Origin of the sequence: Oceanobacillus sp. FSL W7-1293 (assembly GCF_037969815.1) — a bacterium.
GTDB classification, from domain to species: Bacteria; Bacillota; Bacilli; order Bacillales; family Amphibacillaceae; genus Oceanobacillus; species Oceanobacillus oncorhynchi.
Genome location: NZ_CP150212.1, coordinates 2,122,819 through 2,180,489, shown reverse-complemented (window position 1 = coordinate 2,180,489; position 57,671 = coordinate 2,122,819). Strand labels below are relative to the sequence as shown.

Here is a 57,671-nt window from a genome sequence, read left to right as displayed (position 1 = left end):
ACATAATCGTGATTGGTAACGCGGTGCCAATTGCTCCAGAAACCTGTCTTAACGTATTATTTACTGCCGTACCATGAGAAATATATTCTTCCGGCAATGCATTTAATCCTGCTGTTGTGACAGGCATCATTGCCATTGCGACCCCAAGCATTCGTAAGGCATGGATCGTTGCAATAAAGGCAAAGCTTGTTTCTGGCGTCAATGTACTCAGCATAAATGTGGTACCAACAATCAGCACCAAACCGATCATTGCTAAATACCTTGCACCATATCGATCAAAAAGTCTTCCGGTAATTGGATTCATTATTCCTTGAATGATGGCTCCGGCCAGCAATGCCAATCCAGAATGGAAAGCACTGAATCCAAGCATTTGCTGCATATAAAGCGGCAGGATAACAGCTGCTCCAATCATCGTCATAAACGTAACCATACCTAACACCGTCGTAATCGTAAATATTTGATGTTTAAATACACGGAATTCAAGTATTGGCGTTTTCAAATGCATCTGTCTGGTAATAAACCATGCCAGCATAATTCCGCCGATGACTAGGGAACCAATAACCTGATAGCTTAACCAGCCTGCATTTCCGGCAGTGCTGAATCCGTAAAGAATACCGCCAAAACCAAGTGTAGATAACAAAATCGATAACTTATCCAGCTCAGGGAAGGTTCGTTTCGTCACATTTTTAAGTAAAAAGTAAGCGATAATTATGTTTAAAATAGCAATTGGCAGAACCATGAAGAATAATGTTCTCCAAGGGAAATGCTCTACAATATAACCAGACAGCGTCGGCCCGATGGCAGGAGCGAAGGAAATAACTAAACCAAACATTCCCATTGCGCTGCCCCGTTTTTCCTTTGGATAAATCAAAATTAAAATCGTCTGCATCAGCGGCATCATAATTCCGGCTCCAGCTGCCTGCAAGACACGTCCTGTTAAAAGCGATAAAAATTCTGGTGCGATTCCACAAATGAGTGTACCTGCCGTAAACAGGGACATAGCAGTTAAAAATAAGCTGCGTGTCGTAAACGTACCAATTAAAAAAGCAGTTACCGGGATCATAATACCATTTACGAGCATAAATGCTGATTGCAGCCATTGAACCGTATTTGCATCAAGATCCAAATCGGACATAATATGCGGCAATGCGGTTCCTAATAAGGTCTGATTCAAAATGGCTACAAACGCTCCAGATAATAAAACAACTAGAATCGGTACACGGCTTGTACTTTTCATTTCCAGCGATGATCCATGACTCTCATCCATTTCCAACCCTTCTTTCTTGAAACATTATTCTATTTTTTTCTTATAATTGTATCCTTCCCGTTTTTATCTCCTTGTAAAGCTATTTTGCTTAAAACATATTCTTTCCAAGTGCATAAAAACAGACAAAACCGGTGACTGTAAAATCACCGGCATAAAATAAAGCTTTATCCAGCAGAGGTTACCCCCAACTGAAATATTAAAAGAATAAAGGCTAAGCTCGCGACGTCACGGGTCGGGGTACGATCACTCGTCCCATCAAAAACGTTGTCACTGGCGCCTTTATGATCTATCTCCAGCAACCGGAACGAATCAGGCGCTGCTGGCTGCACTGCGATAAAATTATTTCTTTAACGTATCACACCACTCGATAAAGTTATGAACAACGGAGTCAAGAAAATCAATGGTTTGTTCATCTGTCAGATTTCCTTGCTCGTCCATCTTGTTCTGAACAGAACCAATTAATACTTCGTTTCCTGGCAGAGTCAATACTCCGACTCCGCGAGAATTTAAAATTTGACGAAGCTGCAGTTGAGCTTTTACTGTACCAAGAACGCCCATAGATGCGCCTACTACCATTCCAGGTTTATTTACCATAACTAAATCAACACGGGAGAACCAGTCGATTGCATTTTTTAACATACCCGAAATAGACCCATTGTATTCAGGCGTAGCAAATAAAATAGCGTCACTATCTTTAATACGCTGACGAATTTCTTTTACAATCTCCGGCGGGTTTAATTCCTCATCCTGATTATAGAAAGGTAATTTTTCTATCGGTAAAATATCAATTTCTATATTTTCCTGATAACGGTCCTTCATATATTCAACAAGTTGTTTGTTATAAGATTCTGCACGGTTGCTTCCAATCATTGCTGCAATTTTCATTCGTATACCTCCAATATTTCTTCGTTTAAAATGTTATGTTTATCACAAATGCTTGTCGTTTTTTAAACACAATTAATATTATTACCATAATCATTTATCTACCTCAAGATATCTGCTCAAGGAAAAACAACCTTCTAAAATACAAAAAAATACTCTTATTAAGAAGCATTTCTTGGGGGTATCTTCTTCCCGTTGAAAAGCTTTCTTAATAAGAGTTATTTTACGACATCATGATAAGCAGGAGAAGCACATGCTCTCCAGCTAATAATATTTCAATTTTTAGAAGAACCAGTTACGGTTTCTGCCGCATCCGCAGGAACGTTTTCTTTCGCAGCGGTTTTCAGAACGCTTGCCACAATGGTCGGAATGATGGTGATTTCCACCCCCGCCATTGTTTGAACCACCTACTCTGCGGCAATTACTAGAATCATTTACGTCGCTGCCGCAATCATAATTTTCAACAACCGTTTCGTTCACATTGAATTCTCTAACAGGGTAAAAATTTTCATTACGAATTGTTTTTCGATGAATATTTTTAATTTCAGTCGGATGAATGTTTTTTACAGTTTCCACACTATTATGCTTACGAACCTCATGTCTTGTCGGATGAACAATGACATTATCATCCTGGTTCGAATTGCGACAACGGCTACATTGACATTTATCTCGGCTCATTCGGACTCCCTCCTTTCTAATACATAATATATCTTATGAAAGAAGGCGGTTTTGTCCTACGCAAATAACTATTAATCCGATAAATGTACGTTTTGTCTATATGGATGGATTGTTACGCTTCATCGTTATAAATTCTATCCCTTTATAACGAAATTGATGTTCTTTGATAAAGTGATTTTTCTCATATAACTGGATTGCTCGTTTATTGAAAGACGCAACAGTAAGCCGAATCGCCTTCCCTTTATGCTCCTGCTCAATAAAATGAAGAATTCTTTTTAAAAATGGATCGCCGTGTCCTTTTCCCGTCAACTGAGGATTCATTCCCAAACCTAAATCAACACAATCTTCTATATAAGCTGCGTTTCTATCTCCGGCAGGAACCTTGGCTGAACGGCCGGTGCAAAAGAAACCAATTAACCTGTGAGATGAATCTACCATTGCGTAATAGCCGCCGCCAAGCAATTCTACAATCGCGCTAGTCGTTAACACATTATTATAAAAATCATACGGCTTTTCGTATTTCCAGCAAAGTGCCTCCACTGCATACTTTTGTGTCATCCGAACAATATGTATATCCACTAAGCATCCCCACTTTTCCTTTAACCTTCCTTTATTATTTCACATTTTTCATTCAAGGTGAATAAATATCTCATATCATCTGATTATCAAATAAGATAAGATGCACTCCTAATCAGTTATAGAAATAACATGGCTAGGAAAGTGAAAGGCAGCAGTTCTTCCCTCTTTATAAAATGAAAAAAGCTCATCATTAGTTAGTGGATATCCCTGCAGGATTTAGTCCTTTACAGCCATTTGATCCGAAATCTCTGATTCCCCTTGATCCATGGAAGCAGCGGTAAATCTTTTTCAACCACCTGCCCCAGCACGTTTACCCTTTCATTCGCCGGTAAATCGGCTAAGGTGATTTGAATCTCACCCTGGTAACGCAAATATTTTTCATTATCTATCGTTACGGAACCTACAGGGCGCTCCGTATTATTTTGAGCCTGGACAGCGATTTCTCCAAATTGCGCATAGCTTCTCGATTCAACGGCACGGATACAATCTCTTGCGTAATCGGCCCGATTGGTCATTGCAGCTGCTGCTTTACGGATCATTTCAGAGTCTGCCCGTTTATCAGAAACGGCCCGGATCAGCATTTCATCCTTCTGGATATAGGCCTGAAATTGTTCCAGGGAATCCTCCCCTATTTCAACATCACCAACAACAATTTTATCGACTTCACCCAATTTTTCTAATTCCAAATATGCAGCAAATGGGGAATACACCCGATGCTGTTCCAAGGTTGGTAATTTTTCGTATAGCGGACCTCGTAATTGCGTATCTCCCGGGATAAAAGCCATCACGGTCAAACCAGCTTCTTTTAATGTCTTATTTTTTTGAATAAAATCAACGAATCCTAATCCAGTTTCTGGACGCGGATAATAATTATGCCATGCTTCCACTGCTTCCATATGGAGACCATTTGCTTTCAAATGATTTAACGATGCCACGTCAATCGTACTGGCATTTAATGTAATTCGCATTTTATGTGATAAATCAATGATTGTCTGGTCATCAATACCATAGTCAATCCTTAGACCGGACAGTCCCCAATCTAATAATCGATCTGCATTGTCCCAGTTAAATCCCAATGCTTGTAACGAATTCGGCGAGATATCCGCCATCAGCTCCATGCCTAATTCACTCGCCGCTTTTCCAAGCGCCTGAAGCTGCTCTTTGTATATCGTCTGATCGTCCTCAGGAATATGCAAAGAGGTGAAAATAGAACGAAAGCCACTTTCCTTCATTTTTCGAATATAGGGAATCTGCTGTTCTATTGGTGTATTCCCTAAATAAATAGAAATTCCTAACATAAATAACCCTCCATTTAAAGAAACAGGAGGCAGCAGCCTCCTGTTTCTTGTTAAATTCCGTCTGCCATACTATCCTTAAAGCCAAACGCATACGTAAATAAGAAACCAAATACATATGAAATAACAAGCCCCAGAAAATAGCTTATATACTGACCATTTGTTATTAATGGTATCAACGATAAACCTGAAACGCCAATTCCTGCAGCTGCTGTATTCATCACTGCCTGGAATGCTCCGCCAATAGATGCTCCTAAACAGGCGGTTAAAAATGGTCTGCCCAGCGGCAGGGTAACCCCGTACATTAACGGCTCCCCAATGCCTAAGAAGCCGACTGGAGCAGCTCCTTTAATAATATTTTTCAAACGTGTATTTTTTGTTTTTACGAAAATCGCAATCGCTGCGCCAACCTGTCCGGCACCGCCCATCGCTAAAATGGTCAGCAGCGCAGTCTCATTAAATGCATTAATCAACTCTAAGTGGATCGGTGTCAAACCGTGATGCAGACCCACCGTAACCAATGGCAGGAAGAAGCCTGCCAGAACAGCTCCTGCAAGAACACCGCCTGTATCAATCAAGGCAATCAGGCCTTTAGTGATTCCATCGGATAACAAGCCTGCTGCCGGCATAATAGCAAATAGGGACACAAATCCGACAACCAATACGGTAATTAAAGGAGTAAAAATAATATCAACTGCATTCCACATCACTTTACGCACATTTTTCTCAACAACTGTCATTAGCCAGGCGGCAAAGATAACACCGAACAAACCGCCCCTTCCAGGAGTTAATTCCTCTCCAAAAATCGCAATATTTTCAAGCTGCGGGCTAAATAAAATCATTCCTGCTATAGCGCCTAATACCGGAGTTCCTCCAAATTCTTTTGAAGTGTTCCAGCCTACTAAGATTCCTAAGGAAGCAAAGATAACACCGCCAAACAAGAGCAGTATCTGCATCCAGTTTTGCTCTGGATCCACCCCTGCGTTGACTGCAAAGTTCGCTCCGCCATTAATAACTCCTGACGCTACAAGGCCGGGAATTAAAGGAATAAAAATATTTCCAAGCTTACGTAAAAAGTTTTTAAAGGGTGTCCGGTTCTTTGCTTTTATATTTTCCTTATCCAGTGCTGCTTTTTCTTCAAACGTTAAATCATCCGCATTTGCGTCTTCCCCAATGCCAAATCCAGTCAGCTGGCTCATTTCTGCAGCAACCTTATTGACAGTACCAGGTCCGATCACGATTTGCAGTGTTTCATCTTCAACAACGCCCATTACTCCGTCAATCTGTTTTAACCCTGCCAAATCAGCTTTCGAATCATCTTTTAGAGATAAGCGCAGCCGTGTCATACAGTGAGCAATCCGCTGGAGATTCCCTTTACCGCCTGCATGTTCTAAAATTTCCGTGGCCATTCTCTGTTCTTTCTTCATGGTAGACCCTCCCTTTATTTTATCAGTGCATGTCGAACAAACCCATCCGAATTCTTCAATCTATTCACCGCATCTTCATAGGAGCATTCCAGCAGTATCATCACAATTGCAACTTTCACTTGATGATGTGATTTTTCAAAATAGGAGGCAGCTGTATCATAGTCAGCTCCAGTGATTTCCATTATGTTTCGTTTAGATCTTTCCAATAATTTTTCATTCGTCGGCTTTAAATCCACCATAAAGTTTTGGTAAACCTTACCGATTCCCACCATTGCTGCGGTCGAAATCATATTTAAAACCATTTTCTGAGCAGTACCGGCCTTTAATCTTGTAGAACCAGTCAGTACTTCTGCGTCTGTTTTCAGTTCAATCGCTACAGAAGCGTACTGGCTCATGACAGCATCTTTATTACAGGATATGCTGACTGTATTTGCTTTTTTTGAATCAGCATACTGCAAAGCGCCGATAACATACGGTGTACGCCCACTCGCAGCAATCCCTATGACGGTATCGTTTTCTGAGAGCTGAATGTTTTTAAGATCAGCAGCTCCGAGCTCCGTATTATCCTCTGCACCTTCCGCGGCTTCATAAAGCGCTTTCATACCGCCCGCAATAATTCCCTGAACCATCTCTGACGACGTACCGAATGTAGGAACACATTCTACTGCATCTAAAACACCTAACCTGCCGCTAGTACCAGCTCCGACATAAATCAGTCTTCCATTTTTCTTAAACGATTCTATCGCGTATTTCGCAGCTTTCTCAATTTGCGGAAGCTGCTCCTTGATAGCTGTTAAAACCTGTTCATCCGCTTTATTCATCGTCTCTAAAATTTCCATTGTCGACATCTCATCTAAATGCATCGAATGCTGATTTCGCATTTCTGTTGTTAACTTATCGAGCATATCATCACTCTCCTCTATTCACTTCTAACTCTATTTTAAAGGTCTTTGAAATTAAAAGTCAATAAGTTTTATATATTTTATGAAATTAAATTTCATTTTATAATAAAAAAAGAAGCTATCTTCTTAATTTCACAACATAATCTCTAGCTTCTTGATATTCATCCAGCACGTTTTCACCGATAATATTAAAAATACTGATATATAAGCTGTCTATCATCGTCAGCTGTGTCATTCTTGAAGTAATGCTTCCAATCCGAAAATCCTGCTCTACATTCGGTGTCGCTAATCGAATGTCTGCTTCTTTATATAATGGAGACTTATTCATATTTGTTATCGCAATAACCTTAGCTCCCTTTTCCTGAGCCAATCGCGCTAAATCTAAAACATCCTTCGTTTTTCCAGACATACTGATAGCTACAAATACATCCTGACTATTAAAATGTGGCACCTTTGACAGCATATAGTGAAAATCTGCATTAAACTCCACTTCATATCCGAGTTTCGTAAATTTATATACCGCATCGAGCGCAGCAATCGATGAACCGCCTACACCATAAAATATAATCTTACGAGCATTTTTTAGCACGTTTACTGCATCATCCAGCTCTTTTTTTTCTAAAGATTCCATCGTCAGCTCGATCGCATTTTTATTCACATGAACGACCTTTTGAAACAATTCATAGGGAGAATCTTTTTTCTGTAAAATAGAAAAGTCAGTGATATAATCATCTGTTACCGCTAACTCCTGTGCCAGGGAAATTTTAAAGGTTTTAAAACTTCCGATTCCAATTGTCTTCGCAAAACGAATAACACTTGCCTCACTCACGTCCGCCTTATTCGCTAATTCTTTCGTCGTCATATTGGGAATGAGCTCTGCATGATGTAAAATATACTTCGAAATCTTTTTCTCAGTTTTAGAAAATTGATGGAGCCGTTCGTTGATTCTAGTTAGTAGTGTTGTCGCCATGTCAACTTCTCCTATTCCAAATTCGGTTATGTTCCTAAGTATAGCAAAAAATAAAAGCGTGTTCTAATGATTAATTAGAGGAATGATTTACTTCTAATTCCATTGTACAGGTATGTAGCGTGTGCCCGCTGAGGTCTTCGGTGAATTCAGAAATAATCTTGAAACCTCTTGCTTTATAAAACGCCATCCCTTTTGCATTATCCTTTTCTACATTTAACTGCATAAACGCAGGTTTCAAATCCTCTATCCCATATTCTAATAACGCTGTTCCCATTCCGTTCCCTTGTGTATCCGGATACAAGTAAATAGCATAAAGCGTGCTGATCCCTTCTTCTGATACCCGGCTAAAATTCGCAAACCCTTCTATTCGTTTATCCGACTCCACAACATATAGACTGGAAAGCTCGATACGCTGAAGCATCGTTTGATTACTATATGATTTATTTAAAAATGCATCCTGAATGCTTCTGGGTATAATGCCTTCATATGTATCATGCCAGCTTTGGTAAACAATACGCTGAATAGCACCAATATCTGTCTCTTCTGCCAATCTTACATGGTAATTCATACAGCTCTCTCCCTTTGAATAAAATGATGTTTTTATTATAAAGCGAAACTTCATTTAATGATAGTGCTGCTCTTCCATTTTAAAACAAAATTATGGTAACATGTTTCATTATCCGCTAATAATCAGAGGTGTATCAAAAAATAAGGAGGGATAAGCATCGAAACACTGAACAAAAAATACCTGACACGCATCCAGATTTGGGGAATAATTGTTGGAATTATTCTATTTATCTATGGATTGCTTCTATTCTTCACCGGTTTTTCTTCTGCTCTTGTTGCGCCAATTCCAGGTATTATCTTGATGATATTAGGAAGCTTTTTATTTAAAACGGGAAAGTTTGCGGGAGAACTCAAAAAAGATGCATCAAGAATATATGTATTAGAAAATTTTTTCAAAAATCATCTTTGGTTCCTGCTGCTGACTAGCATATTGGCCAGCTTAATTATTTTGTTTTATCTTATCTTTTTTATTTTTATTACATAGGAGAGAGGGAATTAATATGAAAAAATTATCATTTATTCTGATTCTGACCATTATCCTCTCAGCTTGTGGAACAGACAACCTAGAAGAAAGTTCATTTGACGTGGAAGTAAATTGCAGCTCTACGGAAGCAGGTACAGAAGAAGCGCTGGAGGAAAGAGTTTCTCTTTTTGAAGGTGATACGTATGAACCTTTAAAGGAAAAGCTTAATGAGGATGTATTGGTTTCTAAGGAAAATTTAGAAGAAGAACTCGCAACCGCCGTCTATTCCACCTGTATAAATGAGGAAGAATCGTATAATGACAGCTATGACAAATTATATTTTTCAATGCTGGAATATTTTTATGCTTTCATGATATCGGAAAAAGAGGAATCCCTGATAATAGAGGAAATAAACTATAAAGGACGTTCTTTTAATGATTACGCACTCAATATCGTATTGGATGATGGGCGTCAAGCAAATGTCTTTCGCTTTGATCCTCTTACATATTCCGGTGATGTTTTACAGCGGTTAGACGAAGAAGCCGTTATTGGATCATTGGAAGAATTATATGCTTCTGCCATCAAAGAGGATTTTATCGACAGGGCCTTTTCTGGATTGGAAAATCCGCTGAATGCTGCATTCCACAATATTCCCGACATTCTGGAAGAAAAAGATCTTGAAGAATGGGAGCCAGACCTTGATAAAAACGCAGAAGCATCTGATTTTTGGCATTTATATGCCATTATTATTGATGGAGATATAAAGGAACAAAATCTATTAAGCGAGAAAGAGAACTGGCGGGATATCAAATTATATCCAAGTTGGCGTACGTATCAAATGATAGAAAGGCTCGAGGAAGTTCACGCTATCTCCCCGGACATTCCCTATCCGGAAGGAGCACTCGAGAATGAGGAATGGTTCAAAGCGACGGACTACATGTCAGAGAATATGGAGGAGACCGTTAAAGATAACAAATTGGATGAGGATTTATACGAGATATACCAATATATTCTCACAGGGGAAGGATACTTAAGCGATTTGGAGCTTTAGAAAAGATGTTAAATAAAAAACGTCACTTTCGGAAAGGAGCATTTTTTTGGAATACTTGCACCCAAAATACTTCAAATGGATTCATATTTCAAGCAAATTTCTCGGTATTATCATCATTCTGTACGGAATTTTCATCATCATTCAGAATTTCCCGTCCATTATCGGACCTGTTCCCGGACTCGCATCTATTTTGCTGGGTGTTTATTTGTATAAAAGCGGAATGGAAGCAGACCGTCTTTTGAAGTCGGACAGAAAAAGCAAGCAGGCGTTTGAAGGAATGTTAAAATATTATGGTTTATTTTTAATGATTAACGGGCTGTTGATTATCGCGGCAATCATGTTATACATTATCTATATTTATCTATAGGGAATATCGCGCTTACAATAAAAAAATACAAATCAAGTACTTTCAACAGGCTTGATTTGTATTTTTTTACGTTTCCTTCTTAAACCTGGTATACTACCTCCAGGCGTGCTTCTATCGATTGATTTCCCGGTTCAATTGGCGTAGACACCATTTTAAAGACCTGCGCAGGTCCAACCCCTGGCGAAGCAGTCTGTTCGTTAATCTTTAATGGCACCGGCGTTAAATTAGCGCTCAGCTGCTCTGCTAAGCTTTCTGCCTTCCGCTTTGCATCCGTAAGCGCAAAACTTAACGCCTCCAGATAAAAATTCTCCGGATTATCTACCGAAAACTCAATTGAAACAACTTCATTTACGCCATTTTCGGTGACACGATCAATGATTTCTCCAATTCGATCCATATCATCCGTAACCACAGTGATTTCATTTCGGACCTCGTAGCCCTGCAATATCTGATTGCCATCTTGATAGTTATATATTGGTCTTGCAGAAAAGCTGGTAGTTTGAATCCGCTCTCTCGGAACACCAATTTGCTGCAAGGTATCCAGAGCCTGATTCATTCGTTCTGTATTTTCTCTCTGCGCTTCCTCTAAAGAGCTGTTGACGGTGGAAACAACCAATTGAATACGGGCAATACTCGGTGAAACTATAACTGTGCCCACGCCAGTGACCGTGATGGTCCCCTGCTGATTATTTTGTCGCTCATACATTCTATGCCCATAATTAGGCGGTCCATAAGTATAATACATTGCGAACATCCCTCCCTCATACCATCCTATGTTGTATAAGGGCTGTACCATTCAATAATTATCTGGAGAATCCCAGTAATTGGGATCCTGCATTTGCAGTTCTTCGACAACATCCTCTAAGTCCTGAGGTGTAATCGTAAAAACAGGATACTCCTTGGACGTACGCTTCACAGCATCATAAAAGTAACGAACGCTGCCGGGATATTCTTCATCCACGAGGAGTAAAGCAGCATCACTTTTATCAATCAGCCATAAATCCTTCGCCCGAAATTGGTACGCTCCCTGATATCCCCCTTTATACAGCGGTTTGAAAAAATCGGCTGTCATCATTAATTCTTCATATTTTTCCTTGATCGGATCCGGCCAGCGTTCATCCTGATTTTCAAACGGCGGGAAAACGCCTACTTGTACCTCATAGGTTTCTTTTAAATCCATTATCACATCAGCAGCCCACAGCTCAATGCCCATTTGTCCAGAAATAATAATCCATTCTAATCCTTCCTCTATAAATGTGCGCAGCCTTTTCTCTAAAGCTGCCTTAATAAAAACAATTCTGGGATCATTTTCTTTGAAGATGCCTAATTCCGTCGGCTTATAGCCTGTTACATGTAAAATTTTCACAGTAATATCCTTTCTTCATTACAAGTTTAAGTTACCTCCTATTTTAACGCAGGAATACTTGATTTGAAAGCTTGTCCCTGTTTAACAAAAAGGCAGTCCGCACTGCCCTATTGTTATATTCACCACATTCCGGGTCTCCTCGGCGGACGAGCGCCTGGGTGATTTCTCATATCTCCCATGTGTCCAGGAGGCATTTGTCCTGGGAAAGCAATCGGCGCAGAAGGGAATGGCGGGCGCGGCCCGATTTGCGGTCTGCCCGTAAAAGCATTGTTTCCATACGGGTGCGGATGCTGGCTTTTTATCATATGATGATTTACATACGTTGTATGGACAGGATGAATATGATTAACAACAGATTCGGATGACGTATGGACATATTGATGCTTTGTCGGATGGACAATGGTCTTTTCATTCGGATGCTGCGGATGAAATCGCTCTTTACCTTGCATCGTTTCTTCCTCCTTTTTCTTCTCTCTTTTTACTATATGTGATAAACGTACAAGTCGAGTAAGACAGATACCCAGATTTATTTTGATTTTTAATAATAGCCGGAAACCCCGCTCTTTAAGTGATTTCAGAAAAATAATTGGTTAAAAAATTTGTGAAGAAGCTGGTTTAGAAACTTTTTTCCTAAAAAGGTTGGCTTTTATCATTGTAGATGCTATAATAAAGATACTTATTTAGATTCGGTAGAAATACAGGATGGGATACATCTTTCGTCTTGAAATTTAACTTTGAACTAAATAGTAATAAACAGTGCAACAATTGCACGTGGAGGTAAAAGAATGAACACAGGTTCTGTAAAATGGTTTAACGCTGAAAAAGGCTTCGGTTTCATCGAAGTTGAAGGTGGAGACGATGTATTCGTACATTTCTCTGCAATCCAAGGCGAAGGTTTCAAAACTTTAGAAGAAGGTCAAACAGTTACTTTCGATATCGAAGAAGGAAACCGCGGACCACAAGCTGCTAACGTTGTTAAAAACTAATAAGCAGATAATCGAAAAAAGCTGATCAATGATGATCAGCTTTTTTTATTTGTCATTTTTCTATAGGGAGGGTTTAAAACAATGGTTACTTTTTTTATTCCGTAAAGACAGCAAGATTCTCCAAGGTGGATTTTAAACCTATATCATGATCCTCCTTTCGTATTCCTTCAGGTACGTTCTCACAAATGACAGTAACTTTTGTGCCTTCTGAAGCGTCTTCAAAAACCCATTTTTGAATCATCTCTCCTGAAAATAACGGGTCTTTGGAATCGAAATTGATGGATTGAACGATGCGCTTGTTTGGAACCAGCTCCAAAAATCTGCCTTGCGTTACGTCCGTATTATCTGAAGTTTTACCAGAATGCCCATTATCCATTTCGTACGTAAGGGTTATCCTATAAGTTCCTCCCTGTCTAGGGTCAAATGCATCCACATGACCTGACATTCCTTTTGGCGGCAGCCATGAAATCAGTGCTTCCCGGTTTATGAATGCTTGATAAATGGTTTGCGGGGATGCCATAATCACTCTTGAAGCAGTGTCTACCCTTCTTTTCATCGGCTCCTCCTTCATCAAAATCCCTCCTCTTTTCAGTTTATCAAATCAAAACGCTTTAAATTTCTTATCAATTGCTCAACACCCTTCTATTAGTAAATCGATATCAACAAAATCCCCTCACCAATCAGGCAAGGGGATTTCACTTTTTTATATACCGTTTTAAAATTGCTCCGTTAAAGCTGTAACAATCTGTTTCTTACGGGAAACAACACCTTTTAATAAAGCACGATCATTTTCATCTAAAGTAGCATGGAATGCTTTTTCAACATTAGCTTTTTCAGGTCCTACTGCCAATACTTCCGAATCATTGTTCAGAATATCTGTTGCAACGAATAAGAACAGGTCCAATCCTTTTTCATTTACAGTTGCCGTGATTTCACTTACTAATTCATCATGAAGCTGATAAATCTCACTGACATCGACTGCATTTACTTGAGCGATTTCTACCTTTGCATCGCCCATAGCAAATTCCTTGGCATCCATGGTAATCAATTCTTTAACCGTTTTATCACTGATATCCGCACCGGCTTTTAACATTTCTAAGCCGTATTCTTCCAAATCTACCCCGGCTTTTTCAGCTAATTCTTGCGCTGCTTTTACATCTTCGTCCGTACACGTCGGTGATTTTAATAATAAAGAATCGGAAACAATAGCGGATAATAATAATCCTGCAATATGTTTATCTAATTCAACTTGTTTTTCTTTGTACATTTTGTTTAAAATAGTTGCTGTACAGCCCACTGGCTCAGCACGGAAATAAAGCGGCTCTTTAGTTTGGAAATTGGATACACGGTGATGATCGATTACTTCATGGATAACCGCGTTTTCAATGTTATCGGCACTTTGCTGGAATTCATTATGGTCCACTAAAATAACATCAGCGCCATCCTCTAATTTCTGAACAAATGCTGGAGCTCCTACTCCAAATTGCTCTAAAGCAAATTGTGTTTCTCCATTTACTTCTCCTAAACGAGCAGGGCTTACTTCTTCCCCTAATTTTGTTTTTAAATCAGCGTAAGCTAATGCGGAACAAATAGTATCCGTATCTGGATTTTTATGTCCGAAAATAAGTGTTTTTGACATTTTTGATTTCCTCCCTCGACAAACTTTCCATATATAGATTATCACATTTAATGTCCAATGCTCCAGCCTTAATCTTATTTCTGTTAAAAAATGCTGGAAATAGTATTGATTCTGCCTCAAATTACTGTAAAAATAATCATTATTAGATTATAATTAGTATCATTGGAGGATTGATGAAATGACAAGAAAACAATTTAACTTAACTCGTACTGCTTTACTCACCTTTGCTTCCGAGCTGGACAATAATAGCATCGATGTGCAGGCAGACTATTTTGATACAACGATCCGCTGGCATTTAGGCCACGCGCTCGTAACCATGGAAAAATTCTTATTCCGCTACCCTGTAAAATCAGAAAATATACCAGCAGGCTATGCTGAACTTTTCAGCTCTGGGACAAGCCCAAACGATTGGACGGAAGAACCTCCCAGCTTAGAAACGTTATTAGAAGCATTAGAACTGCAGCAACAGCGGATCAATGAATTTAATGATTTATTCTGGAAATCGAATGTACAATTTAAAGTTCCATTCGGCAGCGTTGAGACTCAGGGCGATTTGCTGATTATGCTTTCCTTCCGCGAAGCAGAGCTTTTGGGTAAAATCAAAGCCATGTATCAGGTTATTGCAAGGGATAAAAATGAGTAAACCCTATATTATTATTGGCGGCGGCATTTTAGGCGCCAGCACCGCCTATTATCTTTCAAAACAAGGTACAGAGGTCATTCTGATTGACCGGCACGATGAAGGTCAGGCAACGGACGCAGCGGCAGGAATTATTTGTCCGTGGGTTTCCCAGCGCCGTAATAAAAAGTGGTATCATCTTGCTAAAAATGGCGCCCGGATATATCCATCGCTTATAGCGGATTTAGAAAATCTCGGCGAGAAGGATACCGGTTATAAACAGGTAGGAGCACTCAGCCTCCATACAGACTCTAAAAAAGTAGACGGTATGGAAGAAAGAGCGTATAAACGCCGGGAAGACGCTCCAGAAATCGGTGATATTATCCGTCTGGATGCCGAAGAAACACATCAGCGCTTTCCTATTTTGCAAAAGGATTACCAGGCTGTCTTTATCAGCGGAGCAGCGCGGGTAGATGGAAGAAAATTAGTAAAGGCTTTAAGAAATGCTGCCAAAGCAAATGGTGCTTCCCTTCTATCTGGAGATGCCAAATTATGCACAGGTGGTAATACGGTAACCGGTGTGGAGTATAACAATGAGGTCATTGATGCCGAAAAAGTCATTTTGGCAAACGGAGCTTGGATGAATGAAACCGTAGAGCCTCTGGATATCCATCTGGATGTTTCGTTTCAGCGGGCACAAATTATGCATCTGGAAATTCCAGGTTTAAACACAGCGCATTGGCCGGTAGTTATGCCTCCCGGAACGAAATATTTACTCACGCAGGATGACAACCGCTTCGTTATCGGGTCAACTCATGAGGATAAGATTGATTTTGATTATCGCGTCACCGCAGCAGCCATACATGAAATTTTAGATCAGGGACTTGCGATTGCACCTGATTTAGCAGAAGCCACCGTTTTAGAAACCCGGGTCGGCTTTCGCCCGTACACACCTGGTTTTCTCCCGGTTATCGGTGAACTGCCTGCACATTCCAATGTCCTCTTAGCAAATGGACTCGGTTCATCCGGGCTGACGATGGGACCTTATCTTGGACAGCAGCTTGCAAAATTAGCTTTACATGAAGAAACAGATATCATTTTAGAGCATTATGATGTATCATCTGCATTAAAGCGTCAGTAATGAAAAGAGGTGGCTCATTTGAAGGGATCTTATGTTGTTCTTATTATTCTTCTTCTGATACTCCTGACAGGCTTCTTTACCTGGTTATGGCTGCAGAACTTTAATGAGAATCAAGAAAGTATTGCAGCTTTAGTTGATTACTTAGTATAAATATTGGAAAAAGGACCGGATTAAAAGGTCCTTTTTCTTTTACACCGTATATCTATTTTTCTAATACGCACATACGATTTCCCTGCCTCTGTATCGATCCGCTTCCTTTTTAAAACCTTAGGAAACATGGGTTTCATTTCTTTTCTTATTTTGGTTGTATTCTACCTTTAAAACAAATTCCCCCATTTTTAAATAAGTAGCTTGAAATATCGGACTTTGAATGAATGTAAAAATAAATGTAAAGATAAATACCGGTCCGCCAATAATCCACCCTATAACAAGCACACTGCATTCCGTGATAATCCGGACTCTGCCAATTGGCGCTTTCAATTTATCTGCGAGCGAAAGCATAAAGCCATCACGCGGTCCAGATCCGACACCTGCCGCATTATACAGACCTCCGCCAAACCCCATGATACAAATACCAGCTAATATAAATAGAATGTCCACCCACGTATTGGTTGCTTCCGGAAGAATTCCTGTCCAATGATAGAAATCCACAAATGACCCTACCAGAACGGCATTAAAAAAAGTACCTACCTTTATGTATCTGCGGTCTAAAATAAAACAGACAACAATCAAAATCATGGAAATAATAATATTCCATGTTCCAATTGTAAACCCGACCCTTTCAAACATCGCTACATTTAATACATCCCACGGGTGGATGCCTAAATGCTGCATATTAATGGTCAGTGAAATACCGCCGCTGAAAATCATTATTCCCAGCAAAAAAAATAACCATCGAAATGATTTAACCAAAATAAGCTCCCTTCTTTCCAGATGAAATAATTCTTGAGGATATATCCATAATTATTATAAGTATACGCTTTTTGGGAGGAAATAAAAAGAGCAGGTTTAATGATCAATGATAGTGATATCATTAATCATTAAACCTGCTCTTTTTTATAATTATAATACTTTATTCAAAAAATCTCTGGTTCGTTCGGACTCTGGATGATTGAAAATAATATCCGGTGTATTTTCTTCCATAATAATACCTTCATCCATAAAGAACACTCTATCCGCAACCTCTCTGGCGAATCCCATTTCATGTGTTACGACAACCATAGTCATACCTTCTTTCGCCAGCTGTTTCATTACCTCCAAAACTTCCCCGACAAGCTCCGGATCAAGTGCAGAGGTCGGCTCATCAAAAAGCATCATCTTCGGCTCCATAGCAAGCGCTCTTGCTATCGCTACACGCTGCTGCTGTCCTCCGGATAATTGAGACGGATACTGATCTGCTTTCTCAGCAAGTCCCACCTTCTCTAATAAAGCTTCTCCCCTTTGCCTTGCTTCTTTTGAAGAAAGCTTCCGAACCTTTTGAGGTGCAAGCATCACATTTTGAATTACCGTTTTATGCGGAAACAGATTAAACTGCTGAAAAACCATTCCAACTTCTGTTCGAATCATATTAATATCTGTTGCCCTATCCCTTATATTGTAGCCGTCTACAATCACATCTCCACTTGTAATATCTTCTAATAAATTAAGACACCGTAAAAATGTACTTTTCCCTGATCCGCTGGGCCCAATCACACACACGACTTCTTTTTCTTCCACTTCACAATGAATTCCTTTTAAAACCTCATTATCTCCAAAACGTTTGTGTAAATCCTGCACTGTAATCATCAATACTTCAACCTTCTTTCTATATAACGAAGCAATAAGGACAGACTGAAATTAATTACTAAGTAAAACAAAGCTACTGTTGTATAAATTTCCACCGCATTAAAATGATTCGAAGCAATGTATCTGCCTTGGAACATTAATTCTGGAACTAAAATAACAGACAATAAGGAAGTATCTTTAATACTGATAATAAATTGGTTGCCAAGCGGCGGTATCATTCGCTTAAAAGCCTGTGGCCAGATAATATAACGCATTGTCTGGTGTTTATTTAGTCCTAAAGAACGTCCAGCCTCCATTTGCCCTTTATCAATCGAATCAACCGATCCGCGAACGATTTCTGCAATATATGCTCCAGAGTTTATCGCAATAACAACAACTCCGGCAGTAATGGAATCCATATTGTACTGGGTAATAATTGGTAATGCAAAGAAAATCCAAATAGCTTGAACAAGTACTGGTGTGCCTCGAATAACTTCTACATAAATAGATGCAATAATAAAAAAGAATTTATTTTTTGATATCCTGCCTAAACCGAATATAGCGCCTAAAGCAAAACCGATTAATAAGCCAATAATAGAAATTAATAGCGTATAATACAAGCCTTTACCTAACTGCGGTAAAAAATCAATTACCTGTGTAAAATCAAACATTTCCTCACCTCTCTGGTACATAAAATAAGGAGCCGTGCATAAGATTGCCAGCTCCTTATTTTATCCCTGCCAAGTCAACTGCACTAATGCTTTTGGGTTCGCTTTTCAATTAAGCATTTGTTGCTTTATTTCTTACTCCGAAGCGCCAAACCATTTATCATAGATCTCATCATATGTTCCGTTTTCATGTAACGTTGCCAATGCATCATTAATCGCAGCTACTAATTCATCATTTCCTTTTGAAATTGCAATACCATAATCTTCTGCCTGATAAGTATCACCAACTGCTTTTAATCCATCACCAGTTGTTGCAATATAGTACTCAACGTTAGGAAGATCATATACGGCTGCATCAGCACTCCCATTTTCAACTGACATATATACTTGATCCAGCTGTTCATAAGTATCAATGGTCTTATCCTCCAGATTTTCCTCTAAAAATTGTGAACTGGTAGAACCTAACCGGGTTGCAATTGTTTTTCCTTCTAAATCTTCTAAACTGTTAATATCTTCATTATCCTCTGGCACAGCAATGGTGATACCGGATTCATAATAAGGATCACTGAAATCCACTGTACCTTTTCTTTCTTCCGTAATACTTATCCCAGCAACAGCAATTTCAAATTGACCTGTTTGTAAACCTGGAATAATTCCATCGAAATTCGTTGTTTGGATTTCCCCATCAATTTCAAAACCCGCTTCTTCTGCAATCGCTGTAATTAATTCAATATCAAAACCAACTAACTCCCCGTCCTCCATAAATTCAAATGGCACGAAAGAGTTATCACTTACAACAGTGTACGAATCATTTAAATCATAATCACCGTTGTCATCTACTTCCCCATCATCTCCTGAAGTGTCATTTCCACCACCGCATGCAGCTAAAACTAGTAATAAAATAAGTGCCAGCATGAAAAACCAATTTTTCTTGTTACTTAACATCCAAAAATACCCCCTCATAATTATTTTCATTTATATGGATAAAACAAAGTACCATAAATCTAAGTATAACAAAATTCTATTTTTATTAAAAATTCATTATTCATCCATATTTCAGAAAATACAAGCAAATTTAATGATTATAACTCTTTACCCATTGATTATATTCTTTAAACTTGAAAATTATCAGAAATCCTTATTTTTTCATAGGTGAATATCCAAATTCAAGTTTTTAAAGCAAAAAAAAATAAAATCTGTTATACTGTTTTTGCACGTGAATAACCTGCTAATTTATTCAGGAGGACGAATCCATATGGAAGAAAGTATCTCCATTTTGAAATGGAAAGCATTTGTTGAAAATAAACAAAGAAAAAAATTATTAGTGAAGGTAATCTGGAATGATACAGATAAATTAACGCTGCTTATTACCCCAAACATGAAAGTGAATGCTTTTATTAAGGATGAAAAAGAAGGATTCCTTTTTTATGATATAGAAGGAGAACCGATTTCAGGACCTATTCCGTCCATCCTCCCCAGCAATGCATTAGAGAACGGACAAATTCTATTAAAAGCAATATCTGATGGAACGGTAACCGTCTATGGAGAAAAAATAAATAAGAATGAAATGAACGCTTTACATTAAAAAATCTCTAGAGATAGAATATCTATCTGCTAGAGATTTTTTGTTAATGATTCGTTTTATCATCATATTTTGACCAGAACGTGGCAAGCACCGGCCCAGAAATATTGTGCCAAATACTAAAGAGCACACTTGGAACAGCAGCTATCGGCGTAGCAGCAAAGAATGTTAATGCTAAGGTGGAGGCAAGCCCAGAGTTCTGCATGCCAACCTCGATAGAGACGGCCTTTTGATCTGAAAAACTCAATTTAAATAGTCTGGCAACCGAAAAGCCAAGCAACAATCCTAATAGATTATGCAGCACAACGACGCCAAAAATAAGTAATCCAGATGTTGCTACTGCCTCTTTATTTACAGATACAACTGCAGCAGCGACGGCGACAATACCAATAACAGAAACAAGCGGCAGTACAGAAATACTTCTTTCTACTTGTTTACTAAATAATAAGCGAATCACAAATCCTAAAATAATTGGTATAAGAACTACTTGTAATATTTGAATAAACATATCCTTAAATGAAACCGGCATCCATTGGTTCGCTAATAGAAGTGTTAATGCCGGAGTTAACACTGGCGCCAACAAGGTAGAAACCGTTGTTGCTGATACAGATAAGGCAGTATTTCCTTTTGCTAAGTATGTAATGACATTGGATGCCGTTCCGCCTGGCGAACATCCTACAAGAATAACACCGACTGCAATTTCAGGCGGCAATTGAAAAACAACAGCCAAACCATATGCTAAGAGCGGCATGATAATATATTGAGCAAGTACAGTAATGAATACACTTTTAGGAGCTTTTAATACATCCTTGAAATCTTGAGGTGTAAGTGTCAACCCCATCCCAAACATAATAATTCCTAATAAAATACTTACATGTGGCGCAATCCAGGTAAACCCGCCCGGAAACAGGAAACTGACGATGGCAAATAAAATAACCCAAAGGGCAAAGGTATTACCTGCAAAGGCACTGATTCTTTCTAAAATCTTCACTTTCAAATCCTCCTAAAAATACTTTCGCTACAGCGTAAAAATTCAAACAATTCAATCTGTTATTTCTAAAAAGAACAGCAAGCAATGGGAGCCGCCTTGCATTTCTGCTTTTCATTTTGAAATAAGAGATATTTCATTATCATACCAAACATCAAATAATTACGTCTATACAAAATTAGAATATTTTTAAATACCATACAAAACTGTAAAACAGCAGCTATTCTTCTTCTCTGGAATAACTGCTGTTTCTCTGCTCTGTTTTTAATTAAAAATCAAGTTCAATCCTCCAAGTGTTGCGAAAATTAAAATCAACAGGGTAAATACCCTCTGCGGAATAAAGTCCAGCACTCTTGCTCCAATAAATGCGCCGGCTAAAATAATCGGCATCATTATCATATTGACTGAGAATGTATCAAGCGTAATCATGTCAAGGTGAACATAAAAAGGAAATTTAATTATATTCACTGTCAGAAAGAACCATGCGCCTGTTCCAATAAATTCTTTTTTGGGCAATCCCTTTACCAGCAGATAAATAGTCATTATCGCGCCTGCAGCATTTCCGACCATCGTAGTGAAACCGCCAAGAACCCCCATAAAAACAATAAACAATAGCGAGCTCGGTAGCATCTCATTAAAGCGGGTACCCAGCTTCTGCCGAATAAAATTTAATGCAATCATCATTAATACAATGAGACCGATTACCGGCTTTAGCTGTGCGTCATTAATATTCTGCAAAACAAAGAAGCCCATAATAATTCCAATCAATACCCACGGCACCAGGCTGATTAAGTATTTCCATACCACATTCCTTCTATAATATGTAACCGCAAATAAATCGCCTGCTAACAGCATCGGCAGCAAAAAACCGACGGAATCTCTCGCTGGAAAGACGAACATAATTAATGTCACTACCAAAATAACTAAGTTTGGCAAGCCAGATTTAGAAAAGCCTATCAGTAAAGCACACAAGCCAATCATCATCCAATCTATAAATCCGAGCTCTAACATCCTTCTTCTCCTTTGTATTCTATTCTATTATTCTCGTTCTATGATTTGTATGATTAAGTATAAAACAATCTGCATTAAGCATATAATATTCAGACTTATTAAAACAAGTATTACTATTGCCCCTCATGTTCTAATTAAAAATTATCCTGAAGTGGAAAACCTTTCGATACTTAGGTTCTCTCGGTATTTTCATAAAAATCAGATTGACAGAAAAATCTTACTTCAAATCCCCTGTTGACTTATCGGGTTTATGAGGTTAAATTATAGTTATTCATTAAAACTATATGCAGGGAGGAAATTCAATGAAAGTTCCAAAGTACTATTTTATTTTGTTTACCGCACTTATTTTATTTTTAGCGGCATGTAATACGGAAATGGGAGGTGACGAAGAGAGTGAAGCTGCCCCAACCGAAGAAGGTGAACAAGGATTAGATGTTGTAGAAGATACAAAAATTGAAGCAAGTGATCCTGAGAGTTCTCCCGAATTAGCACTTAACCGGGGAAATACAGTGGTTGTCGGCTTACAGGAACCAGGCGGTGTGTTTACACCATATTTTAATACAAGCGGTTATGACGGCAATGTACAATCCGTTATGTTCCCTCCCCTGGTTGATATTGATGAAACGGGTGAACCTTACCCTCGTCTAGCTGAAGATTGGGAAATTTCTGATGATGAACTAACTTATACATACCATTTAAGAGATGATCTAAAATTTGATGATGGATCAGATTTCACTGCAGAGGATGTAGCGTTTACTATCACGCTTCTTCATGACCCATCCTATCCAGGTTCCACGGATATCACTGAAGCCAATGTAGCCGGCGGACTGGATTACAAAGAAGGCGATGCAGAAGAAATTGAAGGCATCACCGTTATTGATGATCAGACGATTGAATTTCAGCTGGAAGAGCCCAATGCAAGAGCATTAACCATGCTTGGCGGTCAAATTCTCAGCGAAGAATACTATGGTGCTGATTATTCAAAAGGTGATTTAGATTATATTAGTGATTATCATCTAGAACCAGTCGGTGCTGGTCCGTTTAAATTTGAAGCTTATAATCCAGGGGAAGAAATCCGCTTCGCTTCTAACGAGCATTACTATAATGGCGAGCCGGAAGTAGATACATTTATTTATAGAACCTCTGAAGGAGATTCACAGCAATTCTTCCAAACTGGGGAATTAGATTATAGCACTTTCCCGGCAGATCAAGATAATTTTGAATTATTGCAGTCTTTAGGTTATGCAAATATCGACCTTTATACGTCATCCAATTATAGCTACGTTGCATTTAATCATGAGTCTGAAATTTTCCAGGACCCCAACGTTCGTATTGCTTTCAATCTTGGACTGGACCGTCAGGCATACATCGATACACGGTTCCAAGGCTATGCTGAATTAGCCAATGTCCCTGTTGCACCTGTTTCTTGGGCTCACACAGATGACATTGAAGCATTCCCGTACGATCCGGAAGAAGCAAAACGGCTGCTGGAAGAAGCAGGCTGGGAAGAAGGATCTGATGGCATTCGTGAAAAAGATGGTGAGAAATTAAGAGTTTATTTCTTTACAACAGATGGAAGCGGCGGAAATGATATTTTTGTCACTTTAGCACAGGAAAACTACCGTGATATTGGAGTTGACCTGCAAATTGAACAAATGGACTTCAATGCATTATTATCTCGCGTAGATAACGGAGACCATGATCTTGTATCTTTCTCCACTACGATGCAGCCAGATCCGCATATTGGTGTAGAGGCATTCCACTCAGAACATAATGACAGCACCTTTAGAGGTTATGATAATCCAGAAGTGGATGAATTGATTGATGCTGCCGTAGCTGTCAGCGATATTGACGAACGCGCAGAAGCTTATCATGAATTATATGCAAAACTGCAAGAGGACCCGCCGATGATCCTGCTTAATTATAATAAAGTATTAGCAGGTACAAATGCACGGGTGGAAGGTTTTGAACCAAACGGCACCCGCGGCATCGCACCAAGCTTGGAGCTTTTGCGAATCGCGGAATAATAAAACCGGAATAAATAGTTAAGCAGTGATTATTCATACAGGTCCAATGATATAAAGCAGTTGATTCCTGTCTTCATTTCAGATAGGAATCTTCTTGCTTTTTTATAGAAATAATAACTTTTTACATATTGTTTTTTAAAATTTGCAGCCTTATATCAATCATGAGTTAAAAGGAGGGTATCAACATGAACAATTATTTTGTCAAACGGTTACTTTATTTAATCCCAACGCTGATTGGCGCATCTATCCTTATTTTCTTTTTGTATTCCTTGATTCCAGGTAATTTCATTGATACAGATCCAAATTTAACAGCGGAAAGGAAAGCGGAATTATATGCACTATACGGTTTTGACCAGCCTACCATTACCCGCTACTTTATTTGGCTGGGAAATTTATTTCAGGGAGATTTAGGTTACTCCCTTCAATTCCAGCGGCCTGTTACGGAAGTTCTTAATGATTACATATGGAGCTCTTTTATCGTTGCTTTTGCATCTTTATTCTTAACATGGGGAATCGCACTTGTTATCGGGGTTATCTCAGCAACGAAACAATATTCTTTTTTTGATTCCTTTGTTACGATTCTTGTTTTCGGAGCGATGGCCATCCCCTCTTTCTTTCTTGGTCTGATTGCTATTAAATTTTTTGCTGTTGACCTAGGCTGGTTTCCTGCCGGCGGTATGACGACTTCAGGAGCAGATTATACAGGTTGGGCCCGCATAAAAGATATCGCAGAGCATATGGTACTTCCTGTCATTGTTTTGACTATGCTTGGAATTGGCGGCCTGACCAGGTATTTCCGGACAAATATGCTGGAAGTAGTAAAACAGGATTTCGTGCGTACTGCAAGAGCAAAAGGGTTAAAGGAAAAAGTTGTTATTTATAAACACGCATTAAGAAATGCCCTCCTCCCCGCCATCACTTTATTTGCTTTTGAGCTTCCGGCACTATTCAGCGGAGCAATTATCACAGAGCAGATTTTCAACTGGCCGGGAATCGGCGCTATCTATATGCAGGCTTTTTCTGTAAGGGATTATCCTTTATTAATGGGCTTTACCATGTTTATTGCTGTACTAACTGTTATTAGTAATTTAATCGCAGATATTCTATATGGAATTGCTGACCCTCGTGTCAGAGTTAAATAGTAGAGGGGGCGAGCACAATGGCTTATTCAAGTAATGAAATGATTCAATCAGATCACACTGTTCAAAAATCTTCTTTATGGAAAGAAGTTTTGAAACGATTTTTAAAAAGAAAAATGGCAATTGCCGGATTACTTATTCTTTTATTAGTGTTTTTATTCAGCTTCGTCGGGCCTTTCTTCTCTCCGTATATGACTGCAGGCACTAATTCGCAAGCTATACACCAGGCTCCTAGTTTATCGCACTGGCTTGGCACAGATCATTTAGGAAGAGATGTACTTACCAGATTAATGCTGGCCGGCAGAATTTCCTTGACTGTCGGAATTGGGGCGATGTTCCTTGCTGTTACGATTGGCGGAATTCTTGGTATTCTTGCAGGATATTATGGCGGTATTATCGACCAAATTGTAATGCGTATTGCTGATATTTTAATGACCTTACCCGGTCTTCCGCTTCTTTTTATCATGGCTGCTATTATGTCAGAGTGGCAGGTGCCGGCAGAGCAGAGATTATATATTGTTATGATTATGTTAAGTCTGGTAAACTGGCCGAGCCTCGCACGATTGATCCGCAGCCAGGTTCTCAGTTTAAGAGAAAGAGAGTTTATGGTAGCAACCGAGGTATTGGGGCTGCGTGATAAACGAAAAGTATTAAATCATCTTCTTCCTAACGTCGTTCCTTTATTGATTGTAACGGCTACGTTAAGTGTCGGCGGAGCTATTTTAAGCGAATCGGTATTAAGCTTTTTCGGATTGGGTGTTGTCCCGCCAACTGCCTCATGGGGAAACATGATTAATACAGCGAATACGTTAATCGATTTTACCAACAGGCCATGGCTTTGGATTCCGCCTGGTGTAGCCATTTTTATTACAGTTATTGCGGTAAATCTATTAGGCGATGGACTGCGCGACTCCATTGATCCAAACATGAAAGGAAGGTAATTACATGGCACAACAAGAACCGCTTTTATCCGTTCATCAGTTAAAAGCACACTTTCAATCAGAAGACGGATTGGTAAAAGCTGTGGACGGAATCAACTTTGACGTTTATCAAGGAGAAACTGTCTGCATCGTCGGAGAATCTGGATGTGGAAAAAGTGTTACAGCCATGTCTATTATGGGGCTGCTTCCCGATACATCAAAGGTAGAAGGAGAAATAAATTTAGCAGGTAAAGATCTCACCAAGCTTTCGAAAGGAAATATGCGCAGGATTCGCGGAAATGAGCTATCTATGATTTTCCAAGAGCCAATGACCTCCCTGAACCCTGTTATGACAATAGGAGAACAAATGACAGAAGTCTTATTAGAGCATCAGGCGATTTCCAAAAAACAAGCAACAAAGAAATCACTTGAATTGATAAAAATGGTTGGTATTGGACGCGGTGAACAAATTATTAAATCTTATCCGCATCAATTGTCGGGGGGCATGCTTCAACGCGTAATGATTGCCATTGCGCTTGCCTGCGACCCGAAGATGCTTATTGCAGATGAACCGACAACAGCACTCGATGTCACGATACAAGCACAGGTATTGAATTTATTACAGGATTTAAAGGAAGAAACAAATATGTCCATGCTGCTAATCACACATGATCTTGGTGTCGTAGCTGAAGTAGCAGACAGGGTTGTAGTAATGTATGCCGGCAAAGTAGTTGAGCAAGGCAGGGTAGAAGAGATATTTGCTAATCCGAAGCACCCTTACACGAAAGGTTTATTGCAAGCCAAGCCCATCCTCGGATCCCGAAAGAAAAAGCTGTATACCATTCCAGGGCAGGTTCCGAAGCTGGTTGATTTAAAGCCCTCCTGCTACTTTGCTGACCGCTGTGAACACTGCATGAAAATTTGCACACAGCAAACACCCGAGCTAAAAAGCGATGACAGCGATGCACATAAAGTCGCCTGCTGGCTTTACGAAAATGAGGTGGTACACAAATGACACAGGAATCGCTTATTCAAGTCCATCAGCTTGAGAAAAAATATAAAACAAAAGAAAAAATGTTTAGTAAAAATAATGAGTATATTAAAGCCGTTGATAATGTGACTTTTCATATTAAAGAGGGAGAAACATTCGGCCTGGTTGGAGAATCTGGCAGCGGGAAAAGCACCATCGGTAAATCAATTCTGCGCCTTCAAGATATATCCAATGGAGAAATCAAATATCATGGAAAAAATGTTTTTGAATTAGATAAAAAAGAAATGCGTCACTTGCGTACGAAAATGCAATTCGTCTTTCAAGACCCATTCAGCTCTTTAAACCCGCGGTTACGAATTGGGGATGCCCTCGCAGAGCCTTTACTGGACCACGGTTTAGCAACAAAAAAGAACGTGAAGGAAAAAGTGATGAAAACGATGGAACTATGCGGGCTGCCAACGTATCATATCAATAAATATCCGCATGAATTCAGCGGCGGCCAGCGTCAGCGAATCGGCATCGCCCGGGCCATGATTATGAACCCGGAATTTATTGTAGCGGATGAGCCAGTTTCCGCACTAGATGTATCCATACAAGCGCAAATTATCAACCTTTTTCAAGAGCTGCAGGAAAAAAGAAATTTATCCTATCTATTTATTTCTCATGATTTAAGTGTGGTAGAGCATCTATGCTCCCGGATAGGCGTTCTGTACTTAGGTACTATGATGGAGCTGGCCAGCAGGGATCAATTATACGAGAACCCGCAGCATCCTTATACAAAAGCATTGCTGTCTGCGGTTCCCATTCCTGACCCGACCAAACGGCGCGAACGTATTTTGTTGAAAGGAGATTTACCTAATCCTGCCTCTCCCCCTTCTGGATGCAAATTTCATACTCGCTGTCCATTTGCTATGGATATTTGTAAAAATGAAACACCTGTATTCAAGGAAAGAGAGCCAGGACATTTTGTAGCTTGTCATTTAGTAGATCAAGAGGAAGCAAATACTTAAGAAACAAAGGTGTATCCTATTAAACAAACGGATACACCTTTGTTTTCATTCTATTAATATCCATCAAATCGACTTAGCTGGAAGCTTTCTAAACTCACTGCGAGTTCCCTATCCGTTAATAACCTGGCTAAGCTTTCCCCGATTCCGCTGGCAAATTTAAAACCATGACCGGAAAATCCGCAGGCAACGACAATATTGGTATGACCCGGCAAATAATCTATAATAAAATCTTCATCAGGTGTGTTTGTATATGTACACACCCTGCCTTCTTTAAGGACTATATCCTTCGAGAAATGCTTATGCGCAAAGGCAAGCGTCTCCTGTTTATCTTCAGCGTATGCTCCAAACGGATCCAGCTTTCCTAAATAATCTAATGGATGTCCTAAATCATGCCTGCCAATTTTCAAACCTGCACCGTCGATACTTGGAAAACCATAATATGTACTTTCCTCATCAACATAGCCCCAGCCCGGAAAAGATCCTTCTGTATAATTCGCTTCTTCTGCTGCTGTAAACCAGCAGAATGTTTTACGCACTGGTGTGAGGGGCAGCGTGGTATCAAGCAGCTTTGTTACTTGATTAGTACCCTTTCCGGCAGAGATAAGCAGCTTCTTCCCTTTTATTTCGTCATCGTTTAGTTTTACGGTAACTTGATCAGCTGTTGTTTCAATCGCTTGAACAGATCTGTTTGTATATAAATCTGCACCATTTTTTTCTGCTAAGGTCCGATAAGCGCGAACAGCATTTTCACTGAACAATACGCCCGAATTTCTCTCAAAATAGCCGACAGCGTCAGCATCTAATTGAAACCCCGGCCAGCGTGTATTAATTTCTTCTGCTGTCATGACATCCAGCGGAAGCTGATATTCCTCTGCAGATTTTTGAACGGTCTCTAAAAACACATTTCCTTTTGTACCAAAATTAAGAACACCTGTATTTAAAAATATGCGTTCCTCCGTTTTTTCATCCAGCTCTTCCCACAGTTTTTGTGCATGTAATGCCAATGGAACATAATTCCCGCCTTCTCCATAGGCATGACGGATTAGCCTTGTTCCTCCATGATGAGAGCCCTCTTCATGCGGAGGATCATATGAATCAATAAGCGCCACTTTCTGTCCCGCTTCTGTTAAATAATAACCCGCTGACATCCCCATGGATCCCGCACCAATAATAATCACATCATATTCCATTTTGAACTCCCTCTCCCTATTCATCTAGTCAGCAATCCGCTGTATTTTCTCATACAGTTCAGGATGCGTTTTGCGAAGCTTCACCGGCTTCCACGCCTTATTCACCCACATATGTGTTGTTTTTCCTGTGGTGAGTAATTCCCCATAAGGTTCATCTGCTGTAGTATGATCTAACCCATTAGCCCGCCAATCTTCTTCCGTTATTCTTCTCGCTTCATATTCAAAAACTAACCGGATCGGGGAATACTGCTCAATACGTGTAAACAATACAACCAAATCATCAAATCTTGCTGAGCTTTTATATACAGCATTCACGTCCAATACCGGTAAAAGCAGCCCCTCTTCTTCAATTGCGTGATAGGACATATCAAAATGCCTCATCCACTCTGTCCGCGCTACCTCAAACCAGGTAATATAGTTTCCGTGATGAACAACCCCCATTTGATCTGTATCCTTGTATTGCACTCGCATTTGATGCTGGTGCCATTCTTGTGTCATTCCTATTTCCTCCTATACGTTTCTCTATCTTACTTATTATGGGCGGTTTAACTTCTCCTCCGCCATTTCCTGCAAACGAAATTTTTGAATTTTTCCAGTGCTTGTCAGCGGCCAATCTGAAGCTGATATAATCCAGACATATCTAGGTATTTTAAAACGTGCCAGCTTATCTGTACACCACTGGACGATTTCTTTTCTCGTAACAGCTTCTCCATCATACACTTCAATAAACGCAGCCCCAATTTCTGTTGTCATCGAATCAGGAACCCCTATCACACCCGCTTGTGCAACGGCTGGATGTTCGGAAATAACCGCCTCTACTTCTCTTGGAGCAACCAGCTCTCCGGAAACCTTATACATTTCTTTACTGCGGCCTAAAAGCTGTACATAGCCATTTTCATCTATTCTTCCGACATCGCCGGTACGCAGCCAGCCATCTTTGTCAATAACTGCCGCTGTTTCTTCAGGCTTATTATAGTATCCGCTTGTCACAGATGGACCGCGGACAGTTAATTCCCCAACAGTTCCCGCTTCTAAATCCTTTCCATTTTGCGGATCGATGGTTTTATATTCTGTTGCATGTCCTTGGAACTCCGAAAGCCCGCTAGAACCCGCTAATTTAGGACGCCCTACTCTTGTCGAAATCATTTCTAAAGAATCCCCCAGTTCTGTTGTCACCCCCGAGGAGCTTACTTCCGTCTGTCCATACCCGGTAATCATTTCCGTCAACCCCAGCGTATCCATGGCTTTTTTCCATACGGGAACGGGAGCAGGTGCAGCCCCGCACCACATCGCAAAAAGCGAGGACAAATCAAATGCTGACACCTTTGGATGATTTAATAAGGCTACCAGGGTAGATGGAACACATAAGTAATCATTCGCACGATATTTTTCCATTAATTCCAGTGATTTTAACGGGGATGCTCCAAGCGCAGAAATAAAAGAACCGCCAACAAAAGACATAGCCAGTATCGCTTCAACAATGGCAAAGCAATGATAGAACGGCAATGGTGCAAATGTAATCCGCCCTTTCTCAATAGCTCGGCTGTAGCATGTACTAAATGCACAGCGGAGCAGCATATCATGTGTCAGCATAACCCCTTTAGGACTTCCCGTGGAACCAGAAGTGTACATAATAATAGTTGCTTCATCCGGATATAGCGAAGCATCCCAACGCTTCTTCCACTCTTTATCGGAAACCGCTTGCCCAGCGTGCAAGAAATCCTCCCATTTAATAAAGGAATTCAAGATTTCCGTATCTCCATCTGTCTCCATACAAATTACTTTTTCCAGCGAAGCACTATCTTGAAATTCTTTTGTTTGCCATAACTCTGCGACTGTTTGAGCGTGTTGTTTATCCTTCACTGTTTCATGCACAACTAAATGATTCGTATCTGACTGCCGTAATATATAGGTTAATTCCGCTTTCGAAAGCATGGAATTCAGTGGAATGAACACAGACCCGACCATCGATGAAGCTATCATAAGAGACGGATAGGCTGCATCATTATCCAGTAAAACAGCAAGATGATCGCGCCTTTTCACTCCATTATGTATAAGCGCTTTCGCTATTTCTACAGCATGATCCCATACATTTTGATAGGTGTACGTTACCCCGCTAATATGCATGAAATCTTGATCCGCATAAGCTTCCACACTTTTTTGAAAATGAGCAGCGATTGTATCCCGATTCCAAACAGGATAAGCCTCCAATAACTCCTCTCTTCTCTCATTTACCGTTTTAGCTGTCTTCAGTCCTTGTTGATTGCCCATGAAAAAGAAAATCCCCCTTAAAACTGTCTTATTTTATGTAAATACAATCTGTTTTTCTATTATATCAAAATGTATTCCGTTAATTAAATGACAGGTTCTATAATAAAAATAAGCAATACCTTAGTAAAAAAGCTGGCATCGCTTATTTTATATTATTGTTCCGATTGAATCGTAATCAAACTGATCTGACTCTGGTTAAGAAATCGTATTGGCAATGCAGAAGTCCCCAGACCGCTGTCAATATACAAATAACGCGCATCGCCTAATGGATATACGCCCTTCTGCAATTCCGGCAGCAGTCCCTCATCCGGAGCAACAAGCGCCCCTATGAACGGCAGTCTTACCTGTCCGCCATGAGTATGACCGCTTAACACGATATCCGCAGCTACATCCGGATATTTCTGAATAACGGAGGGAGCATGAGAAAGTAGAATGGTATATTTTTCTGTATCTAAGCCGGAAAAAGCCGAAGATATATCTTCATGATTTGTGGATACGTCATTCACGCCAGCCATATTAAACAGCTGGCCATCTTTTTCAAATTGCGTATGTTCATTGCTTAGAATCCGTACTCCTCTCTTCTCTAACCCAGCCAAAAAAGCCTCTTTCTCCGGATTTTCATGCTCATGATTGCCAGTGACAAAATAAGTCTCCGGGTTTATCTGTACTAAAGCTTCAGCCAATTCAAATGCTACCTCCAAATCTTCTGTTTTCCGGTCAATCAAATCCCCTGTCAACACAATGATATCCGCATCCAGCTCTCTTACCTTCTCAAGCACCTGTTCATTACCTTCTCCGAATAAACGGCTATGTACATCCGTTATTTGCAGCACGGATAGTTCTGTACCAGCCTCCAGCTTCACACTGGAAAAGTGCTCTCTATTAATCTTAAAGGTACTTGTATCGAAATATACTTTAATCAGCAATGAAAGCATTGCCAGCAGGAGAACGCTAAATATAACCCCTCTTTTTAAATTCCTTTTGGTTTTCTTTGTTCGTTTCATCTTTTAACCTCTTTATCCATCTATTTTTCAGCAGAAAGCGTATTCCTGCTCCATCTACCGAATTTTCCCCATTAAAAAACACCAGTACTTTTATTGTACTAGTGTTTTAGCATTTTAGGAAAACAATTTTTCCAGATAATAAGGCATTTGCTTCCGCCACCAAATCCAATCATGAGAAACATCTTCGCCCCATTCGTCGAACCAGGCAGGAATCTGCTTCTCCTCAAACGCTTTTTTCAGTGTATAAAATGAAGGCAGTCCATCCTGCTCCCAGTCCCCAAGCCCTGTACAGACAATAATATTGGCTGTACGGTAATGATTGATAAACCAGCCATCATTTTGATTCCAGATATAATCACTCGGTGAATTTTCATAGACAAGCGGATCATTTCCATAATCTCCGAAAAAGAAGCGTGCATCGTATATACCGCTGAGGGCCACCGTCTTTTGAAAAACATCCGGGTGTCTTAAGAAAAAGTTCAGCGCATGATAAGCCCCCATGCTGCAGCCGGTTGTCATCATTGGATGGAACCAGTTTGTTTTATGCTGAATAAATGGAATTGCTTCTGAAATGACATAACGATCGTACGCCTCATGAGCTAATGCGCGATCATGCGGCGGCTTGGAATCATGCAGCCAGCTCTCGCTATCCACGCTGGCTAAGGCGAAAAATTGCACCTTCCCTGCTTCAATAAATTCCTGACATGCATCAATCATTCCAAAATCATAGTATTCATAATGTGACCCGCCGGATGATGGAAACACAATAATCGGTGTACCGCTGTGTCCATATCTGTTTAATGGCATCTCCCTTCCTAATTCTCCGCTCCAATGGCTTAACTGTTCCATATGCATCGTCAAATCCCCTGTCTCTATTTTTTTCGTTCATGTACAAAACGAGTAATTTCATTAACCTCTTCTTCCGTATCCGCATTGATTGCATAAAATTGATTTCCCTGCAGATGGGCAAATGCTTCCGGCATACGCTCAGCAAACTTTACCCTGTCCCCAAATTTATCACGGATTGCTTTGGTATCGTTTTGGTATTGATAGGCGTCCCGCTGGGTAACTCCAATACAATATTGATTGGGAACCTCCGGCTTCTTAAATTCGCCTCCTGTTACCAAAGAAGCGTACTGTGCAAATAAATCAACGGAATAAGCATAGTTATACATATCAATGGTATAGCCGCCAGCCAGACGATTATTATACTCCAGTGCCACATAATCTCCATTTTCTAATTGAAAAAACTCAATATGGAAAAAACGCTCCTTCATGCCAAAGGCTTTCACAATCGCTTTCCCGTATGCTTCAAGCTTCGGATCAATTTCCTTCTGAATAACATAGAATAGATCCAGCTGACCCTGAACGAGCTCTAATGTCGGCACATTATATGTAAAACTTGTCTGGAAAACAATATCTCCATTTTGATCCGTCAGGCCATCAAACGTACACAGCTTTCCGCCTTCCACATAAGGCTCCAGGAAATAAACGGTTGTTTCCTGCCATTCCGCTTCAAAATGACGTATATCTTCATCTGAACTCAATTTAAAGGTCGCAGCAGAGCCGACACCATTGTCCGGCTTCGCAATCACAGGAAGCCCTAATTTTTCCACAGCTTTCGACAAATCCTTTTTATTTTTTACGACACAGCCCTCAACTACTGGCACACCAGCTTTTTTAAACAGCTTTTTCATTTCCGATTTAAACTTTACCTTTTTCAAGTCAGCTGTTTTATTTCCATACACATTAAATTGTTCACGAAGCTGCGCATCAAGCTCTAACCAGTGTTCATTATTGGACTCGATCCGGTCAATCGGACCATGCTTGAAAAACAAAAATGCTACAGCTCGTTTTACTTCATCGACATTTTCTAAACTATTGACCCGATAATATTCGCTTAACGATTTTTGTAATTGTGACCCCAATTGATCATAAGGCTCTTCCCCAATTCCAAATACTTGAACACCCGCACTTTTTAAACGATGCACAAAAGTCTGAAAATTTTTGGGATAATATGGTGAAATTAGGATATAATTCATATTATTTCTCCTCTCGTTACCTAGGTAAAAATCATTAGATTACCTGTTAAAATACCATTTTTTCAATTTAAAATCAATATAATTTTTAGAAAATTGTCAAATAAGATTAGATAATTAAAAAAACACTCGAAAGAAACCGCCGTTTCATCCCATTTGATGAAGGTAATCAACCATGAATTACCTCAAAATCACAATGATTTCCGACGGGTTCTATCAATTTTTAAACAGCTATCTCGATCACCAATTTGCACCTAAAAATCGAAAACATTCCGGAAGATGCTTTGACCAGGCTTCCTCGTTATGCTCCTCATCCGAAAAAATATTTAAATCGATATGGTCGATAGGAATACCGCCTTTGATCAGCTGTTTATAATACTTCAGCGAACAGTCAATATACGCCTGCTTCATATTTCCATACATTAACTGCCGGTCCGCGTCGTCTCCTTCCTCTGTCCCGACTTGGATATACACACGCTGTTCCGGATCTAACGTTCCTCTTTCCATGTAATGGTCAAACGCTTTGTTAGTAATCCAATTTGCAAGTGAAAAAATCCCCAGACCCCCGATTTGATCTTTATATTCAATTCCCATAAAAGCAGAAATATTTCCGCCAAGGGAGCTGCCAATCATTGCCGTATGGCGTTTATCCGGTTTGGTTCGATAATGTTCATCGATAAAAGGCTTTACTACCGTTATAATAAATTCAGCAAATTCAGCGCCTCTTCCTCCCAATTCAATATCCTCCGGAAGCGGGCTTTCCGTTATTTTCCATGGTGTATATTCATTAATGCGGTCTCTTTCGCCATTATCAATCCCGACAATAATCATTTTGGGCAAATCCGGATTTCTTTTTATTGCCGGAATCACCTTCCATGAATAGCCGCTATAGGCTTCACTGCTGTAAAAAACATTTTGCCCGTCATGCATATACACGACAGGATAATGCCGATCCTTCTCTTTCCCATAATCTTTTGGCAATAATACCCGCACACGGCGATTCTCTTTTTTATAAGCCATTGGCAGCTCGTGGGATTCCAGCTTTAAATAAAAATAGGATTGTCTCATGTATATTCCTCATTCCGTCAAGATTCTTTAAACGTTTTTAAAATTACGGTAATAACAAGCCATCATTCCATTTCATTAAATTTTAGAGAGTAATTCTCAATCTCACCCATGGAAGATTCTACTTCACTGATACTTTGCTGATTTTCTTCCAATGATTGTTGAATCTGACTGCTGTTTTGTGAGATACGGGCCATAGATTCAGAAACCTTGCCTAATATTTCTGCTGTTTTCGCTGTTTGTTCACGGACGGATGTTACTTCTTCCTGCGTTTCTCTAATCGCTTCCCGGCTATTTGCAACCTGTTCGTTTGTCTCCAGGATCAAATCGCTTACTTCAGCAACAGCTTGCGCTGACTGCTCCGCAAGTTTACGCACCTCATCCGCTACCACAGCAAAGCCTTTGCCTTGTTCTCCTACTCTTGCTGCTTCGATAGACGCATTTAAAGCTAATAAATTTGTCTGTCCCGCAATCGACTCAACAATAGAAATCACCGATTTGATTTTTTCGGCACTGCCCGTTAATTGTTCCAACCTTTCTACGACAAGTGCCATATGCTTATCCAAATGGGACATGCCTGCATTCGTTGTCTGTGTCTGCTCCATCCCCTGCTGTGCTGATTCACTTGTGGCGGCTGCAATTTCTTCCCCTTGCTTGGATATTTGATTGATTCGATTTGCCTGATTCACCATTTTTATCACAGACTGATTCGTTTCCGAAGACAAGAAGCTCAGATTCTCTGCTGTTTCTCTCATGGAAGTAATCAGTTTTTGATTCTTTTCATCCATTACAGCCCTTTTCTCTTCAATATCTGCTTCATATGCTTCTAAGACGATCTGCTGCTCGAAATTCAGCAGCTTATTTACCACCTGTATAGCATTTAAAAAGTTTTCTTTGTCCTGATATGTATCTGATACCAGCTTGGATATTTGAAAGAAAAGCTCTTGAAAGGAAGCGATATACCATTTAGGCTGCAAACCAATATGTACATGCACCTGAGCAATCCTCCGGCGCTTGTCAATAAACGCTTGATTAATTTCTCCGGAAAACATCTCTATAACGTGTGTTGCCAATGTTTGTTTTAATCGGCTGACTGAACTGTTGTCTTTAATAATACCCATTAACTCTGGAGAAAGTGCCAAATTTGCATAGAAAGCATCAATAATAATATCAATATTTTCTTGGATCACCGGCTTCAATAATCTGGCAACAGCCAAATCCTGCTTTATTAACCTGGATATTTTCAGCTGTAACGCTAAATCGGTTTGCTGCAGCCTCTCTAAAACGACAGTTACTTCTTTACTGCTTTCCAATAAACTCTCTTCTCTCTCATCTTTACGAAAAATACTTCTCAACCAACTCACTCCTAAAGCTTATTTTGCAAATGCTCATTATCTCTTACCCGCTCAGCAATAAATATTTTGTTCCTCGTTCTTTGTTGCTTAGTAAAAGAAAAAATATATGTATCTTTATCATGACACTATTATACAGGATGTACGTGTATCTATGACTGCCTAAATAAAAAACATCTTCTTCAGAAAGAAAATTGATTCAAAAGTCCTGCAATAAGATGGAGATTATTTCTTTTTTTAAGAAAATAAGAAGCAATTGTTTTTTATAATGACCAGAGCATTTCTGCCTTACCTTTTATTTTCCACTTAGATAAAATCAAATAAAGAAAACTCGGCATTCGTTAAAGGGAGCCTTGAAAGCGGGTTTTACCTTCTTAGAAGCGCAAAAAAAAGCCATCGAAAATATTCGATAGCCCTTTTCTTACAAAATAACACTTTTCTTCATACTAAATTATTTCCTTATGCCTTCACCTATCCCTGCGGCTGTTCGGCGTATGTTTTTTCTGGATCGTCCTGATTTGCATCAAGCGCTTCTTTGATCGCTTTTCGTAAATCACGTTCTATTGCCCATTGCTCCATCATTTCTGTCTTAGCAATAACCCGTAAAGTTACCGCAGCTGTATCAAACGTTTGGACACCAATTACATTGGGTCCTTCTATGATTTTAGAATTCATTTCTTTCATTTCATCACAAACGGTTTGAATAATGCCAACTGCTTCATCAATATTATCACTGTATGGAATGACAATATCTACTAAAGCCTGCATATTCCCACGGGTGTGGTTGCTTAGAGAGGTAACTTCCCGATTAGGTACATAGTTTAACGTGCCATCAAAACTGCGAATTTGCATTGTTCTAAGTCCGACATCTTCTACAACCCCATCATATCCTGCAGCTGTTACATAATCACCAACATCCACCTGCTTCTCCAACAATAAGAAAAAGCCTGTAACTACATCACTGACTAACCCCTGTGCACCAAAGCCAATAGCTAAACCTACTACACCAGCCCCGGCAATCAAACCAGTAGCATTAATGTCAAAAATACCAAGAATAACCACTAGCGTAACAAATAGTAAAGCGTAAGAAAACGTACTAATGGTTAAAGACTGCAGCGTTTTCGTTCTGCCAGCCGACATTTTCTTCTTCACTTGTGCTTTGGAAAAGGAATTCCGAATAAATCGCTTTCCAATAGCACGTACAATATAAAATACAATAAGTGTTCCAATCAATTTTAAAAGAATAAATCCAGTATCTAATAGAAGCTGCTCCCAATTTATATTTTCTATCCAATCCATTTCATCTTCTCCTTTACTGCTCTCAATGATTGATGATTATATCAAAAGAGGAATCTAAAGTAAAATAAGACAAAATTCGATGAAGTTATTCAAAAAAAGAAATCAGCATTCGATAAAGTGAAACTTCCTTCAGTGGGGATTTTTCGACGCACAAAAGTTCTTCGATGAGACGAGTAATCGCAGCCCCATCCAATCCCAGCCAGTTACACTGTGATAAATTTCATTTCAATAAATACAAGACATTAAAAACGAAATTATCTGTTAAACGGAATCTTGGAAATCTACTCCCTAGCCGCTGAAATCACTTTCTTTTAAATCTTTAAAGACTTTATCGCTTTAGTATGATAAAATACTAATGTGTTAAAAACCTGTTTATTGAAATTTTCTACTGGGGGAATAATCTTGAAAAATATAGCTATCATAGGTAGCTCCGGCGGCAACCTGTACAATTTAGGAGGAAAAAATCCAAGGAAATTATTAAATGAAATTGAAAACCAATGCAGTGCTGCAGATTTTAACATCGCTGCCGTTCAATTTATTGCTTCTGACGTTTCCATGGATCAAGCAAAAGCAAGCTCAAAAACAAGTCTTTTTAGTCTAGATGAAGAAGGGCAAGTTACACAAAGTCCTCCAAATACATTAGAACAAATAAACGAACAAGCAAAACAGACAGACGAGCAGATAGCTGCACTTATACTTAATCAAACCGTGGATGGGTTAATCGTCATGAGCGCGGATCCAAAGGGCGCCAATCAAAATGTCATTAACGCAGCCATTCAAAGGAACATACCGATCGTCGGAACAGGTGGAACGTCCATGGCAACTATCAGCGCACAAGGTGCGAATGTCATTGCTAAATCGGGAACAACTGGGACAACGAACCGAACGCGAGCAATTTCGTTCATTAGCTCCCTTGCAAAATATTGGGATGTAAAATATAAGCCAATTATCGGATCTACAAGTAAAATGGATACGGAAAACAGCGGAAGCATTTGGAAAAATATTAATATCCGCGGCATCATGGTTTCTGCATTGCCTGGTTTTATTGCGATGGCGCTTGTTCTTGCGTTAAGTAAGATTCCGATATTCGGTGGTCTAGAAGATATTTTTGATATAATGATTGGAGCGCTTCCGATTATTATCGCTGCAATTGCCGCCAAACAAGTGTCTAATTTAGACGAGGTATCAATTGTAGCCGGGGTTGTAGCTGGTGTATTATCCGTCAATGGCGGCATTATCGGCGGTCTCATCGGCGGTATTTTAGCAGGTGTTTTCGTACATTATTTCTTTCAAAAATGCATCAGCTGGAAATTTCCGATGACAACCGTAAATATCGTCACTGGAGGCTTAGCGGGTTTATTCGCAGGGCTGTTAGTTTACTTTTTATTTGCACCAATCGCATTGTTTATCGGGGATGGAATTAAAATTGCAATCGAGGCAGCCATTGCATTTAACCCTATTTTAGCTGGTTTGCTTAGCGGTCTGCTTATTTGGCCGGCTATTTTAGGCGGGATATACCATGCAGCTATTTTGCCAATCGTATTATTAGAAATGGAAAAAACTGGCGTAAGCTTCTTGGGAGCCATTGATATGGTTGGTTTAGTTATGGTATCTGCTGGAATCAACTTAGCAAACATCGTTGCTCCGAGGGAGAAAGGAGAATCAGCTGCTGCTACTCCGGGATTCTTGATCAATATGGGATTCGGAACATTTGTGGAAGCAGCCTATCCGTTCATGTTCTCTAATAAAATCGTATTCGCCGGTGCCATTCTATCTGCCGGAGTCGGCGGCGCACTAGTCGGCTTGTTCGACGTTCGCGGAACCGCCTACGTTCCAACATTCACCACGCCATTTTTATCTGATAATCCATACGGATTTATCATCGCCATGCTTGCTGCTTTTATATTATCTTTTTCGATTACATTGTTTGCAAATAAGAGAAAGAGAGTGGAAGTTAGAGGTCAAAGTGTGAAAGCTTAAGAGTTTAAAAAAGTATATATAGATCGACGATTAAAAGGGAAAATCAAATCACATTGCGAAAATAAAAAACCGATCCTAAGAGCTAGAAAATAATGTCCAGCTTTTAGGATCGATTTAGTTACCAACTGTATTTCAAACCAACTCTTATAAAGGCATGGTATATCCTGTTGAAATCGTGCTGCTATACTACATGAAATTACGACTACAAATGGAATATACAGCTCTTTTCTTTTTTTAATAATGAATCCCTTTATCCAGCCATTTTGCAGCTGCTTCAAACATTCCCTCCGCTAAGGTTGGATGCGGAAAAATCATATCCTCCAACTCTTCTACCGTCCCTTCTAAGTACATGAAAGAAGTTGCCTGACTGATCATTTCCGTCACATGGGCGCCAGCCAGCACCACACCGAGGATTTCCCCATACTTTTCTTCGGAGATAATTTTCATAAATCCGCTGTTTTCGGCAGAAGCTATTCCTTTTCCATTAGCGGCTAAGTCTACTTTTTGAGCTTTCACCTGATAGCCCGCTGCTTTCGCCTGCTCTTCTGTCATCCCAACACTTGCAATCTCAGGAAATGTATAAATACAGCGTGGCATAATGAAATCTTTTGGATGTGTTTCACCTAAAATATGACTGACTGCACGAATTCCTTCTTCACTCGCTGCATGTGCAAGCTGGTATCCGCCAATTAAGTCTCCGATAGCATAAATCCCTTTTACATTGGTCTGCATCGATTTATCTACTTTGACAAATTTGCCTTCATAGTTAATAGAAAGGTCATTCAATCCGGTCAAATTAGGTTCGCGTCCCACAGAAACAAGGACACTATCTGTTTCCAGACTCGTTTCTTTTCCGTTCTTTTCTAATTTGACAACCGTTTTCTTATCCTTCTTAAATTCCAGCACCTTTGCACTGGTATGCATGCCTATCCCTTTTCTTTTCAGCTCATTTGCTAGAAAATCAGCTGCTTCCTTGTCTTCTGCAGGAATGATACGATCTGCCATTTCCACAATTTCTACTTTCGTTCCTAAGCTTTGAAAAATACAGGCGATTTCCAATCCAATGACCCCGCCGCCGACAATAACTAAATGCTCCGGCACCTCTTCTATATCGAATATCGTATCACTTGTATAATAAGGAACTTCATGAAGTCCCGGAAGGTTAGGAACAAAAGGCTTGGAGCCGTTTGCCAGAATAATAGATTCCGCTTCCAGCTTTTCTGTTTTCTCCCCGGTATCAACCGTAATTATTTTTTGATCATCCACTGTTCCATAACCAGGATATAGCTTTATTTTATTCGCTTTTAATAGACTGTTAATCCCGTTTTGAAGCTGCTGAATAACCTGATTTTTTCTATTGATCATTGTTTTTAATTCCAATGCATACGAATCAATCTGGATTCCAAACTTCTTCGCATCTTTTATTTGGTTGATCACTTCTGCATTTTTTAATAATGTTTTAGAAGGGATACAGCCACGATTCAAACAAGTTCCACCCAGGTCTCTTCCTTCTATCAGCGCAACAGACAAGCCCAGCTTTGCAGCTCGGATTGCCGATACATACCCTCCGGGACCGCCGCCAACTATTGCTACATCAAATTTTGTCATTTACTCCGCCCCTTAAACTAATAAACTATATGGATTTTCCAGATTTGCCTTCAAGTCCGTCAAGAATGCTGCAGCTGGTGCACCATCAATTGCACGGTGATCAAAGGACAGGCTAAGCACCATCATTGGACGAGCGGTCAGTTCTCCATCTACCACTACAGGCTTTTCAACAATTCTTCCGACACCTAAAATCGCTGTTTCCGGTCCATTAATAATTGGAGTGAATGCATCAATCGCATACATTCCCAAGTTACTGATGGTAAAGGTACTTCCACGCATTTCATCCGGTTTTAGTTTGTTTTCTCTTGCCTTTTTGCCCAGTTCTTTACTAGTCTGAGTTAACGCAGCCAGGCCTTTTTGATTTACATTTTTAATAGAAGGCACAATCAACCCATTATCTACGGCAACTGCCAGTCCGATATTAACTTCATTATTCATCACAATTTCATCGCCAATTAAAGAGGCATTTAATTTTGGATGCTTCATAAGTGCATTGGCAGTTGCTTTTATAATCACTTCGGTAAAGGATAACCGGTATCCTGTGTCTTTTTCGATGACAGGAAGCAATGATTTACGCAGGTCAATCACATTTGTCATATCCACGTCGCTTGTCAAGGTTACATGCGGAATGGATTGAACGCTTTGAACCATTTTGTCAGCAACCGCTTTACGAAGTCCTTTGAGCTTTATACGCTCTGCTGGCTCAGATTCCGTTTCTTTTGAAATTTCATCTGCTGCTTCCAGATAAGAAAGCACATCCTGCTTTTCAATTTTTCCACGCGCTCCTGTACCCGTAATTTGATTTAAATCAATTCCATGGTCAGCTGCCATTTTCTCTGCCAACGGCGTCACAGCTATCACACCTGCGGCAAGAGCTGCTTCGACATCCTGTTGATGTACCCTTCCATTTGGACCAGAGCCGGAAATAGCTGATAAGGAGAGATCATTCTCGCGGGAAATCCGTCTGGCAGCAGGAGTCGCTCTGACTTTTCCGTCCTTATTTTCTTCTTGACCAGAATTGGCATTAGCGGTTTGCTCCTGTCCCTCAGCAGGTACTTCTTCTTGGACACTTTCTTCTGATTCAGATTCTTCAGAAGCTGCCGGCGGATTATCAGGAACTTTTTCTCCCGCTTCCCCTATATAACCAATACAAGCATTTACTTCGACCTCATCATCCACTTTAAAATATTTCTTTAGCAGTATGCCCTCTTCATACGACTCAACTTCAATATTGATTTTATCCGTCATAATTTCGAATAAGGGCTCTCCCATTTCAACAGAATCTCCCTCTTCTTTAAACCATTGAAGCAGGGTGCCCACTTCCATCGTACTGCTTAGCTTAGGCATAAATATTTCTTTAGCCACTCGAACCCCTCCTTTCTACGCTTTATTCAATGTTTCCTTCGCTGCCTGGATAATATCTGGAACCTGCGGCACATGCATTTTCTCTAATTCCGGGTTATATGGAATCGGCGAGGATGCCCCGCCCAATCGTTTAATCGGCGCATCTAAATAATCAAATGCCTCACTCTCTGCAATCATACTGGCAATCTCAGCACCGTAACCGCCTCTTTTTACCGCTTCATGGACAACAACTAAACGAGATGTTTTGGAAACAGATTGAATAATTGTTTCTGTATCCAGCGGTACTAATGTGCGCGGATCAACAACTTCTGCACTGATGCCTTCCTTCTCCAGCTCCTCAGCCGCTTCTAAAGCACGGTGTACCATAATAGCTGTTGCTACGATTGTTACATCTGTTCCTTCCCGCTTAATATCTGCCTTTCCCAGCGGGATGCTGTATTGCTCTTCCGGTACGTCCCCTTTTGTTTTATAAAGTAATTTATGCTCATAAAAAATCACCGGATTATCATCATCCATCGCTGCTTTTAATAGTCCTTTTACATCATGCGCTGTAGAAGGCTGAACAACTTTCAAACCAGGAACATGAGCCACCCAAGCCTCTAAACTTTGCGAATGCTGTGCAGCTGCTCCTGTACCTGATCCGCTTGGCGTACGTAAAACCATCGGAACTTTTCCTTTTCCGCCATACATATAACGAATCTTCGCAGCCTGATTCACCATTTGATCCATCGCAATCGTAATAAAATCAGAAAATTGCAGTTCTAAAATCGGGCGCATTCCAGTCAACGCTGCACCAACTGCCGCACCGGCAATCCCAGATTCACTGATTGGCGTATTTCGTATCCGCTCCGGACCAAATTCTTCAATCATTCCCCGGGTAACTCCAAAAGCTCCTCCATATACCCCTATATCTTCACCAAGAATAAAAACATCTTCATTTTGACGCATCTCTTGGCTCATTGCTTCACGAACTGCTTCTAAATATGTTAATTCTCTCATTTTCTTTCCTCCTTATTAAATACAGGTTCAAAAAGTAATCAAATTAGAAGCAAGAAGTTCAAGGCGACGTGTTTTTTACGAACGGACTTCCACAGGATGTGGTGACTTCTGTGTTGTCCACAGGATGTGGACGGTATTAACAGAAGTTCCCCTATGTGTATAGATACGTGAGTATCGGAAAAAACACGTCAACGCACTTCCGCAGGATGCGGTGGCTTCTACGTTGCCCACACGACGTGGGCGTTCTTAGTAGAAGCTCCTTTTCCTGCCGCTTATCATTTGAGGACTTTTTGAACGTTCACTTTAAGCAAATACATCCGTTAATAAATCACCCTTCGTCGGCATCGGACCCTCTTCAGCAAAAGCCACTGCATCTTCAATTTCTTTTAAAGCTTCTTTTCGCAGTGATTCCGCTTGTTCTTCCGTGATAATAGATTCACTGATTAATAGTTCTTTTAACCGTTTGATTGGATCTTTTTCTTTCCATTCTGTTTCTTCATCACGGGTACGATACTTTTTAGCATCACTTTTCGAGTGACCCTTCCAACGATAGGTTTTTGCTTCGATTAAGGTTGGTCCTTCCCCGTTTTTAGCACGCTCAAGCGCATCATTTGTGACATTCATCATTTCAATAAGGTCATTTCCGTCAGCTACCACTCCAGGGATGCCATAGGATTTTGCTCTTGTTGCAATATCCTCTATCTTCACCATTTCCTTCACAGGGCCAGACATGCCGTATTGGTTGTTTTCGCAAACAAAGATAACTGGCAAATTCCAAACTGCAGCAAGGTTCACTGCTTCATGAAAACTTCCTTCATTCGTAGCGCCATCCCCAAAAAAGCAGACAGTTACATAATTTAACTTTTTCATCGATGCTGTTAATGCCGAGCCGACAGCTAATGGAATCCCCCCGCCAACGATACCGTTTGCACCAAGATTACCCATTTCTACATCTGCAATATGCATGGATCCGCCTTTTCCCTTACAATAGCCTGTTGTTCTGCCGAATAACTCTGCCATCATTTTATCCGGCGTAGCTCCTTTAGCGATGCAATGACCATGCCCGCGATGCGTGCTGGTAATTTTATCTTCTTTCTCCAGTAAAGCGCATACGCCTGCAGCGCTTGCTTCTTGTCCTACTGCTAAGTGCGTTGTTCCATGGATTTTACCTTTTGCAAAGAATTGATCTACTTTCTCTTCGAAAAAACGGATTGTCCACATTTGTTTATAGAGTTCTACCAGTTTTTCATTTGTAATCTTATCTGGAACGTTTAATTTTGACATAAATTTCATCCTTTCCTTTTGTTCTTGTTAGGCACAAATGTAAAAATGCGTGTAAATGAATATGCCTTGCTAAAGCGCAAAACACATCCTGATTAACCCCAGTTTATTAAAACTCTCTATCTTGAATAGAACGAAGCTTCCAAATAGTGGATTCTTCTATTTGTTCTACTGCATCATAGGTAATAATCTCACCTTTTTTAATATCTTTCTTCAATACAACATTTCTATCAACCAACCCTAACGGAAGAGCTTTTTGTTCTTTAGCTTCATCAGCTTTTAAAATATGTCCATAAACAGTATAGCCGCCAATATAATCCAGATGCTCCCCTTCCTTCAGATCTTTTTTAGCTACTGTAACCGTTTCTGCCTGTAACCCATAATAAGGAGCGATCGTTGCTTCATGATCAATATATGCTTTAGCAATTGATAATGGCGTTTCTAAACTAGTTAAATGATATGGACGATATAAAACATAGTTTGGTCCATCTCCCATTTTTAAATATTGCATTTCCGCATTAACTTCCTCTTTATCAGAAGCAATGATAGCGAATACGCCTGGTGCGATTCCGTTGATAAACTCTACAATTCTTTTTCCATTTACCTCTCCGCCTTTGTCCTTTTCAAGAAAGACTTTTGGCAATTCTTGAACGGAAGCTTCAAAGCCGTGCATCCCGGGCTTATCTGGTGAAAATCCAGTTGCATTTGCAACAGCATTCATCTCAACCATTGTTTTTGTTCCATCTTGGAAGGATGCAAGCATTTTAGGAGATGACCCTTTTTCTTTAGCCTCTGCTTCCGCTGTTGTTGGATTCGCTTCTAAATTTAAAGGATTATTTTTTCCTTTTCCAAGTGCTACAATTTCAAATCCCATCGCATCCGCAAAATCATATAATTCCATAATTGCTCCAGGCTCATCCCCTGCAGAGCCTGTATATACTACGCCAGCAGAATCCGCCATTTTTTTAAGCAATGGCCCGACCGTAACATCCGCTTCTACATTTAACATAATAATATGTTTATTATTCAAAATAGAATCCCAAGCAATTTCTGCACCTACATTTGGAATACCCGTAGCATCTACTACAACGTCTACTTCAGGGAGAGAGGTTACAAGTTTCATATCTTTTGTAGCAACTACCTTATCTTCCTGAACCGCTTTAGACGCTGCCTCTTTATCATTTGTTTCTTGAATACTGGCAGCATCAATTCCAGCATGTTTATAAGCATTTGTCACATTCTCTACTGCTAGATCGGAAGTAATTACTACCCGCATCCCTTTCATACCTTCAATTTGTGAAATCATGCCTCTTCCCATTTGTCCGGCGCCTACCAGACCAACTTTGATATAAGATCCTTCATTTTGTAATTTTTCAAGTTTTCTATTTATATTTAACATAAAAACGCACTCCTTCTATCAACTAATTTATGATCTATGAAATGAAATTGTAGAACCTGTCTCTATATGAGGAATTTCTTTTTTTTCCAGATAAACCGTACCCGGCATATCATATTCTGTTTCACCTTCAAAATTAAATGTGGCATGACCGAGTTGTGACAACGTTTCATTTGCTTTATCTCCAACATGAAGGATACGGAAAAGTTCACCGTTGATTATCATGTTATCGCCAGACTTAATGTCTTGATGAAATGCGCCATCGTGAATAACAGCAATCGTTTTCAAATCTTCTGGCACGGTATTATTAAATAAAATCAATATACCTTCCTCTTTCATCAGCTCTACATCTTCCCCAACTTCAGTTACATTTAAATCTAATTGTAATTGACTCATCTAAATCACCCTTCAACGCACAAAATTTTCTGTAAGAATTTCTAATAATCTTTATTTTATAAATCCACTATACATGATATCTCGTTTATTTACAAATGTTATAACTATTTACATTTGTAAATAATATCCCGAGTTAATTAACTGTAAAGTCCAAAACTAGCAAGATAAGCAATAACTACTGCAATTGGTCCAGTAATCAATCTAGAGAATAGTACTGCTGGAACTCCAACTTCAACCGTTTCTGCTTCTGCTTCCCCAAGCGTTAATCCAACTGGCACAAAATCTGTACCAACTTGCGGATTAATAGCAAACAATGCCGGCAATGCCATTTGTGGAGGTATATTACCATTTGCGATTTCCACACCAATGAGTACTCCGACAACCTGAGCAATTACTGCGCCCGGTGCGAGTAATGGAGATATTACTGGAATGGCAGCGATAAACGACAGGATTAGCATTCCAATAAGACTTGTTGCTAACGGAGCAACTAAATTAGCAATCATATCACCGATTCCTGTAAATGTGATGATACCCATTAATGCACTTACAAAAGCCATAAACGGCAAGATATTTTTAATAACCGTTTCAATTGTATCTCGTCCTGATTGGAAGAAGACACTTACGACATTCCCCACTTTATTTCCCAGGATCTCAATAAATCTCATTATTGGATTCTTTTTCTTTCCATTACCGTTCTTAGATTCAGCTACTTTTGATTTTGCTTCTTCTTTTACCTGTTGGGCAACCTTTTTATCCATTAAATCTGGTGCATCATCATTCTCAACTTTTGCCGTTGTAACTGCTTCTCCAGATGCATCCACAATTTCAAATTGACTTTGACTCTCTACTCCGGATACGAAATTACCTTCATTAATAAACTTCATTAATGGCCCGGATGGCGAATTACTAAATGTGTTAATTGTCTTTACTCCCATTCGCGGATATACCCCGCTTCTCGCCGTTCCACCGCAATTAATAACTGCCGCTGCTATTTCTTCTTTCGGTACAGACTTTTCAAAACCATCTATCGCAATAGCTCCCGTTTGTTCTGCTAAAGCTTGTGCAACTTCATGGATTCCCCCGCCGGTTACAGAAATAATATATTTTTGTTCTTCACTAGGCTGAATTACTAATGGACCACCCCATCCAGAAGGCCCTTTATGAACTTTTACCGCTTTAAATTCACTCACTCTCTATCCCTCCCATAATTGTTCAACTATTACGCTGCGCTGTCTTGCTTATTTTTTAACATACGGGCTGTAATCATCTCTGTTACAACTCCTCTAATCAACATAACGACAATTCCGACCAACAGAAATCTTAAAGCTAACGGCCCTAATGATAAACCCAGTTCTGTAATTCCAGCTGCTACTCCCATATAGACAAATAATTCTGCCGGATTTGCATGTGGGAAAAGCCCGGTTATCGGATGGACAAATGAAACAGCTGAATCATAGAAAGCTGGTTTCTGTCTTTCCGGTAAAAAACGGCCAAATGTGTAGCACATTGGGTTAGTAAGGAAAAAAACGGCTAAAAACGGAAAAACAGTATATCGTAAAACAAAATATTTTGTACACTTTTGTGCAAAACTATTTACTCTGTCTTCCCCAATAAATTTGATTAAAGCATTTACTGCTGTAATTAATACAACGAGCATTGGAATAATACCCGTTACTAGCCCCATGAAAGTTTCTCCGCCTTCTTCAAACATTCCAATAAATCCTTCTGCAATACTGATTAAGAAATCCATGCTGCTTTCTCCCCTTTCTTCTCAAACTCTTTTTCAATCATTTTGACTGCTCCTTGAACGGCATTTTTCTCTTTAGCATCGAGAATCTCCATATTTTCAACTTCAAATAAATCCTTGCCGATTAATTCTTTTCTATCTTTAAAGCGAGCAAAAACGGTAATCCCTTTCATTATTTTTGCTTCAACTACCTGCAAATTTTCATCAGATACTAATAAAACCAACGCCCCTGTTCCAAACCTTTTTTTAAAATAACCTGTTCCTAAAAAACCTGACTTTCGATTGGTAAAGCTCTTTATGTTTGAACGATAATGCTTTACTTGCAGTTGTGTCATTAGAAACTGTACTCCCCACACAAAGGCAAAAATTAAAATGAAAGTTCCCCACATAACTTATCCCCCTCTTATATTTACAAATGTAATATTGATTTACGTTTGTAAATAGAATGATAAAACGCTTTCAAAACTTTGTCAACATTTATTTGTATTTTTTTAAAAGTTTCTCTGCGGTATCACTATCAATAACTAATGTAGTGATAAAGTTATTTTCAAGTGCGACATGCAGCGGGAATAATTTGTAATCTCCTCTTACAATTGTAATTACTTCTGAAATATTTTTAATATCTTCCAACTTAACTCCTACTGTGCGATTATTTAATGGGTGGTCAACGAGTTCACCATCTTTATTAAAGAAATTTGAATTGATATCACCAATGGCCCCAGCATTCAAAAGACTTTGCTGATCTTCTTCCAATAAATACCCCATTTCTGTCATCGTGTTTTGTATTCCTGGATTCCCAATACCTACGATCGCTATATCAACTTGTTTTCCTTTAGTAAGAACTTCTTTCACATCTTTAGAACGTACAATATGATTCCTTAACTCTTCACTTTCGACAACTGCTGGAGCATACAGATAGGAAGAAGTTGAATTTAACTTCTGAGCAAGCTCAAAAAGCAGTGAATTGGTATGGTAACCAATATAGTTCTGTCCAATACCGCCAATCAGCGGAATAAGATGAACGGGTTTATTTGCTTGATATTGAAAAGCTTCGACAACTGCATATACAGAAGTTCCCCATGAAATACCAATTGTATTTATTTGATCCAGTTTTTTTTCAATATATCTCGCTGTCACTACCCCAAGTTTGCGCATAATTAATTCTGGGCCGCTATGTGCGGATTCAATCACAATTGCTTCTTTCAAATTATATTTTTGCTCCAGTTCTCTCTCTAGTTGAACCGTATGTACAGTACTATCCTTCAAGTATATTTCAACTATTTGTTTTTCTTTTGCCTGCTTCAGAAGTTTAGAGACAATTGGCCTGGATTTGTTAATTTTTTTTGCAATTTCCGTTTGTGTCCAACCTTCTAAATAATACAGTTTGACTACTTTTGTCATTAATCTTCTTTCTTCAATATTCATAATTTCAACCCCCTTACAAATGTAACACGATTATATCATATTTCTTCAGATTTTATGCAAACGCATTCAAATTTGAAAAAATTTCACTGTGCTGAAATTTTGCGGACACTTATTCTTTACAAAGAAGCAAAACACCATTTTGCAGCTCTTTATCCTTGGTGTATTGATGTATAACTACAGCTATTTTCCAATTGTGTGAATCATCTCGCCATTATAAACAAACATGAATAAAGGTTTTTAACCATCTAGATTATTGACTTGTTACTCCCCAAATTATATACTCATTATAAAATTACAAAATTTTTGTTTTTGAACATTTGTAAAATATAGGAGGATTCGACATGTCTCATAATCATTCTTTTTCTACACTTCATCGTGACAGCACCCTTCACCAATTAGAAGAACAACAATTCGATTTATTGATTATTGGCGGAGGAATCACAGGAAGCGGAATTGCCCTAGATGCTATCACAAGAGGACTAAAAGTAGCTTTAATAGAACGTTATGACTTCGCATCAGGAACAAGCAGCCGCTCAGGAAAATTAATCCATGGAGGTTTAAAATATTTACAGAACTTTGATTTTCCTGTTGTAAAAGAAACTGGATCAGAACGCGATATTGTTTATAATAATGCCCTTCATCTCGTTTACCCGATTACTATGAATTTTCCTTTGATAAAAAAAGAGTCTTATAATTTAGTAACTTTAAAAGCCGGACTCACCCTTTATGACAAACTTGCTGGTGTAAAAAAAGAGGAACGCCATAGCCTATACGGAAAAAAGAAAACGCTTCAAAACGAACCCCTTTTTAACAAAAAGATCGTTCAAGGAAGCGGATGTTATATTGAATATAGAACAGACGACAGCCGTTTAACACTGGAAGCAGCAAAAACAGCACAAGAAAAAGGCGCTGTAATTTTAAATTATGCCGAAATGACCGAATTCCTAAAAGATGAAAATAACATGGTTAAAGGAATCGTAGGAAGAGACCACTGTGCTAACCAGACATTCACTGTTTATGCTAAACACATTGTAAATGCTGCTGGCCCCTGGGTTGATGAAGTTCGTAAGAAGGATGAGAAAATAACCGGGAAGCATATGGTTCTTGCGAAAGGAATTCATATTGTATTTCCTTATGATAAATTACCAGTGAAATCCTCTGTTTATTTTCAACATAACGGAAGAATGATAGCCGTTATTCCAGTAGGAAACCGTACGTATGTCGGTTCAACAGAATCACTGTACAATAAAGATATGGATGATATACATGTGCATCTTAGCGAAGTTCAATATTTATTAGACTGCTTAAAGGATATGTTTCCAAATGTAAAATTACAGGTTCAGGATATATCATCCAGTTGGGCAGGAATTCGGCCGCTTATTGGCGAGAGCGGAAAAAAACCTTCCGAATTATCTCGTCATGATGAAATTTTTGAATCAAATTCTGGTGTTGTTACCATTGCTGGCGGAAAATTGACTGGTTATCGTAAAATGGCAGATCGCATTCTAACTTATATCGATAAAAAACACAAATTAAATCTTCCTACAACTAAAACAGCAAATTTAAAACTATCCGGCTCACAATTTAACAATATTAAAGAACTTTATGAGTATGCGGATCGGATTCATGGACAATATAGTCATTTAGAAATTTCACAGCAGAACATCACTAACTATGTATTGCGTTATGGATCAAACACTGAAAAATTACTGCAGACAATAGATAGCTATAACGGGCAGCAACTAAAACACGTACACCGGAACATTTTAGGAGAACTTCGTTATACAATCGAGCATGAAATGGTTTCAACATTAACTGATTTCTATGATCGTCGTACAAGCTATTTATTATTTGATTTAGAGCTTGTTAAAGAAACATTAGAATTAGTTACTAAAGAGATGGCTGATATTCTTCAGTGGAACGACGCCGTTAAAGAACAAGAAATCCGTCAAATGCAATACCAAATCAAAAAAGCACTCCATTTCAAAGAAGATTAGGGGGAATCAAATATGATGCAGGCAGTCGCATTAACTGGTAAAGAAAAGCTCGAATATCAGGAAAAGGAGATTCCTGATATCGATGACCATGAAATATTATTAAAGGTTCATGCCACTGGAGTTTGCGGGTCCGATTTACGAATCTTCCAAAACGGGGACAGCCGGGTAAGTTTTCCTAGAATTATCGGACATGAAATAGCAGGAGAAATCATCCAAAAAGGAAAATATGTTTCATCATTTCAATTAGGAGACCGCGTCACACTTTGGGCACATCTCCCTTGTGGCGAATGCTACTATTGCCAAAAAAATGACAGCCACTTTTGTGTAAAAGGAGAATCTATTGGCTACCAAATCGATGGCGGCTTTGCTCAATATATGGTGCTGCCGCGAAACTTTATTGAATATGGATCTATCCAGCGCATTGCAGATACTACATCATATGAATTAGCGAGCCTTTCTGAACCATTCGCCTGTGTGCTTAGCGGGCTGACTGAAGTAAAGATCAATGCCGGTGATGCAGTCGTTGTCTATGGAGCAGGCGCAATTGGGTGTATGTATATTGCTGCAGCTAAAAAAATGGGCGCCGGGAAAGTTATTGCTGTACAGCGTTCCAAAGCAAGGCAAGAGCTTGCTAAGCAAATCGGCGCTGATATGGTTATCCACCCAACTAAGGAAAATACATCGCAAATTATTCTTGATGCATCAGGTGGATTAGGTGCTGATGTTGCCATTGTAACTGCTCCCTCTGCTTATGTTCAAAATGAGGCTTTGGAAATTGTACGAAAAAAAGGAAGAGTATTATATTTCTCAGGAAATAAGAAGGTTACTGAAACTCCAATTAATACAAATCATTTTATCTATAAACAATTAACTGTTGTTGGTACACATGGAGCTCCGCGTGATTTACATGTAAAAGCGGTGAAATGGATTGACGAAGAACTAATTGATTTCACTCCATTTGTCACAGATGTATTCTCTTTGCAGGATACAAAAAAAGCATTTCAAACCGCTCTTGATAAAAACGGTTTGAAATGCGTCGTAACCCCTTGGAAATAATAAAAATTTTAAACAACCCAATTATCTATTTCTGATAATTGGGTTGTTTCTTATATATAGCTTTCAACCAATTCCTGTGCCGTTCGATCATCAATAATCAACACGTCTAAATATTTACCTTGTAATGCCGCTTCTAGACTTTCTAATTTATATGAGCCTTCCACTATTCCAATAACTTCGGGTATCTGTTTAATTTCATTTAAGTCTAAACCGATAACACGATCGTTTAAGGGATGATTTAATTCTTTTCCAATCGCATCGTAAAATCTCGAACTGATATCTCCTACCGCTCCCGCTTTACGTAAAGATGCGAGGCCTTTCTGGTTTAGATACCCTATTTTTTCCATTGTTGAGCTTTTAAACGGATTCCCAAGACCAACAACCGCCATATCAACATTTCTTGCTTGCTCTAAAACATGAGAAATATCTTTTGACTCAACTAACCTTTCTTTTAAATCAATAGATTCTACCATCGCTGGAGCATATAAATAAGAGCAGCTTGAATTCATTTTTTGTGATAGATGGAAAACTAATTGATTGGAATGTAAATGAACATACTCGCTTCCCATTCCGCCAATAATTGGAACAATATGTGTGTCCTTTTTATATTTATAAGGGTACTCTTCTACGAAAGATAATAGCGTTGTTCCCCAAGAAAGCCCTAAGCTTTTTACATCCGTTAAGTGATTCGCTATATAAGAAGCAGCTGATTTTCCCAGCTGGCGTTTTATCATCTCAGGAGCAAAGCCCGCTGTGGATACCACAATAACTTCTTTCAAATCAAATTTTTTCATAATAGCGTTTTCCAACTCCACGCTATGTAACGTTTCATCTTTAATATAAATTTCTACAATACCCTCTTTTTTGGCATTATTTAACAATTTCGAGATAATAGGACGTGAAACATTTTGCTTTTTTGCAATTTTTGCTTGTGTCCATCCTTCATAGTAATATAATTGCGCAATTTTAACCATTAAACGCCGTTCTTCCCAACTTAGCATAACATCCGCTCTCTTCACAGTTTATAAATACTAATTGCTAAACTTCCTTTACTCTCTATATTAATCATAGAATCTATACAGAGTAAAGTCAAATATGCCTAATACTTTCCAATTTTAAGGTTTAACAATTTAAAAGCGCTATAAACCCAAAATGAGGATCATAGCGCTTCTTTGGAAATATCAAGAAAAATCCTTCTGTTCTTTCAACAACACGGAAATACCTTCTGCTCCATCTTCTACTTTCCAATTAAGAGAAAGAACTTGCTTTAATTCATTCAGAGCAGATTCAACTAAATTCAAACCAGTTGCCCCTGTTTGCTGTTGTTGATAATCCTTTCCAGCCTCTTTCCCAAATTTCAGACTCAATAATCTCTCCAAACCTCCAACCGTTACAAATTTAACAGTATAACCATCATTTATTATTTTTTCAAAAGCTGCTAAATCCTTTTCCGCTAATGCAACCAGCTGTTCAAAATCAAATTTTTCACTTATTTGCTTCCATCCTGACACATCTTTAGCTTTTACACCTGCTATTATTTCTTCATTTGTTATTCCGTTTACGCGCAATGTTTCAATCATATACGCTTCCATTAGAGATATCTTTGGCCGAGTCATTCTTAAATTCCTTTCTGCTGCAACTTTCCTGCATTTTTTTCATTCTACAATAAATAATGATTAATGATTGATGCAAATGCTTTTTCCGTATTCACCAATGCTCGTTCATCAATATCAAATCGCGGATGATGATGCGGGTAATGTGTGGCTACATCTTCGTTTCTAGAACCGACCCGGAAATAGGTCCCCGGCTTTGCTTCTAAAAAGTAAGAGAAGTCCTCTGCCCCCATAGCCGGAGAAAATTCTACTACATTCTCATGTTCAAAAGCTTCCTTGAATAAATCTCTGGCAAGGTCTGTTTCTTCTTGATAGTTGAATAATGCAGGATATCCTCTCAAGTAGTCCAGATCATAAGTCGCATGAAATGCACTGGTGATTCCATCTAATATCGAACGAATTTCCGTTTCTACTTTATCACGTACTTCTGGATCGAAGCTGCGCACCGTTCCCTCAATACGTGCTGTATCAGGAATGACATTAAATGCGTTCCCTGCCTGAAAAACACCAATTGTCACCACAGCTGATTTTAACGGATCGATTTGCCGGCTGACTATTTTTTGCAAAGCCTCGACAATGCTCGTTCCTATTACCAGTGAATCCGTAGTATCATGCGGCCGGGCGCCATGACCGCCATGCCCCTTAATATCAATGGCAAACTTATCTACAGCCGCCATTTGATATCCCGCTCCTACACCGACTTTCCCGATTGGTATGTCTGATGCAAGATGAGCTCCAAATACATAATCTACATCATCTAAAATTCCTTCTTCAATCATGAACTTCGCTCCGCCAGGCGGTGTTTCTTCTGCCGGCTGGAATACAAAAACAATGCTTCCTTTCAGATTTTCCTTATATCGGCTTACTACTTTTGCCACGCCTAATAAAGCTGCAGTATGGCCATCATGACCACAAGCATGCATCACACCGGGATTGGTAGATTTATAAGCGGTTTCTTTTTCATCCTCAATTGGCAGCGCATCAAAATCTGCTCTTAAAGCAATCTTTTTGCCGTGCTGTTTTCCTTCCAAAACACTTATTAAACCATGTCCTCCGATATTTTTTTGAACATCCAAACCAAAGCTTTTTAATTTTTCTTCTATGTATTTTGCTGTTTTCTCCTCTTTAAAGGATAATTCTGGATGCTGGTGCATATATCTTCTCCAGCCTTTTACTTCCTCAAAATTCGCATCAAATTCTTTAAATATGGCATGTATTACTTTATCCTCTACTGTGCCCACTGTTTAATCCCCGCCCATCTCAATAGTATATATGACTTACCTAATACATGTTCAGAAATAAATTCTTAATTTTATATAAGTCTACCTATTTTATTCCGAGTTGTCAACTAGGGTTTGTTAAGTTATAAAAACAGAAGTTGTACTAAAAGAAGATACAACTCCTGATTATAATCTACTCTAAATTAGCATGACGTTTTTTCATTGTTTCATAGCTTACCTGATACTGTTCCTTCCATTCAAGAACGATTGCATCAAATAATAACCAGCTTGCTTGTTCAAATAAAGATCCCATTGGCTGAAGAGTGGTTACCTCGGAATCTTTATTTACTGCTTTTACAATAATCATTTTACCCGCTATTTTACCTAAACGGGAATTCTGATTAGTTGTAACCAGAATAACTTTTGCTCCTTGCTTCTTTGCTTTTTCGGCATGTGTAACCAGAATTTCTGTTTCACCAGAACCTGAGCTAACCACTAAGACATCGCCTTCTTGAATACTAGGGCTGGAGATATCCCCTACAACATGAACAGATTTCCCTAAATGAAGCAACCGATTTCCAAATGAACGAATCGCTAAGCCAGAGCGCCCAGCTCCTGTTATAAAAATACGTTTACTTTTATAAAGCGTTTCAATAATTTCAGATGTATCATTGAAATCAATTTGTGGTATACTTTGATTGATTTCATTTAGAATTTCCTGCATATATCCTGATGTTTTTGTCATTCTGATACACGCTCACCTTCTGGATACATAATTACTTTTCCAAAGGTCTCCGATTTCTCTGCAAATTTTTCAAATATCTCTGGTCCCTCTTTTAGATTCACACGGTGCGTAATCATTGTTTCCGTATTTAAGCGCTTATTATTCATAAAGTGAACTGTTGTATGCCATTCTTTCCCTGGAAACGGAGCGGAAACACAGCTCCAAGAACCCCAAACAGTCAGTTCACTGCGAAGAATTTTCTCAAAGTAAAAACGTTCCATTGAAATATCTGAATAAGGGATTCCTAAGAAAAGAACGCCGCCTCCTTTTTTCGCATAGCCAAAT

General features: G+C 39.3%; 59 protein-coding genes (2 of these 59 only partly in view). 15 read left to right on the top strand and 44 right to left on the bottom strand.

Features of this window, described 5'->3' with window-relative positions:
- The 9 genes from MKY65_RS10760 to MKY65_RS10720 all read right to left on the bottom strand — a co-directional run.
- Positions 1-1,267 carry the 5' portion of a DHA2 family efflux MFS transporter permease subunit gene (locus MKY65_RS10760; protein WP_339184692.1) on the bottom strand. It extends 128 nt beyond the left edge of the window, so the window shows 1,267 of its 1,395 coding nt (coding positions 1-1,267); its start codon is at positions 1,265-1,267; its stop codon lies beyond the left edge, outside the window.
- Positions 1,268-1,606: 339 nt separating this feature from the next.
- Positions 1,607-2,152: an NADPH-dependent FMN reductase gene (locus MKY65_RS10755; RefSeq protein ID WP_339184691.1), complete on the bottom strand. Its 546-nt coding sequence runs from the start codon at positions 2,150-2,152 to the stop codon at positions 1,607-1,609.
- A 279-nt stretch (positions 2,153-2,431) separates the two neighbouring features.
- Entirely contained in the window at positions 2,432-2,827 is a 396-nt protein-coding gene (locus MKY65_RS10750) for a spore coat protein (protein ID WP_339184689.1), read from the bottom strand.
- Between the two features lie 96 nt (positions 2,828-2,923).
- On the bottom strand, positions 2,924-3,406 hold the full coding sequence (locus MKY65_RS10745) for a GNAT family protein (RefSeq protein ID WP_339184687.1): 483 nt from the start codon (positions 3,404-3,406) through the stop codon (positions 2,924-2,926).
- A 224-nt stretch (positions 3,407-3,630) separates the two neighbouring features.
- The gene (locus tag MKY65_RS10740; protein WP_339184685.1) at positions 3,631-4,704 is read right to left on the bottom strand and encodes a MupG family TIM beta-alpha barrel fold protein; all 1,074 of its coding nucleotides are present in this window, start codon (positions 4,702-4,704) and stop codon (positions 3,631-3,633) included.
- A 50-nt stretch (positions 4,705-4,754) separates the two neighbouring features.
- Positions 4,755-6,128 carry a PTS transporter subunit EIIC gene (locus MKY65_RS10735; RefSeq protein WP_339184682.1) on the bottom strand — a complete coding sequence of 458 codons (1,374 nt, stop codon included), beginning with the start codon at positions 6,126-6,128 and terminating at the stop codon, positions 4,755-4,757.
- A 14-nt stretch (positions 6,129-6,142) separates the two neighbouring features.
- Positions 6,143-7,033 carry an N-acetylmuramic acid 6-phosphate etherase gene (murQ, locus tag MKY65_RS10730; RefSeq protein ID WP_339184680.1) on the bottom strand — a complete coding sequence of 297 codons (891 nt, stop codon included), beginning with the start codon at positions 7,031-7,033 and terminating at the stop codon, positions 6,143-6,145.
- A 115-nt stretch (positions 7,034-7,148) separates the two neighbouring features.
- Positions 7,149-8,000 (bottom strand): MurR/RpiR family transcriptional regulator, encoded by an 852-nt coding sequence (locus tag MKY65_RS10725; RefSeq protein WP_339184678.1) that lies wholly within the window; start codon positions 7,998-8,000, stop codon positions 7,149-7,151.
- 70 nt (positions 8,001-8,070) lie between these two features.
- Positions 8,071-8,568, bottom strand: a complete 498-nt coding sequence (locus MKY65_RS10720; protein WP_339184676.1) for a GNAT family N-acetyltransferase — start codon at positions 8,566-8,568, stop codon at positions 8,071-8,073.
- Positions 8,569-9,067: 499 nt separating this feature from the next.
- Between MKY65_RS10720 and MKY65_RS10715 the strand changes: the two genes are divergently transcribed.
- Together MKY65_RS10715 and MKY65_RS10710 are read left to right on the top strand one after the other, a co-directional pair.
- Positions 9,068-10,081, top strand: coding sequence for a hypothetical protein (locus MKY65_RS10715; RefSeq protein ID WP_339184673.1), 1,014 nt, complete (start codon positions 9,068-9,070; stop codon positions 10,079-10,081).
- 46 nt (positions 10,082-10,127) lie between these two features.
- Positions 10,128-10,448, top strand: a complete 321-nt coding sequence (locus tag MKY65_RS10710) for a DUF5362 family protein (RefSeq protein ID WP_339184671.1) — start codon at positions 10,128-10,130, stop codon at positions 10,446-10,448.
- A gap of 79 nt (positions 10,449-10,527) precedes the next feature.
- Here the strand turns inward: MKY65_RS10710 and MKY65_RS10705 are convergent, their stop codons facing one another.
- The 3 genes from MKY65_RS10705 to MKY65_RS10695 form a co-directional block, all read right to left on the bottom strand.
- Entirely contained in the window at positions 10,528-11,193 is a 666-nt protein-coding gene (locus MKY65_RS10705) for an SIMPL domain-containing protein (RefSeq protein WP_339184668.1), read from the bottom strand.
- Positions 11,194-11,244: 51 nt separating this feature from the next.
- A complete protein-coding gene (locus MKY65_RS10700) occupies positions 11,245-11,814 on the bottom strand; it encodes a DUF1273 domain-containing protein (protein ID WP_339184666.1) in 570 nt (189 codons plus the stop codon).
- A 119-nt stretch (positions 11,815-11,933) separates the two neighbouring features.
- On the bottom strand, positions 11,934-12,263 hold the full coding sequence (locus MKY65_RS10695; protein ID WP_339184665.1) for a CotD family spore coat protein: 330 nt from the start codon (positions 12,261-12,263) through the stop codon (positions 11,934-11,936).
- Between the two features lie 336 nt (positions 12,264-12,599).
- On the opposite strand from MKY65_RS10695, the gene MKY65_RS10690 reads away from it, so the two are divergent.
- The gene (locus MKY65_RS10690) at positions 12,600-12,800 is read left to right on the top strand and encodes a cold-shock protein (RefSeq protein WP_040982314.1); all 201 of its coding nucleotides are present in this window, start codon (positions 12,600-12,602) and stop codon (positions 12,798-12,800) included.
- 94 nt (positions 12,801-12,894) lie between these two features.
- Here MKY65_RS10690 and MKY65_RS10685 read toward each other — a convergent pair whose 3' ends face one another.
- Positions 12,895-13,371, bottom strand: a complete 477-nt coding sequence (locus MKY65_RS10685; RefSeq protein WP_339184662.1) for an SRPBCC family protein — start codon at positions 13,369-13,371, stop codon at positions 12,895-12,897.
- A 144-nt stretch (positions 13,372-13,515) separates the two neighbouring features.
- A complete protein-coding gene (locus MKY65_RS10680; protein WP_339184660.1) occupies positions 13,516-14,439 on the bottom strand; it encodes a manganese-dependent inorganic pyrophosphatase in 924 nt (307 codons plus the stop codon).
- Positions 14,440-14,617: 178 nt separating this feature from the next.
- Between MKY65_RS10680 and MKY65_RS10675 the strand changes: the two genes are divergently transcribed.
- From MKY65_RS10675 to MKY65_RS10665, 3 genes are read left to right on the top strand one after another with little or no spacing between them, the layout of a single operon-like run.
- Positions 14,618-15,082 (top strand): DinB family protein, encoded by a 465-nt coding sequence (locus MKY65_RS10675; RefSeq protein ID WP_339184658.1) that lies wholly within the window; start codon positions 14,618-14,620, stop codon positions 15,080-15,082.
- Positions 15,075-16,199, top strand: coding sequence for an FAD-binding oxidoreductase (locus MKY65_RS10670; RefSeq protein ID WP_339184656.1), 1,125 nt, complete (start codon positions 15,075-15,077; stop codon positions 16,197-16,199). Before MKY65_RS10675 ends, MKY65_RS10670 begins: the two co-directional genes overlap by 8 nt.
- Before the next feature lie 18 nt (positions 16,200-16,217).
- Entirely contained in the window at positions 16,218-16,349 is a 132-nt protein-coding gene (locus MKY65_RS10665; protein ID WP_256706186.1) for a hypothetical protein, read from the top strand.
- Positions 16,350-16,466: 117 nt separating this feature from the next.
- On the opposite strand, the gene MKY65_RS10660 is transcribed toward MKY65_RS10665, so the two are convergent.
- The 4 genes from MKY65_RS10660 to MKY65_RS10645 all read right to left on the bottom strand — a co-directional run bounded on the left by MKY65_RS10660 (position 16,467) and on the right by MKY65_RS10645 (position 19,576).
- Positions 16,467-17,111, bottom strand: coding sequence for a YitT family protein (locus MKY65_RS10660; RefSeq protein WP_339184653.1), 645 nt, complete (start codon positions 17,109-17,111; stop codon positions 16,467-16,469).
- A 150-nt stretch (positions 17,112-17,261) separates the two neighbouring features.
- The gene (locus tag MKY65_RS10655; protein WP_339185202.1) at positions 17,262-17,984 is read right to left on the bottom strand and encodes an amino acid ABC transporter ATP-binding protein; all 723 of its coding nucleotides are present in this window, start codon (positions 17,982-17,984) and stop codon (positions 17,262-17,264) included.
- On the bottom strand, positions 17,984-18,634 hold the full coding sequence (locus MKY65_RS10650) for an amino acid ABC transporter permease (RefSeq protein ID WP_175297054.1): 651 nt from the start codon (positions 18,632-18,634) through the stop codon (positions 17,984-17,986). The genes MKY65_RS10655 and MKY65_RS10650 overlap by 1 nt, the downstream gene beginning before the upstream one ends.
- Positions 18,635-18,766: 132 nt before the next feature.
- Positions 18,767-19,576 (bottom strand): transporter substrate-binding domain-containing protein, encoded by an 810-nt coding sequence (locus MKY65_RS10645; protein ID WP_339184650.1) that lies wholly within the window; start codon positions 19,574-19,576, stop codon positions 18,767-18,769.
- A gap of 310 nt (positions 19,577-19,886) precedes the next feature.
- Between MKY65_RS10645 and MKY65_RS10640 the strand changes: the two genes are divergently transcribed.
- Positions 19,887-20,216, top strand: a complete 330-nt coding sequence (locus MKY65_RS10640; RefSeq protein WP_339184648.1) for a hypothetical protein — start codon at positions 19,887-19,889, stop codon at positions 20,214-20,216.
- A 43-nt stretch (positions 20,217-20,259) separates the two neighbouring features.
- Here the strand turns inward: MKY65_RS10640 and MKY65_RS10635 are convergent, their stop codons facing one another.
- Entirely contained in the window at positions 20,260-21,204 is a 945-nt protein-coding gene (locus MKY65_RS10635) for a bile acid:sodium symporter family protein (RefSeq protein ID WP_339184646.1), read from the bottom strand.
- Between the two features lie 261 nt (positions 21,205-21,465).
- Positions 21,466-22,212, bottom strand: a complete 747-nt coding sequence (locus tag MKY65_RS10630; protein ID WP_339184644.1) for a sulfite exporter TauE/SafE family protein — start codon at positions 22,210-22,212, stop codon at positions 21,466-21,468.
- Between the two features lie 302 nt (positions 22,213-22,514).
- Here MKY65_RS10630 and MKY65_RS10625 point away from each other — a divergent pair, with 302 nt between their 5' ends.
- From MKY65_RS10625 to MKY65_RS10605, 5 genes are all read left to right on the top strand, one after another.
- The gene (locus MKY65_RS10625; RefSeq protein ID WP_339184643.1) at positions 22,515-24,239 is read left to right on the top strand and encodes an ABC transporter substrate-binding protein; all 1,725 of its coding nucleotides are present in this window, start codon (positions 22,515-22,517) and stop codon (positions 24,237-24,239) included.
- 185 nt (positions 24,240-24,424) lie between these two features.
- Positions 24,425-25,381, top strand: a complete 957-nt coding sequence (locus MKY65_RS10620; protein ID WP_042533658.1) for an ABC transporter permease — start codon at positions 24,425-24,427, stop codon at positions 25,379-25,381.
- A gap of 17 nt (positions 25,382-25,398) precedes the next feature.
- Positions 25,399-26,319: an oligopeptide ABC transporter permease gene (gene opp4C, locus MKY65_RS10615; RefSeq protein ID WP_339184641.1), complete on the top strand. Its 921-nt coding sequence runs from the start codon at positions 25,399-25,401 to the stop codon at positions 26,317-26,319.
- A 4-nt stretch (positions 26,320-26,323) separates the two neighbouring features.
- The gene (locus tag MKY65_RS10610; protein ID WP_339184639.1) at positions 26,324-27,313 is read left to right on the top strand and encodes an ABC transporter ATP-binding protein; all 990 of its coding nucleotides are present in this window, start codon (positions 26,324-26,326) and stop codon (positions 27,311-27,313) included.
- Entirely contained in the window at positions 27,310-28,299 is a 990-nt protein-coding gene (locus tag MKY65_RS10605; protein WP_339184638.1) for an oligopeptide/dipeptide ABC transporter ATP-binding protein, read from the top strand. The genes MKY65_RS10610 and MKY65_RS10605 overlap by 4 nt, the downstream gene beginning before the upstream one ends.
- Positions 28,300-28,352: 53 nt before the next feature.
- Here the strand turns inward: MKY65_RS10605 and solA are convergent, their stop codons facing one another.
- The 9 genes from solA to MKY65_RS10560 all read right to left on the bottom strand — a co-directional run bounded on the left by solA (position 28,353) and on the right by MKY65_RS10560 (position 38,519).
- On the bottom strand, positions 28,353-29,489 hold the full coding sequence (gene solA, locus MKY65_RS10600) for an N-methyl-L-tryptophan oxidase (protein WP_339184636.1): 1,137 nt from the start codon (positions 29,487-29,489) through the stop codon (positions 28,353-28,355).
- A 24-nt stretch (positions 29,490-29,513) separates the two neighbouring features.
- On the bottom strand, positions 29,514-29,987 hold the full coding sequence (locus MKY65_RS10595; RefSeq protein WP_339184634.1) for a thioesterase family protein: 474 nt from the start codon (positions 29,985-29,987) through the stop codon (positions 29,514-29,516).
- A gap of 36 nt (positions 29,988-30,023) precedes the next feature.
- Complete coding sequence (locus MKY65_RS10590) at positions 30,024-31,760, bottom strand: class I adenylate-forming enzyme family protein (RefSeq protein WP_339184632.1); 1,737 nt, start codon at positions 31,758-31,760, stop codon at positions 30,024-30,026.
- A gap of 152 nt (positions 31,761-31,912) precedes the next feature.
- The gene (locus MKY65_RS10585; protein WP_339184630.1) at positions 31,913-32,764 is read right to left on the bottom strand and encodes a metallophosphoesterase; all 852 of its coding nucleotides are present in this window, start codon (positions 32,762-32,764) and stop codon (positions 31,913-31,915) included.
- 114 nt (positions 32,765-32,878) lie between these two features.
- Positions 32,879-33,619 carry an alpha/beta hydrolase-fold protein gene (locus tag MKY65_RS10580; protein ID WP_339184628.1) on the bottom strand — a complete coding sequence of 247 codons (741 nt, stop codon included), beginning with the start codon at positions 33,617-33,619 and terminating at the stop codon, positions 32,879-32,881.
- 17 nt (positions 33,620-33,636) lie between these two features.
- Positions 33,637-34,806, bottom strand: a complete 1,170-nt coding sequence (locus MKY65_RS10575; protein ID WP_339184626.1) for an ATP-grasp domain-containing protein — start codon at positions 34,804-34,806, stop codon at positions 33,637-33,639.
- Between the two features lie 237 nt (positions 34,807-35,043).
- On the bottom strand, positions 35,044-35,871 hold the full coding sequence (locus MKY65_RS10570) for an alpha/beta hydrolase-fold protein (RefSeq protein ID WP_339184624.1): 828 nt from the start codon (positions 35,869-35,871) through the stop codon (positions 35,044-35,046).
- A 62-nt stretch (positions 35,872-35,933) separates the two neighbouring features.
- On the bottom strand, positions 35,934-37,223 hold the full coding sequence (locus MKY65_RS10565; protein WP_339184622.1) for a globin-coupled sensor protein: 1,290 nt from the start codon (positions 37,221-37,223) through the stop codon (positions 35,934-35,936).
- Positions 37,224-37,691: 468 nt separating this feature from the next.
- Positions 37,692-38,519 (bottom strand): mechanosensitive ion channel family protein, encoded by an 828-nt coding sequence (locus MKY65_RS10560; RefSeq protein ID WP_339184621.1) that lies wholly within the window; start codon positions 38,517-38,519, stop codon positions 37,692-37,694.
- Positions 38,520-38,921: 402 nt separating this feature from the next.
- On the opposite strand from MKY65_RS10560, the gene MKY65_RS10555 reads away from it, so the two are divergent.
- A complete protein-coding gene (locus MKY65_RS10555; protein WP_339184619.1) occupies positions 38,922-40,499 on the top strand; it encodes a PTS sugar transporter in 1,578 nt (525 codons plus the stop codon).
- Positions 40,500-40,733: 234 nt separating this feature from the next.
- Here MKY65_RS10555 and lpdA read toward each other — a convergent pair whose 3' ends face one another.
- The 10 genes from lpdA to MKY65_RS10505 all read right to left on the bottom strand — a co-directional run bounded on the left by lpdA (position 40,734) and on the right by MKY65_RS10505 (position 50,716).
- Entirely contained in the window at positions 40,734-42,107 is a 1,374-nt protein-coding gene (gene lpdA, locus MKY65_RS10550; RefSeq protein WP_339184617.1) for a dihydrolipoyl dehydrogenase, read from the bottom strand.
- A gap of 12 nt (positions 42,108-42,119) precedes the next feature.
- A complete protein-coding gene (locus MKY65_RS10545; protein ID WP_339184615.1) occupies positions 42,120-43,472 on the bottom strand; it encodes a dihydrolipoamide acetyltransferase family protein in 1,353 nt (450 codons plus the stop codon).
- 15 nt (positions 43,473-43,487) lie between these two features.
- Complete coding sequence (locus tag MKY65_RS10540; protein ID WP_339184613.1) at positions 43,488-44,471, bottom strand: alpha-ketoacid dehydrogenase subunit beta; 984 nt, start codon at positions 44,469-44,471, stop codon at positions 43,488-43,490.
- 303 nt (positions 44,472-44,774) lie between these two features.
- On the bottom strand, positions 44,775-45,755 hold the full coding sequence (locus tag MKY65_RS10535; RefSeq protein WP_339184610.1) for a thiamine pyrophosphate-dependent dehydrogenase E1 component subunit alpha: 981 nt from the start codon (positions 45,753-45,755) through the stop codon (positions 44,775-44,777).
- Between the two features lie 106 nt (positions 45,756-45,861).
- Entirely contained in the window at positions 45,862-47,151 is a 1,290-nt protein-coding gene (locus tag MKY65_RS10530) for an NAD(P)-dependent oxidoreductase (protein WP_339184607.1), read from the bottom strand.
- 27 nt (positions 47,152-47,178) lie between these two features.
- Complete coding sequence (locus MKY65_RS10525) at positions 47,179-47,544, bottom strand: PTS glucitol/sorbitol transporter subunit IIA (protein ID WP_339184605.1); 366 nt, start codon at positions 47,542-47,544, stop codon at positions 47,179-47,181.
- Positions 47,545-47,681: 137 nt separating this feature from the next.
- Positions 47,682-48,734, bottom strand: coding sequence for a PTS glucitol/sorbitol transporter subunit IIB (locus tag MKY65_RS10520; protein ID WP_256706172.1), 1,053 nt, complete (start codon positions 48,732-48,734; stop codon positions 47,682-47,684).
- A 29-nt stretch (positions 48,735-48,763) separates the two neighbouring features.
- Complete coding sequence (locus tag MKY65_RS10515; RefSeq protein WP_042533638.1) at positions 48,764-49,294, bottom strand: PTS glucitol/sorbitol transporter subunit IIC; 531 nt, start codon at positions 49,292-49,294, stop codon at positions 48,764-48,766.
- Positions 49,282-49,680 carry a transcriptional regulator GutM gene (locus MKY65_RS10510; protein WP_052485050.1) on the bottom strand — a complete coding sequence of 133 codons (399 nt, stop codon included), beginning with the start codon at positions 49,678-49,680 and terminating at the stop codon, positions 49,282-49,284. Before MKY65_RS10510 ends, MKY65_RS10515 begins: the two co-directional genes overlap by 13 nt.
- 88 nt (positions 49,681-49,768) lie before the next feature.
- Positions 49,769-50,716, bottom strand: a complete 948-nt coding sequence (locus tag MKY65_RS10505) for a sugar-binding transcriptional regulator (RefSeq protein WP_052485049.1) — start codon at positions 50,714-50,716, stop codon at positions 49,769-49,771.
- Between the two features lie 341 nt (positions 50,717-51,057).
- Here MKY65_RS10505 and MKY65_RS10500 point away from each other — a divergent pair, with 341 nt between their 5' ends.
- Positions 51,058-52,713, top strand: a complete 1,656-nt coding sequence (locus tag MKY65_RS10500) for a glycerol-3-phosphate dehydrogenase/oxidase (protein WP_339184601.1) — start codon at positions 51,058-51,060, stop codon at positions 52,711-52,713.
- Between the two features lie 12 nt (positions 52,714-52,725).
- A complete protein-coding gene (locus MKY65_RS10495) occupies positions 52,726-53,769 on the top strand; it encodes an alcohol dehydrogenase catalytic domain-containing protein (protein ID WP_339184599.1) in 1,044 nt (347 codons plus the stop codon).
- Positions 53,770-53,819: 50 nt separating this feature from the next.
- Here the strand turns inward: MKY65_RS10495 and MKY65_RS10490 are convergent, their stop codons facing one another.
- The 5 genes from MKY65_RS10490 to MKY65_RS10470 form a co-directional block, all read right to left on the bottom strand.
- On the bottom strand, positions 53,820-54,770 hold the full coding sequence (locus MKY65_RS10490; RefSeq protein ID WP_339184597.1) for a sugar-binding transcriptional regulator: 951 nt from the start codon (positions 54,768-54,770) through the stop codon (positions 53,820-53,822).
- Positions 54,771-54,950: 180 nt separating this feature from the next.
- The gene (locus MKY65_RS10485; RefSeq protein ID WP_339184595.1) at positions 54,951-55,385 is read right to left on the bottom strand and encodes a hypothetical protein; all 435 of its coding nucleotides are present in this window, start codon (positions 55,383-55,385) and stop codon (positions 54,951-54,953) included.
- 44 nt (positions 55,386-55,429) lie between these two features.
- The gene (locus MKY65_RS10480) at positions 55,430-56,623 is read right to left on the bottom strand and encodes an amidohydrolase (RefSeq protein ID WP_339184593.1); all 1,194 of its coding nucleotides are present in this window, start codon (positions 56,621-56,623) and stop codon (positions 55,430-55,432) included.
- A gap of 172 nt (positions 56,624-56,795) precedes the next feature.
- Positions 56,796-57,347, bottom strand: a complete 552-nt coding sequence (gene hxlB, locus MKY65_RS10475; protein WP_339184592.1) for a 6-phospho-3-hexuloisomerase — start codon at positions 57,345-57,347, stop codon at positions 56,796-56,798.
- Positions 57,344-57,671, bottom strand: the end of a protein-coding gene (locus MKY65_RS10470; RefSeq protein WP_339184590.1) for a galactitol-1-phosphate 5-dehydrogenase. Its footprint extends 740 nt past the window's final position; only the last 328 of its 1,068 coding nucleotides appear in the window; the start codon falls outside the window, past its right edge — the gene reads right to left on this strand; the stop codon is at positions 57,344-57,346. Before MKY65_RS10470 ends, hxlB begins: the two co-directional genes overlap by 4 nt.

Coding starts and splice junctions, on each gene's coding strand:
- MKY65_RS10585 (WP_339184630.1), bottom strand. CDS start 32,764: ATGAAACGAACAAAGAAAACCAAAAGGAATTTAAAAAGAGGGGTTATA.
- MKY65_RS10685 (WP_339184662.1), bottom strand. CDS start 13,371: ATGAAGGAGGAGCCGATGAAAAGAAGGGTAGACACTGCTTCAAGAGTG.
- MKY65_RS10540 (WP_339184613.1), bottom strand. CDS start 44,471: ATGAGAGAATTAACATATTTAGAAGCAGTTCGTGAAGCAATGAGCCAA.
- lpdA (WP_339184617.1), bottom strand. CDS start 42,107: ATGACAAAATTTGATGTAGCAATAGTTGGCGGCGGTCCCGGAGGGTAT.
- MKY65_RS10590 (WP_339184632.1), bottom strand. CDS start 31,760: ATGGGCAATCAACAAGGACTGAAGACAGCTAAAACGGTAAATGAGAGA.
- MKY65_RS10560 (WP_339184621.1), bottom strand. CDS start 38,519: ATGGATTGGATAGAAAATATAAATTGGGAGCAGCTTCTATTAGATACT.
- MKY65_RS10630 (WP_339184644.1), bottom strand. CDS start 22,212: ATGTTAGAGCTCGGATTTATAGATTGGATGATGATTGGCTTGTGTGCT.
- MKY65_RS10580 (WP_339184628.1), bottom strand. CDS start 33,619: ATGCATATGGAACAGTTAAGCCATTGGAGCGGAGAATTAGGAAGGGAG.
- MKY65_RS10750 (WP_339184689.1), bottom strand. CDS start 2,827: ATGAGCCGAGATAAATGTCAATGTAGCCGTTGTCGCAATTCGAACCAG.
- MKY65_RS10650 (WP_175297054.1), bottom strand. CDS start 18,634: ATGTTTGATTTTACACAGGTAATTGATTTTTTACCGCAGTTAGGTAAA.
- MKY65_RS10625 (WP_339184643.1), top strand. CDS start 22,515: ATGAAAGTTCCAAAGTACTATTTTATTTTGTTTACCGCACTTATTTTA.
- hxlB (WP_339184592.1), bottom strand. CDS start 57,347: ATGACAAAAACATCAGGATATATGCAGGAAATTCTAAATGAAATCAAT.
- murQ (WP_339184680.1), bottom strand. CDS start 7,033: ATGCTCGATAAGTTAACAACAGAAATGCGAAATCAGCATTCGATGCAT.
- MKY65_RS10695 (WP_339184665.1), bottom strand. CDS start 12,263: ATGCAAGGTAAAGAGCGATTTCATCCGCAGCATCCGAATGAAAAGACC.
- MKY65_RS10735 (WP_339184682.1), bottom strand. CDS start 6,128: ATGAAGAAAGAACAGAGAATGGCCACGGAAATTTTAGAACATGCAGGC.
- MKY65_RS10490 (WP_339184597.1), bottom strand. CDS start 54,770: ATGCTAAGTTGGGAAGAACGGCGTTTAATGGTTAAAATTGCGCAATTA.
- MKY65_RS10605 (WP_339184638.1), top strand. CDS start 27,310: ATGACACAGGAATCGCTTATTCAAGTCCATCAGCTTGAGAAAAAATAT.
- MKY65_RS10535 (WP_339184610.1), bottom strand. CDS start 45,755: ATGTCAAAATTAAACGTTCCAGATAAGATTACAAATGAAAAACTGGTA.
- MKY65_RS10680 (WP_339184660.1), bottom strand. CDS start 14,439: ATGTCAAAAACACTTATTTTCGGACATAAAAATCCAGATACGGATACT.
- MKY65_RS10620 (WP_042533658.1), top strand. CDS start 24,425: ATGAACAATTATTTTGTCAAACGGTTACTTTATTTAATCCCAACGCTG.
- MKY65_RS10505 (WP_052485049.1), bottom strand. CDS start 50,716: ATGAATATTGAAGAAAGAAGATTAATGACAAAAGTAGTCAAACTGTAT.
- MKY65_RS10755 (WP_339184691.1), bottom strand. CDS start 2,152: ATGAAAATTGCAGCAATGATTGGAAGCAACCGTGCAGAATCTTATAAC.
- MKY65_RS10485 (WP_339184595.1), bottom strand. CDS start 55,385: ATGACTCGGCCAAAGATATCTCTAATGGAAGCGTATATGATTGAAACA.
- MKY65_RS10515 (WP_042533638.1), bottom strand. CDS start 49,294: ATGGATTTCTTAATCAGTATTGCAGAAGGATTTATTGGAATGTTTGAA.
- MKY65_RS10720 (WP_339184676.1), bottom strand. CDS start 8,568: ATGAATTACCATGTAAGATTGGCAGAAGAGACAGATATTGGTGCTATT.
- MKY65_RS10510 (WP_052485050.1), bottom strand. CDS start 49,680: ATGTGGGGAACTTTCATTTTAATTTTTGCCTTTGTGTGGGGAGTACAG.
- MKY65_RS10595 (WP_339184634.1), bottom strand. CDS start 29,987: ATGACACAAGAATGGCACCAGCATCAAATGCGAGTGCAATACAAGGAT.
- solA (WP_339184636.1), bottom strand. CDS start 29,489: ATGGAATATGATGTGATTATTATTGGTGCGGGATCCATGGGGATGTCA.
- MKY65_RS10740 (WP_339184685.1), bottom strand. CDS start 4,704: ATGTTAGGAATTTCTATTTATTTAGGGAATACACCAATAGAACAGCAG.
- MKY65_RS10575 (WP_339184626.1), bottom strand. CDS start 34,806: ATGAATTATATCCTAATTTCACCATATTATCCCAAAAATTTTCAGACT.
- MKY65_RS10675 (WP_339184658.1), top strand. CDS start 14,618: ATGACAAGAAAACAATTTAACTTAACTCGTACTGCTTTACTCACCTTT.
- MKY65_RS10690 (WP_040982314.1), top strand. CDS start 12,600: ATGAACACAGGTTCTGTAAAATGGTTTAACGCTGAAAAAGGCTTCGGT.
- opp4C (WP_339184641.1), top strand. CDS start 25,399: ATGGCTTATTCAAGTAATGAAATGATTCAATCAGATCACACTGTTCAA.
- MKY65_RS10645 (WP_339184650.1), bottom strand. CDS start 19,576: ATGTTAAGTAACAAGAAAAATTGGTTTTTCATGCTGGCACTTATTTTA.
- MKY65_RS10640 (WP_339184648.1), top strand. CDS start 19,887: ATGGAAGAAAGTATCTCCATTTTGAAATGGAAAGCATTTGTTGAAAAT.
- MKY65_RS10525 (WP_339184605.1), bottom strand. CDS start 47,544: ATGAGTCAATTACAATTAGATTTAAATGTAACTGAAGTTGGGGAAGAT.
- MKY65_RS10670 (WP_339184656.1), top strand. CDS start 15,075: ATGAGTAAACCCTATATTATTATTGGCGGCGGCATTTTAGGCGCCAGC.
- MKY65_RS10530 (WP_339184607.1), bottom strand. CDS start 47,151: ATGTTAAATATAAATAGAAAACTTGAAAAATTACAAAATGAAGGATCT.
- MKY65_RS10610 (WP_339184639.1), top strand. CDS start 26,324: ATGGCACAACAAGAACCGCTTTTATCCGTTCATCAGTTAAAAGCACAC.
- MKY65_RS10725 (WP_339184678.1), bottom strand. CDS start 8,000: ATGGCGACAACACTACTAACTAGAATCAACGAACGGCTCCATCAATTT.
- MKY65_RS10495 (WP_339184599.1), top strand. CDS start 52,726: ATGATGCAGGCAGTCGCATTAACTGGTAAAGAAAAGCTCGAATATCAG.
- MKY65_RS10655 (WP_339185202.1), bottom strand. CDS start 17,984: ATGATTACAGTGCAGGATTTACACAAACGTTTTGGAGATAATGAGGTT.
- MKY65_RS10570 (WP_339184624.1), bottom strand. CDS start 35,871: ATGAGACAATCCTATTTTTATTTAAAGCTGGAATCCCACGAGCTGCCA.
- MKY65_RS10705 (WP_339184668.1), bottom strand. CDS start 11,193: ATGTATTATACTTATGGACCGCCTAATTATGGGCATAGAATGTATGAG.
- MKY65_RS10715 (WP_339184673.1), top strand. CDS start 9,068: ATGAAAAAATTATCATTTATTCTGATTCTGACCATTATCCTCTCAGCT.
- MKY65_RS10500 (WP_339184601.1), top strand. CDS start 51,058: ATGTCTCATAATCATTCTTTTTCTACACTTCATCGTGACAGCACCCTT.